Here is a 55,873-nt window from a genome sequence, read left to right on the forward strand (position 1 = left end):
GCCGGGGGCCCCACGCCCGCCCTCCCGCCGCCCCGGACCCCGGCGCCCGCGCCCGGCCCCGCCCCGGTGAGCCCGCCGGCCTGGATCCACGAGCACGCCTCCGCCCCGGACGACGTCCCGCCGCAGACGGCCCATCCGCCCACCCTCGCCGCCGGCCGGACACCTCCCCCCGGCATGCCCGCCGCCCCTCCCGCCCACCCGGCCCCGAGCCCGTACGGCCACCCGCAGCAGCACCCCCAGCAGCACCCGCAGCCCCCCGGTCCGTACGGCTATCCCCAGCAGCCCTACCAGTCCTACGGCGGCGGCCTCGGCTCCACCCCGCCCTACGGGCCGCCCCCCGTCGGCACCTACCAGGAGCCGGAGCGCAAGAACGGCCGCTCCACCGCGCTGCTCGTCGTGATCGCGCTGGTCGTGGCGCTGGGCGCGGGCGGCTCGGTGTTCGCGCTGATGCAGCACGGCGGCGACGACACGGCCGGCGGCACGGTCGGCGCCGCCCCGACCGGCACCCCGAGCGCACCGGACGAGACGTCCCCGACGCCCACGCCGACGACCTCGGCACCGTCCTCCTCCGCGCCCGCCGACGGGGCCGTCCCTGACGCCTTCCTCGGCACGTGGGAGACCACGATCGACAACGCCAACGGCTCCAACAGCCGGCGGCTCACCATCGCGCAGGGCAAGGTCGGCGACACCGTCCTCACCCTGGTCGCCGACGGCCCCACCGACGGCGGCGGCAGTTACCACTGCGTCTTCGAGGCCGAACTGGCCGAACAGCCGGGGGCCAACGGCCCGCTGGAGATCGGCCCGTCCACCGTGACCTCGGGCGAGCCGCGCTCGTCCTGCTCCCCGGGCGAGGCCACCGAGGTCACCCTCCAGTCCGACGGCCGCCTGAAGCGGGTGAAGAAGGGCGGCGGGGACAGCCTGACGTACACCAAGCAGTGACCCGGGCCCCGGCGGACGCGCGCGGCTAGCGGGGCTCCGGCGGGCGCTGGCGGGGCATGTTCGGGCGGGTGCCGTTCGCGGGCGGCAGCGGGAACCGGCCCGCCGGCGCACCGGTCTCCGCCCGCGCCCCGGCGGCCACCGCCGCCTGGATGCCGAGCGGCGCCGGGCCCGTGCGGAACTCCACCATCCAGTCGGCCGTCTCCGTGCGCACCAGCTCCGTCACGTCCTCCGAGAACCGGCGCAGCACCGCGAGACACCGCTCGGCCGCCTCGCCGGCCGTGCCCTCCGCCGGGCCCAGCACCTCCCGCACGCTCTCCGAGGCCCAGTCGAACTGGAGCGCCTGGAGCCGCCGCTGCACGGCCTGCGCGGTGGCCACGTCCCTCATCCACCCTGAGGTGACCCCGAAGAACCGGTCGACGCCGACGCAGGCCACCGCCAGCATCAGCGCCAGGTACCCCCAGGGCGCCACCCCGCCGACCACTCCGGTCAGGTCCAGCAGCGGCAGCGCCGTCCCGCAGACCGCACCCGCGGCCGCGCCGGCGCGCAGCGCCCGCGCCCCGCGCCGCTTCCACACCCGGTCCGCGAGGTACCAGGCCGCCGTCCGCAGTGCCCCGCGCTCCACCCACCGGTACAGCTCGTCGAGCCGCTCGGCGGGCTCCCCCCAGTCCCCGAGCGGGAACTCCCGCCCGGTCAGGTCGCCCGGCCGCAGACCGGCCGCGCCCCCGCCCCACCCGTCCTGTGGCGGACCCTCGGGCTGCATCTCCGGCTGACCCACCCGGCTCTCCCTACTGAACACGAAACCGAACACGGCACCGAACACGACACTGACCACGGCACTGAAGACGACCGGTCACATTGCGTGACATTGCATGCCGACGCGGGGCACCTTTCCTACCGCCCAATGGGTGGCCCGGACGTGGCTTTCCCGACTATTCCGCCCGTAAGAGCGCCTTGATCAGGTATAGGGCCACGTTCTTTCTCACTCGAAAGAGTGGCGGGGCGATGGCGGCGGGGAGCACGTAGGCTCGTGCACAGCGGTGAAACAACGGAGCAGTCGAGGAACCAGGAGCTGATCGTGATCCCCGGTGGTGGCCAGCCCAACATGCAGCAGTTGCTCCAGCAGGCCCAGAAGATGCAGCAGGACCTGCAGCGGGCGCAGGAGGAACTGGCGAACACGGAGGTCGACGGCCAGGCGGGCGGCGGCCTGGTCCGGGCCACCGTGACCGGCTCCGGCGAGCTGCGCGGCCTGAAGATCGACCCGAAGGCGGTGGACCCGGAGGACACCGAGACCCTCGCCGACCTGATCGTGGCGGCCGTGCAGGCGGCCAACGAGAACGCGCAGACCCTCCAGCAGGAGAAGCTGGGCCCGCTGGCCCAGGGCCTGGGCGGCGGCAGCGGCATCCCCGGCCTGCCGTTCTGACGTTCGTCGGCTCCGTGACAGCCGCACCGCCTTCCGAGGACGGGCGGGAGCCGACTACCGTACGTACCGCAATGTCTCCAGGAAAGGCAGTCCGTTGTACGAAGGCGTGGTCCAGGACCTCATCGACGAGCTGGGGCGGCTGCCCGGCGTCGGTCCCAAGAGCGCGCAGCGGATCGCCTTCCACATCCTGCAGGCGGAGCCGACCGACGTGAAGCGGCTCGCCCAGGCGCTCCTGGAGGTCAAGGCGAAGGTCCGCTTCTGCGCGACCTGCGGCAACGTGGCACAGGAAGAGCTGTGCAACATCTGCCGCGACAGCCGTCGCGACCCCTCGGTGATCTGCGTGGTCGAGGAGCCGAAGGACGTCGTCGCGATCGAGCGGACCCGGGAGTTCCGGGGCCGCTACCACGTCCTGGGCGGCGCGATCAGCCCGATCGAGGGCGTGGGCCCGGACGACCTGCGCATCAGGGAGCTCCTGGCCCGGCTGGCGGACGGCACGGTCACCGAGCTGATCCTCGCCACCGACCCCAATCTCGAAGGCGAGGCGACGGCCACGTACCTCGCCCGCATGATCAAACCCATGGGCCTGAAGGTCACCCGCCTGGCCAGCGGCCTCCCGGTGGGTGGCGACCTGGAATACGCGGACGAGGTGACCCTCGGCCGCGCCTTCGAGGGGAGACGACTGCTAGATGTCTGACGCCACGCTGCACGCCACTGCGCAGAACCCGGACGACTTCTCGGTCCAGATCGCGGACCAGGTCGAGAGCTTCCTGGTGGCCGTCACCGAGGTGGCCAAGGGCGACGAGCCCGGCTCGGCCGTCCCCTTCCTGCTCCTCGAGGTCTCCCAGCTGCTGCTGGCCGGCGGCCGGCTGGGCGCGCACGAGGACATGGTTCCCGACGAGCGCTACGAGCCCGATCTGGGCCCCGAGGCGGACGTCGACCAGCTGCGCGAGAACCTGGCCCGCCTGCTGGAGCCCGTCGACGTGTACTCCGAGGTCTTCGACCCGTACGCGCCGCGCACGGCCCCCGTCCCGGCCCGGATCTCCGACGACCTCGCCGACGTCATCACCGACCTGCGCCACGGCATGGCCCACTACCGCGCGGGCCGCACCTCGGAGGCCCTGTGGTGGTGGCAGTTCTCCTACTTCTCCAACTGGGGCCCCACCGCCTCCGCCGTCCTGCGCGCCCTCCAGTCGGTCCTCATCCACGTCCGCCTCAACCAGCCGCTGGAAGAGCTCGACGGCCTCGACACCGACCAGGCGATGGGCGACGAGACCCTGGAGTTCGAGGCGGGCCAGGTCATGGCGGAGGAGATCGGCGGCCCGCTCGGCATGCGGCAGGGGAACTAGCGTCCCTCGTTTGTGACCCGGGGCACTTTCTGCGTGGTGGGCGGAGTGCTGGGCAGGTTCCGGTTCGAGCGTCCGGCGTCTCACCATGCGGGAGCAGGACGGTGGATTTCGGACGCTCGGTAAACTGAGCCGACATAAACGAACCGAGCGAGGAGCGCACGTGGGCCTTGTCGTGCAGAAGTACGGAGGCTCCTCCGTAGCCGATGCCGAGGGCATCAAGCGCGTCGCCAAGCGGATCGTGGAAGCCAAGAAGAACGGCAACCAGGTGGTTGTCGTGGTCTCCGCGATGGGCGACACGACGGACGAGCTGATCGATCTCGCCGAGCAGGTGTCTCCGATGCCTGCGGGCCGGGAGTTCGACATGCTGCTGACCGCCGGAGAGCGCATCTCCATGGCGCTGCTGGCCATGGCGATCAAAAACCTGGGCCACGAGGCCCAGTCGTTCACCGGCAGCCAGGCAGGCGTCATCACCGACTCGGTCCACAACAAAGCCCGGATCATCGACGTCACGCCGGGCCGGATCCGGGAGTCGCTCGACAAGGGCAACATCGCCATCGTCGCCGGCTTCCAGGGCGTCAGCCAGGACAAGAAGGACATCACCACGCTGGGGCGCGGCGGGTCCGACACCACGGCCGTGGCGCTCGCCGCCGCGCTCGACGCCGAGGTCTGCGAGATCTACACCGACGTCGACGGCGTGTTCACCGCCGACCCGCGGGTGGTGAAGAAGGCGAAGAAGATCGACTGGATCTCCTTCGAGGACATGCTGGAGCTCGCGGCCTCCGGCTCCAAGGTGCTGCTCCACCGCTGTGTGGAGTACGCCCGCCGCTACAACATCCCGATCCACGTCCGGTCCAGCTTCAGCGGACTTCAGGGCACGTGGGTCAGCAGTGAGCCGATTGGGGACCAGAAGGTGGAGCAGGCCATCATCTCCGGTGTCGCGCACGACACCTCCGAGGCCAAGATCACGGTCGTCGGCGTGCCGGACAAGCCGGGTGAGGCCGCCGCGATCTTCCGCGCCATCGCCGACGCCGAGATCAACATCGACATGGTCGTGCAGAACGTGTCCGCCGCCTCCACGGGGCTGACGGACATCTCCTTCACGCTGCCCAAGACCGAGGGCCGCAAGGCGATCGACGCGCTGGAGAAGAGCCGCTCCGGCATCGGCTTCGACTCGCTGCGCTACGACGACCAGATCGGCAAGATCTCGCTGGTCGGCGCCGGCATGAAGACCAACCCGGGCGTCACCGCGTCCTTCTTCGAGGCGCTGAGCGACGCCAGCGTGAACATCGAGCTGATCTCCACCTCCGAGATCCGCATCTCCGTCGTCACCCGCGCCGACGACGTGCCGGGGGCCGTGCGCGCCGTGCACACCGCCTTCGGACTCGACTCCGACTCCGACGAGGCCGTCGTCTACGGAGGCACGGGCCGGTAATGGCGCCGACCGGGAAGCCGACGCTCGCGGTCGTGGGTGCGACCGGTGCCGTCGGCGCGGTCATGCTCCAGATCCTGTCCCAGCGCGCGGACGTCTGGGGTGAGATCCGGTTGATCGCCTCCCCGCGCTCGGCCGGCCGCAAGCTGGCCGTGCGCGGGCAGGAGGTCGAGGTCGTGGCCCTGACGGAGGACGCCTTCGCCGGGGTCGACGTCGCCATGTTCGACGTGCCCGACGAGGTCGCCGCCGCATGGGCGCCGGTCGCCGCCGCCCGCGGAGCGGTCGTGGTCGACAACTCGGGCGCCTTCCGGATGGACCCGGAGGTGCCGCTGGTCGTCCCCGAGGTCAATCCGCACGCGCTGCGGAACCGGCCGCGCGGCATCGTCGCCAACCCCAACTGCACCACCCTGTCGATGATCGTCGCCCTGGGCGCGCTCAACGCCGAGTTCGGGCTGCGCGAGCTGGTGGTGTCGTCGTACCAGGCGGTGAGCGGCGCGGGCCGGGCCGGCGTGGAGACGCTGCGGGCCCAGCTCTCCCTGGTCGCCGGGACCGAACTGGGCACCAAGCCCGGTGACGTGCGGCGGGCCGTCGGGGAGGACACCGGGCCGTTCCCGGAGCCGGTGGCGCTGAACGTCGTGCCGTGGGCCGGGTCGCTCCGGGAGGACGGCTGGTCGTCGGAGGAGATGAAGGTGCGGGACGAGTCCCGCAAGATCCTCGGCCTGCCCGCCCTGCCGGTCGCCGTGACCTGTGTCCGGGTGCCGGTGGTCACCACGCACTCCCTCACCGTCCATGCCCGCTTCCAGGGCGAGGTCACCGTCGACGGTGCCCGCGAGATCCTCGCCACCGCCCCCGGCGTGGTCCTCTACGACGATCCGGGCGCGGGTGAGTTCCCCACCCCGGCGGACGTCGTGGGCACCGATCCGACCTGGGTCGGCCGGGTGCGGCGGGCGCTGGACGACCCGACCGCGCTGGAACTCTTCGTGTGCGGCGACAACCTCCGCAAGGGCGCGGCGCTCAACACCGCGCAGATCGCCGAACTGGTGGCGGCGGAGATCACTGGCCACGGGGGTCCCGTCCGCCACTGAATATTTGTAGGATTCAAGTAAGAGTGCGACCGGGGACCGTGGTCCAAACCACTTGTCCCCGGACCGCTCGGCGACAGAGGATTTCCTCCCCGTCCCCCGCAACCACGCGGGGGGCGGGGAGCGTCTTTGCGGTCACCCCTGCGGTGCCGTGGGGCGTGGCATGCGGGGCGTGCGGGTCGTGGCGGGGGGACGCCGTGACCGGGCGTGGGGACGCCTGTTCAACGGGACAAGGGAAGAGCGGGGCGCATGACGGCACTTGAGGCACCGTCGGTTGTCGCACATGTGACGTCCGGCACGTACAACCCTGACGGGGGTAGGCGTGTCCAACAGACGTGGCAGAGGTACTCGAACTCACTGCGGCCCGCGGCACGGCACTGCGGCCCCCTCGCGCGGCGCTCCGGCCGCGTGTCCCCGGCGGCATGCCGGTGATCGCGCCCATGCCCGCAGCGCGGCCCACCCGCATACCCAGTCAGCGTGACGGCTCCGACGACGCCGTGGCGACCACGGACGGCGCGATCGCCGGCACGACCGTCGACCACCTCACGGAGACCTACCGGGCGCACTACCGTTCGCTGCTCGGCCTCGCCGCGCTCCTCCTCGACGACACCGCGTCCTGCGAGGACGTCGTCCAGGAGGCGTTCATCCGCGTCCACTCGGCCCGCAAGCGCGTCCGCGACCCCGAGAAGACGCTCGCCTACCTCCGGCAGACGGTCGTCAACCTCTCCCGCTCCGCCCTGCGCCGCCGCATCCTCGGCCTCAAGCTCCTGTCCAAGCCCATGCCCGACATGGCGAGCGCGGAAGAGGGAGCCTACGACCAGCTGGAGCGCCGGGACCTCATCAAGGCGATGAAGAACCTCCAGCGCCGCCAGCGCGAGGTCCTCGTCCTGCGCTACTTCGCCGACATGACCGAGGCCCAGGTCGCCGAGACGCTCGGCATCTCGCTGGGCTCGGTCAAGGCGTACGGCTCCCGCGGCATCGCCGCGCTGCGGGTCGCCATGGAGAAGACGGCATGAGCAAGCGGACCGACGGGGGCGAGCCCGACGAGCGCCGTCCCCACGAGCGCCACGAGCCGGACCTCGGCCACGAACCGACGCACGAGCAAGAGCACACGCAATCGCACGCTGGGAACGGAACTGTGAACCACGGCCCCGACGAAAAGGGCCCCGAGGGGCTCGGCCCGGGCCTCGACGGACTCGCCTCGGACGAGCTGGACCTGCGCCGGATGCTCCAGTCCGCGGTCGACGACATCGAACCGCGCACCGGCACCCTCGACCACCTGCGCCGCGCCGTGCCCGCACGGCGGGCCCGCAAGCGCCAGGCCGCGGTCGGCATGGCGGCCGCCGCGCTCTTCATCGGTACCGCGATCCCCGCCCTGATCCACGTCTCCAACTCGGGCGGCACCGACCCCAACACCGCCATGGCCGGGCAGAGCTCCGAGGCCCAGGGCGGCGCCACCCAGGGCAAGGACCCGGACGGCGGTGCCGGCAGCGCCGCCGGCACGCCCGGGAAGACCACCGGTCCGGGCCGGAGCAGCGGCAAGCCCGGCAAGCAGGGTGGCACCGGCGACAACGGCACCGGCTCCGCCAGCGGCGTCAACCCGTCCGCCAGCGCGGCCGCGGACGCCCCGCCGTGCACGGCGGCCCAGCTCGGCTCGGCCACCCAGAGCGTCGGCGCCCCGGACTCCACCGGCGTCGTCTACGGCACCTTCCACCTCACCAACACCTCCGCCACCGCCTGCACCGTCGGCGGCCCGGGCACGGTCGGCGTCACCGCACAGGGCGCCGCCGACTCGGCCAAGCTCGGCAGCGCCCGGCACGTGTCCGGGGACCCGGCGGCCGGTCTGCCCGACCCGTCGGTCGAGGTGGCCACGCTGGTGCTGCAGCCGGGCACGGCCTACGAGGAGAAGTTCGCCTTCGTGCCCTCCGAGACCTGTCCCACCACCGGTGGCACCCCCGGCGGCGGCTCGGACACCGGCGGCCCCTCGCCCGACCCCAGCCCCACCCCGGACGCCGGTGCGGCCGGCTCCGGCGGGGGCACCGACACCACCGGCACGACCGGTGTCACCACCCAGCTCGGCACCGAGGACGGCGGCCCGGCCGACGGCAGCGTCCTCGTCACCCACACCGCCCAGGCGGGCACCACGGTGTCCGCGACGGTCGGCAACGCGTGCGCCGGGACGGTCTACTACACCGGGGTGCTCGCCGGGGCCTAGGCCCGGACGGGCGGCCGCGCGGCGGTCGGCTGCGACGGGAGCGGCGCCCGCCTCAGACCGTGGTCGGGGCGGAGGCGTCGTCCTGCTCGGGGTCCTGGTGCCGCTCCGGCACCAGGCCGAGCGCCGCGTCCCGCTGGAACTCCACCTCGCGGCGCAACAGCCGGAACCACATGAACACCACGAAGCCCGCGAAGACGAACCACTCACCGGTGTAGCCGAGGTTCTGGAACGCCTTCAGGTCCAGGCCGGTGCCGTCCGGCGCGGTCGCGGGCACGGCCTTCATCCCGGCGTCGGCCCGGTCGAGGGTGACCCAGGCGTCGTACAGGCGGTACGGCACCAGGTTCACCAGCGAGGCCGAGCTGATCGCCCCGGTCTGCCCGGCGGGCAGACCGCCCTGGGCGGCGACCCCGTTGTCCCCCGGCGTCTCGGAGGCCTGGAGCGCGCCGGTGACCGTGACCTCGCCGGCCGGCGGCGCGGGTGCCTTCGCCGGGTCCGCCTTACCGGGCAGCCAGCCCCGCACCACGGGCAGCGCACGGCCCGAGTCGGTGCGCAGCAGCGTCAGCACGTAGAAGCCGGACCTGCCGTCCAGCTCCCGGCCCGGCACGAGGAGTTGCTCGCCGTACCGGCCGCTCGCCGTGACCCGCCGCCCGGAGGTGTTCTTGTCCACGGGCAGCATCCGGGCCAGCGGCCGGGCCCGCTCCCGCCCGTCGGAGGCGGCCTGCGCGGTCGAGTCGCGGTGTTCCTGCACCCGCCCCTCGAACCGGCTCAGCTGCCAGGACCCCATGAAGACGCAGAACGGGATGGCGAGCAGCACGAAGACGTTGATGCCCCACCAGCGGGGTGTCAGCAGAAACCGGTACACGCCCTCAACGGTACGGCGCCCCCGGCGGTGGTCCGGCCCGGGGTCGGTCCTCGGCGGGGCGGGTTCCCGGCGGCCCCGCGGGCCCCGGACGGGAAGTTATCCACAGGCTGGGTACAGGTGGCAGCGGATTGTCGGCGGGGCCAGGCAGTATGGGCGCATGACTGGGGCCAAGAGTGAGAGCAGGACGCCGGACACACCGGACATGCCGGACTGGGAGAAGCGCTTCCGGGCGCCGCGGGTCTCGCTGCCCGACTGGGCGGAGGACGCGCCGGACCGCTCCCTGTTCGTGTCGAACGCGACGGGCACGTACGAGCTGTACGCCTGGGACCGGACGACGGGCGAGCAGCGTCGCGCGACCGACCGGCCGAACGGCACGACGGACGGCGTGCTGTCCCCGGACGGCGAGTGGATCTGGTGGTTCGACGACAAGGACGGCGACGAGTTCGGCGTCTGGCGCCGGCAGCCCTTCGGCGGCGGCCCGGACGAGACGGCCGTGCCCGGCCTCGAAGCCTCCTACCCGGCGGGCCTGGCCCTCGCCCGTGACGGCCGGACCGCGGTCGTCGGCCGCTCCACCGACGACGAGGGCACCACGATCCACCTGGCCCGCGAAGGCGCCGACCCGGTCGTGATCTACCGGCACCGCGAGTCGGCGGGCGTCGGCGACCTCTCGCACGACGGCTCCCTGATCGCCGTCGAGCACACCGAGCACGGCGACGCCATGCACGCGGCCCTGCGCGTGCTGCGCCCGGACGGCACGACGGTCGCCGAGCTGGACGACACCAAGGACGGCACCGAGGAGCTGGGCCTGGAAGTCCTGGGCTTCGCCCCGGTCGACGGCGACACCCGGCTGCTCATCGGCCACCAGCGCCGGGGCCGCTGGGAGCCGCTGGTGTGGGACGTGGCGAGCGGCGAGGAGACCGACCTCGTCCTCGACCTGCCCGGCGACGTCAGCGCCGAGTGGTACCCGGACGGCAGCGGCCTGCTCGTCGCCCACAGCCACGAGGCCCGCAGCGAGCTGTTCCGGTACGACCTGGCCGGGCGTGTCCTGACCCGCGTCCCCACCCCGACCGGCACGGTCTCCGGGGCCACCGCCCGCCCCGACGGCAGCGTCGAGTACCTGTGGTCGTCGGCCGCCGAGCCGCCCGTGGTCCGCTCCACCGCAGGTGGGGTCGTGCTGGACCCGCCCGGCCTGAAGTGCCCGCCCTCGGTGGCGGTCGAGGACGCCTGGGTCGAGGGCCCCGGCGGCCGCATCCACGCCCTCGTCCAGAGGCCCGCCGGTGCCACCGGCCCCCTGCCCACCGTCTTCGACCTGCACGGCGGCCCCACCTGGCACGACAGCGACTCCTTCGCCGCGGGACCGGCCGCCTGGGTCGACCAGGGGTACGCCGTGGTCCGGATCAACTACCGCGGCTCCACCGGGTACGGCCGCGCCTGGACCGACGCCCTCAAGCACCGGGTGGGCCTGATCGAGCTGGAGGACGTGGCCGCGGTCCGCGACTGGGCCGTCTCCTCCGGTCTCGCCGACCCCACCCGGCTGGTCCTGACCGGCGGCTCCTGGGGCGGCTACCTCACCCTCCTCGGCGTGGGCACCCAGCCGGAGGCGTGGGCGGTGGGCATCGCGGTCGTGCCGGTCGCGGACTACGTCACCGCGTACCACGACGAGATGGAAGCCCTGAAGGCCATGGACCGCACCCTGCTGGGCGGCACCCCGGAGGAGGTCCCCGAGCGCTTCGAGGCGTCCTCCCCGCTCACCTACGTCGACCAGGTGAAGGCCCCGGTGTACATCTCGGCGGGCGTCAACGACCCCCGCTGCCCGATCCGCCAGATCGACAACTACGTCAAGCGCCTGGAGGCCCGCGGCGCGACCCACGAGGTCTACCGCTACGACGCGGGCCACGGCTCCCTGGTGGTCGACGAACGCATCAAGCAGGTCCGGCTGGAGATGGAGTTCGCACACCGGCATCTGGCGGGCCTGGAGGAGTAGGGCGGGGCCCTCCGGGCGAGCGGTCCGGAAACCGCGGTCGGCGGACGGGCGGTCCGGGGCGGCGACCTCCGGTCTGGGCCCCGAGTTGTGGCCCGGGGGCCCGCCGGGCCGGGACTGTCCGGGAGGCGCGGCCTCCAGGCGGGCCGTGCGGGGCGATGGCCTCCGGTCTGGGCCCCGAGTTGTGGCCCGGGGGCCCGCCGGGCCGGGACTGTCCGGGAGACGCGGCCTCCAGGCGGGCCGTGCGGGGCGATGGCTCCCGGTCTGGGCCCCGAGTTGTGGCCCGGGGGCCCGCCGGGCCGGGACTGTCCGGGAGGCGCGGCCTCCAGGCGGGCCGTGCGGGGCGATGGCCTCCGGTCTGGGCCCCGAGTTGTGGCCCGGGGGCCCGGCGGGCCGGGGTGACCCGGGAGGCGCAGTCGCCGGGCGGCCGGTCCGGGGCCGGTGACCCCGGCGGGCCGGGGCCCGGTCGGAGGCCGCCGCCCCGCCCGGAGGGCACCGGCTCCCGGGGTCAGCCCAGTTCGGCCAGACCTCTGCGGGTCGCTGCGACCACCACGCGCTCGCCGGCGGCCAGGACGTGGTCCGCGCCCGCCTCGGCGCGGCCCTCCAGCGCCAGCACCCGCCAGGCCCCGGCCCGGAACGCCTGGGCCACGGTCCGCCCCTCCAGCTCCGGATGCCCGGCCACGTCGACGGAGGCGAACAGCAGCACCCGCCGCTCCACGGGGATCGCCCCCAGCACCCGCCGCCCCAGCATCGCCCCCGCGAAGGCAGGCGCGGCCAGGTGCGACACACTCCGGCTCCGCGTCGACGCCCGCGGATGAGCCGCCCGCAGCGTCCGGTACACCGCCGTGGCGAAGTCGTCGTCGTACAGGCGCAGCACCACCCGCAGATCCGGCCGCACCGACCGCGCGTACAGCACGGCCTCCAGGTTCGTCGTGTCCGCGCTGGTCACCGCGAGCAGCGCGGACGCCCGGTGGATCTTCGCGGCCTCCAGCACGCCCTCCTGGGTCACGTCCCCGAGCACCACCGGAACCCGCAGCCGCCGCGCGGCCGCCAGCCCCCGCGCCTCCGGGTCGGACTCCACGCACACCACGGCCACGCCCAGCTCCCGCAGCCGGGTGAGCACCCGCGTGCCGATCTTCCCGAGCCCGAGCAGCACGACGTGCCCGCCCAGCCCGCGGGGCGGCTTGCGCAGTGCCGAGGCGGTGCGGAAGGTGCCGAGCGCCTCCAGCACCGCGGCCAGCAGCACCGGCAGCAGCAACAACCCGACCAGCCCGGAGAGCAGTTGCAGGATCTGCCGCCCGAGGGGCGCGCCGATCGCCGGATCGTCGATTGCGAACAGATCCAGCAACGTCAGATAGAAGGCGCTCAGCACCGGGATCCTGGTGACCACGCACAGCGCCACGGCGAGCCCCACCACACACGCCACCAGCCCGGCCAGCGACCAGCGCAGCCGCCGCGAGAAGAGGGAGGCGAGCGGCGGCACCCCGCCCACTCCGCGCCCCGCCGTGGCCGACGCGGCACCGCCGGACGCGGCCGACACCTGCTCCAGCACCACGGCGGCACGCCCCGCCGCCCGCCGCACCTCCTCGTCGTCCGGCAGCAGCCGCGGCTCCTGCTCCGCACCGCTCCCGGACCCGTCCGCCCCGGCGGTCCCCGGCCCGGTGGGCGAGAGCAGGGCGAGGGTGCACAGCCCCCCGGGAGCCTGCCCGCTCGCGGACGGCGGCCGCTCCACGGCCCGCAGCAGCAGACTGTCGGTCTGGACGACCTTGGTGGTGCCCGCGACGGCGGCGGCCGCCAGCGCGGGCGCGGCGGTGTGGGCGTCGGACAGCACGGTCGTGGACGCCTCCGCGTCGGCCGACGAGCCCTCGCCGAGCGCCAACGCGGCCGCCTGATCGAGTAGTTCCTCGATGTGCTGGCCCAACCGGCGGTTGTAGAGCCGCAGGACGAGCCGCAGCCGCGGGTTGAGCCGCCGGGCGGTCAGCGCGGCCCGGATGTTGGTCTCGTCGTCGTCATGGACGAGCGCCAGCGCGGCGGCCCGCTCCACCCCGGCCTCGGCGAGCACGGCCTCCGTCAGCTCGGCCGCCTCCAGCACCCGCTCGCCGTCGCCCCGGTTGCCGTTGCCCCCGTTGCCGCCGGTCCCCGCCGTGCCGTTGCCGCCGTTGGATCCGTTGCCCCCATTGCCCCCGCCGCGGCCGACCGCGGCGCTGACCACGCGGTCGAGCAGCGCGGCGGAGGCGGCACGGGCCCGCCCCACCACCGGGGGCCGCGCCGTACGCCCGTCGGGGGGCACCACGAGGGTGACCCGCTCCCCGTGCACACCCCGCAACTCGGCGGCCAGCCGGTACGCGAGGCCGTCGTCGCCGCACACCACCATCTGCGCCGGCGCGTCACCGGACCCGCCCTGATACGGAACGCTCGCCACGAGGGGAAAGACTGCCCCAAGAAGACCGTTGGTTCCAGCAACGAGGTGAACACCCCCGCCCCCGGCCGCGTACCCAGGACGGGAGACGGAGCAAGCGGGAGCACACAGCCGGAGGTACCCATCCGTGGCCATCACCGAGGACGCCCCGCCCGCCGCGCCGGCGCACAGCCCGGCGCACCCGCCGGACGGCGGCCGCGAAGGGCGGCACCTCAGTTCACCGCTGGTCCTGACCATGACGCTGCTGCTGGCGGTGCTCGCCCAGTCCCCGATCCGCGGGCTGCTCGGCACCCCCCTGATGCAGAGCTGGATGACGGTCTTCGTGGCCGTGACCGTGCAGGCGCTGCCCTTCCTCGTCCTCGGCGTCCTGCTCTCGGCGGCGATCGCGGTCTTCGTGCCCCCGTCCTTCTTCGCCCGCGCCCTGCCGAGCCGCCCCGCCCTGGCGGTGCCGGTGGCCGGGATCGCGGGCGCGGTGCTGCCGGGCTGCGAGTGCGCATCCGTCCCGGTGGCCGGGGCATTGGTGCGCCGGGGGGTGACCCCGGCGGCGGCCATCGCCTTCCTGCTCTCCGCCCCCGCGATCAACCCGATCGTCCTGACCGCCACGGCCGTCGCCTTCCCCCGCGACCCGGAGATGGTGGTGGGCCGGCTCCTCGGCGGCCTCCTCGTCGCCTGCGCGATGGGCTGGCTGTGGCAGCGCCTGGGCCGCACGGACTGGCTGCGGCCGCCGGCCCACGGCGCGCACGAGGGCGCCACCAAGGGCGAGGCGTTCTGGAACTCGGTCCGCCACGACGCCGTGCACGCGGGTGGCTTCCTGGTCCTCGGCGCGATGGCCGCGGCCACGCTGAAGGCGGTCGTCCCGGCGACCTGGCTGCGCACGGCGGCCGACAACCCCCTCGTCTCCGTGCTCGCCCTCGCCGCGCTCGCCGTGCTCCTGTCCATCTGCTCGGAGGCGGACGCGTTCGTCGCCGCCTCCCTCACCCAGTTCTCCCTGACGGCCAAGCTGGTGTTCCTGGTGGTGGGCCCCATGATCGACCTCAAGCTCTTCGCGATGCAGGCGGGCACCTTCGGCCGTTCCTTCGCGCTCCGCTTCGCGCCCGCCACCTTCGTGGTGGCCGTCGCGGGCGCGGTCCTGACCGGGGCGGTGCTCCTGTGAACCGCCAGGCCCAGGCGGCGGTGATGTTCCTGCTCGGCGCCGCCCTGCTGCACGCGGGCGCCACCGACCTGTACCTGCGCTACGTCAAGGCGGGCCTGCGACCGCTGCTGCTCGCCTCGGGCGCGGTGCTGATCGCGGCGGCCGTGGCGACGGTCTGGTACGAGCGCAAGCGCGCCCGCGCGGCCCACGGCACCGAACACGCGGCCCACGGCACCGAGGAGGGGACCGAAGAGGCCCACGCCCACGCCCACCCCGAGCCCCGCATCTCGTGGCTGCTCGTGCTGCCGCTGCTCTCCCTCATCCTCGTCGCCCCGCCCGCCCTGGGTTCCTACAGCGCGCTGCGCAGCGGAACGGCCCTGAAACAGCCGTACGGCTACGGGAAGTTGTCGACGTCCGACCCCGTCCCGCTCAGCGTGGTCGACTACGCGTCACGCGCGGCCTACGGCCACGGAAACTCCCTGCACGGCCGCCCCGTCCGGGTCACCGGCTTCCTCGCCCTGGACCGCGGCGGAGCGCCCTTCCTGGTCCGCATGGCCCTCAACTGCTGTGCGGCGGACGCCCAGCCGGTGAAGATCGCGCTGACCGGCAAGCTGCCGCCGGTCCTGCGGCCGGACGCCTGGCTGGAGGTCACCGGCACCTACCGCCCCGGTCTGATGCACGACCCGGTCAACAACGGCCCGATCCCGTACCTGGAAGTCGTCTCCGCCCGCCCCGTGCCGACCCCGCACGACCCGTACGACGAGACCTGGAACAACTGAGCGGGAGCGGGCGGAGGTCGGCGTGAGCCGGTGCGAGCGGGCGGGAGCCCGGGGCCGGGGACGCCGTCAGCCCAGGCACACCACGAGCAGGCAGAGCTGGGACGGCGAGGTCGCCGCGGGGGAGGGGCTGGTCCGGGGCGCCGACGAGTCCGTCGTGCCGCCACTGGAGGGCGTGGCGGCGGGGGCCGGCTGCTGCTGGGCCGTGCTGCCGGTGCCGGTGCCGGCACCGCTGGTGGTGGCGGTGCCCGTGGTCGTGCCGGTCGTGGTGTCGTGGCCGGACGTGCCGCCGGAGACGGGGGCGACGGCGTGCTGCCGTGCGGCCGGGGCCTGTGCGGGCAGCGGTGTGGCGGCGGCGTCCGGGTGGGTGTCCGACGGAGCCGTCCGGGGTGCGGCGAGGCTTCCGTGGTGCCGGGCGGCCTCGGCCGCCTTGGCGTGCGCGGGGTGCGCGGTGCCCGGCGACGCGTGTGTGCCCGGCGGCGCCGGCTCCGGCTCGGCGTCGGCGGTGGCCTGCCCGCCGACGGAGCCCATGCCGCGCTCGTCCGGCGCCGAGGCCGCCTGGGCCCGGGCGGGGGACTGCCGGTCGAGCGAGGCCAGGGTCAGCCCGCCGCCGACGAGCGCGATGGTGGTCGCGACCGCGGCCCGCCGCTTGTTCTTCTTCCACCGGGCCAGTTGACGGCGCCGGGCCGCCCGCCCCCGCGACGCGGGCGGCGGCCCGGCCACGTCGGCGTCCGGCAGCGGGTGCGCGGGCTCCTCCGGCCCGGCCGGCACCGGCTCCTCGGGCAGACCGCCGCCGCCGGGGAGACCGCCGTCGAACCACGAGCCGCCAAAGGCGTCCGCCCGGCCGGCCGTTCCGCCAGGCGCCGCGCTCGGCCTCCCGGCCCCCGACGCCGGCCGGGACGCGGGCATGGAGACGGTCGCGGGGGGAGCGATGTCCGGGGCGTAGGCGCCGCACCCGGGGCACACCAGGGCGCCGTTCAGATGCCGACGGCACGAGGAGCAGTAGTCCATTTGCGGTCTTCCTGAGTCGACTGCGCCTGCGGCCTCGGCCGGGGCCTGGCCACGTTCGCACGTGGGATCGAGCGGCCAGTCACGCTAACGATGCTTGCTGAAGACCGTGTGCTCCCCGTGTGGCACTCCTGCGCACATTCTCCGAGGATTCCTGCGCACCCGGGCGGACGTGACGCGGGTCACCTTCACGGCTGTCACATCACGCCGATCGGTTCCGTCGTTCAGGTGTAGCCCCCACACACGGCATAGGAGAGCACGATGGACGCTCGTTTGAACCTCTTCGCCAACCCGGTCGCCGGCAAGTTCCTGCGGTACATCAACTCGGCCGGCAAGGCGGTCGTGGACTCGGCGCTGCCGGCCGCGACGCAGGAACTGGTGAAGATCCGCGCCAGCCAGATCAACGGCTGCGGCTTCTGCACCGACATGCACACCAAGGACGCCACCCACGCCGGGGAGACCTCGGTCCGCCTGAACCTGGTCGCCGCCTGGCGCGAGGCCACGGTCTTCACCGACGCCGAGCGCGCCGCCCTCGAACTGACCGAGCAGGGCACCCGCATCGCCGACGCGGCCGGTGGCGTGACGGACGAGGCGTGGGCGAACGCCGCCAAGCACTACGACGAGGACCAGCTCGCCGCCCTGGTCTCGCTCATCGCCCTGATCAACGCCTACAACCGGCTGAACGTCATCGTCCAGCAGCCGGCCGGCGACTACCAGCCCGGCCAGTTCGGCTGACCGCGGCGGCCGGCCGGGCCCACCGCGGTGGGCCCCGGGCCGGCCGGGCGGAGCGGCCGGAGATCCGTCAGGAATCGAGAAGCGCCGGCCCTGGGCGAGGGCTAGCGTGAACCGGGCGAGCCGACGGAGAAGATGGGGACAGGATGAGCATGGCCACGAGCACGGACCCGCGGACGGCCGAGCAGCACGCCGCCGACAGCCACGATCTGATCCGGGTGCACGGCGCGCGCGAGAACAACCTCAAGGACGTCAGCGTCGCCCTCCCCAAACGCCGGCTGACGGTGTTCACCGGCGTCTCCGGGTCGGGCAAGAGCTCCCTGGTCTTCGACACCGTCGCCGCGGAGTCGCAGCGGCTGATCAACGAGACGTACAGCGCCTTCGTCCAGGGCTTCATGCCCACGCTGGCCCGGCCCGAGGTCGACGTGCTCGACGGGCTGACCACCGTGATCACCGTCGACCAGCAGCGGATGGGCGCCGACCCCCGCTCCACGGTCGGCACCGCCACCGACGCCAACGCGATGCTGCGGATCCTGTTCAGCCGGCTCGGCACCCCGCACATCGGCTCGCCCAAGGCGTTCTCCTTCAACGTCGCCTCCATCAGCGGGGCGGGCGCGGTCACCGTGCAGCGCGCCGGGCAGACCGTCAAGGAGCGGCGCAGCTTCAGCATCACCGGCGGCATGTGCCCACGCTGCGAGGGCCGGGGCACGGTCACCGACCTCGACCTCACCCAGCTCTACGATGCCTCCAAGTCCCTTACCGAGGGCGCCATCACGGTTCCCGGCTACAAGGGAGGCGGCTGGAACTCGCGGCTCTACGCCGAGTCGGGCTTCTTCGACCCGGACAAGCCGATCAGCACCTTCAGCGAGCAGGAGCTGCACGACTTCCTCCGCCGCGAGCCGACCAGGATGAAGATCGCCGGCATCAACATGACCTACGAGGGTCTGATCCCGCGGATCCAGAAGTCGATGCTCGCCAAGGACCGCGAGGGCATGCAGCCGCACATCCGCGAGTTCGTGGACCGCGCGGTCACCTTCACCGCCTGCCCCGACTGCGACGGCACCCGGCTCAACGAGGGCGCCCGGTCCTCGAAGATCAGGGGCATCAGCATCGCCGACGCCTGCGCGATGCAGATCAGCGACCTGGCCGCCTGGGTGCGGGACCTCGACGAGCCCTCGGTGGCGCCGCTGCTGGAGGCGCTGGGGGACACCCTCGACTCGTTCGTGGAGATCGGCCTCGGCTACCTCTCCCTCGACCGGCCGGCGGGCACCCTGTCGGGCGGCGAGGCGCAGCGCACCAAGATGATCCGCCACCTCGGCTCCTCGCTCACCGACGTCACCTACGTCTTCGACGAGCCCACCACGGGCCTGCACCCGCACGACATCCAGCGGATGAACGACCTGCTGCTGCGGCTGCGGGACAAGGGGAACACGGTGCTCGTCGTGGAGCACAAGCCGGAGGTCATCGCGATCGCCGACCACGTCGTGGACCTCGGCCCCGGTGCCGGCTCGGCGGGCGGCACGGTCTGCTTCGAGGGCACCGTCGACGGGCTGCGGACCAGCGGCACCATCACCGGGCGCCACTTCGACGACCGCGCGGCCCTCAAGGAGACGGTGCGCGAGCCCACCGGCGCGTTGGAGATCCGCGGCGCCTCCACGCACAACCTGCGCGACGTCGACGTCGACGTCCCGCTCGGCGTGCTCACCGTCGTCACCGGTGTCGCCGGCTCCGGCAAGAGCTCGCTCGTGCACGGGTCGATCCCGGCCGGCGCGGGCGTGGTGTCGATCGACCAGAGCCCGATCCGCGGCTCGCGCCGCAGCAACCCGGCGACGTACACCGGACTGCTCGAACCGATCCGCAAGGCGTTCGCCAAGGCCAACGGCGTGAAGCCGGCGCTGTTCAGCGCCAACTCCGAGGGCGCCTGCCCCACCTGCAACGGTGCCGGCGTCGTCTACACCGACCTGGCGATGATGGCCGGCGTCGCCACCACCTGCGAGGAGTGCGACGGGAAGCGGTTCGAGGCGTCGGTCCTCGACTACCACCTCGGCGGCCGCGACATCAGCGAGGTGCTGGCGATGTCGGTGACCGAGGCCGAGGAGTTCTTCGGCGCGGGCGACGCCCACATCCCGGCCGCCCACCGCATCCTGCGGCGACTGGCCGACGTGGGCCTCGGCTACCTCACCATCGGGCAGCCGCTCACCACGCTGTCCGGCGGCGAGCGGCAGCGGCTCAAGCTGGCCACGCACATGGCGGACAAGGGCGGCGTCTACGTCCTGGACGAGCCCACCGCCGGCCTCCACCTCGCCGACGTCGAGCAACTGCTCGGCCTGCTGGACCGCCTGGTCGACTCCGGCAAGTCGGTCATCGTCGTCGAGCACCACCAGGCGGTCATGGCCCACGCGGACTGGATCATCGACCTGGGCCCCGGCGCCGGCCACGACGGCGGCCGGGTCGTCTTCGAGGGCACTCCCGCCGACCTGGTGCGGGCCCGCACGACCGTCACGGCCGAGCATCTGGCGGCTTACGTGGGGGCGTGAGGGGAAGCGGGCTGTCCGGCGGACGTCAACGGCTGTCGTCGCCGTTGCCGTCGCCCTTGTTCCAGCGGCCACTCGGTCGAGAGGGACTCCAGTGCCTGGTCACAGGTGCTGCGCGGGCCGGGCAGCTCCAGCAGGTCCTGCTCGATCGCCGCGGACCGGGGCCGTACCCGCCGGCGGCGCAGGTGGTCAAGGGCCCGGTGCCGTGCGAGGCGGCCGTCCAGCCTCGGAAACCGGCGCCGTCCCCCCGGAACCGCCCCAGGTCGCGGGCTGTCTCCAGCCAGGCGTCGGGGGCCACGTCCCACAGCGGTCCGTCGCCGTCGGCGCGTCCGGGTCACGCCGACGGCCCTCACGTCTCCCAGCGCGCGCCCTCACAGAGGCGTCACGGACACCAGGGCTCCCACGGCGCAGGTGAGCCCGGCGGTGTGATGCTTCGCCGCCCCCGTGCGCTCCTTCTGTGATGAGCACGTACCTGCACCTGAGAGCGGTGCCGCCGCCGGCACTGCGCAACAGCGTCACCTGGTTGGAACGGCTGTTCCATGACGACCTGCGGACGGTCTGCCGGCGCACCGGCCGGCACCGCGCCGAGGTACACGACCGATGCCGCCCGGACCAGGAGGTCCTGTACTCCGGCGGCACCCCGCACCCCACCCCGGCCGGGCCGGGGTCCCAGGTCGTGCTCGGCGGCCGGCCGGTCCTCCACCCCGACCCGCACCGGCAGCCGTTCCTGGTCCTGACGGCGGCCCAGGTGCACCAGGTGTCGGACTTCCTGGCGACGGCCGACTTCGCGGCGCTGTGGGGGAGCGCCCGGGACGAACTGCTGCCCCGCTACGGCGGCGCGGACGCGGAGCCCGAGGCCCGCGGGGCGTTCGCGGCGGCGCACCGGGAGCTGACGGCGTTCTACGCGCGGACGGCCGGGCACGGTGAAGCGGTCGTGAAGTGGCTGGCCGAGCAGGACTGACCGCGGATCCGGCAAATCCCGCGCCCCTCGCCAGGAGGCTCGCCGTGCGGCGAGCGACCATGGAAGGGAGAACCCGACCGACTCGCAGGAGAGGAGGAGACGGGATGGTTACGGCAGCTCAGACCGTGCTCGAGCCCGCCGAGCGGGAACGGGCCCGCAGGAGGTACTCCGACGCCGCCCTGACCACGATGGAGCCCGCGGAGCGCGTGCGGGCGGAGAAGGCGCGGCACGGGACCCGGAGCGGGCGGACACCGACCGGACCCGCGCGGGCCCAGCGGGCACGCCCCGGACAGGGCCACCCCGACGGCACGGGCCTGCACCTGCACACTCGCACGTTCCACCCCGCGGTCCCGGTCCCGTACCCGAGCGTGGAGAACCTGCCCGCGAGCCTGCAGAAGGTGCCGGCCCGCGACATGCTCTTCTACGGCGGCCTCGGAGCCCTGACCGTGGCGGGAGCCCTGGAGTGGCCGATAGCCCTGGCCATCGGCGGAGCGACCTGGGTCGTCCGCAGCAGACGAAAGGAACCCCACTGAAGCGCTGACCAGGGGCCCGACCCCACCCGGCCTGGCCCCTGAACGCCGCGCCCTACCGGTAGAGCCGTACGCCGCCGTTCGAGCCGAGGGCGTTGAGTTCGAGCACGCCGCCGTCCGGGGTGACGTACACCGTGCCGGCGCCGAAGTTCCACTTGCCCGTTCCCACCGGCAGTCCCGCGACCGGGGTGGTGCGACCGGTGCGCGGGTCGATGGTGACGAACTGCGGGGTGCCGGACGCGGCGACCGCGTACACCTTGCCGTCCGCGCCGGACGCGGGGACGGCGAGTGCCGCGGAGCGCAGGGTCCAGAGCTTGCGGCCGGTCCTGGTGTCGAAGCCGTCGAGCACCGCCTTGCCGGCGGACGACGCCGGGGTGACCAGGACGTCGCCGTAGAGCCGGGCGGAGTGGTCGGCGCCGGAGTCGTTGCCGGGCGTGAGTTCGTCGTCGCCCACGGCCAGTTTGCGGCCGGTCCCGGTGGTGCCGAGGACCCGCACGGCGTCCTGGCGTGCCGTGTGGACGGCGGCGACCAGCGGCGAGCCGGACAGGATGTGCGTCACGTCCGAGTGGGCCTTCTCGGACTTCCGCCAGATCACCTTCCCGGTCTTCCCGTCGTACGAGGTCAGGGTGAACCTGGTCTTCTGGTCGAGGCAGTAGTCGTCCACCAGCACGACGCCGTTCGCGCCCCAGTCGTAGGCGTTGCAGTAGTGACCGCGGGCCTTGTAACCCCACACGCGGCTGCCGGTGCGGACGTCCACACCGCCGAGGAAGTTCTCGCTGACGACGGTGGCGACACTGCCCTGCACATAGGTCGTGGCGGTCGCCGCCGCCGGATGCCTCTTGCTGGTCAGCGGCATGGACCAGAGGATCTTGCCGGTGGACGCCCGGACGCCGGCCAGCCAGGTGCAGGTACTGCCGTCCTTGCCGAAGGCGACCGTGCCGATGCCCTGGGCGCTGAGCGTCGGGGACATCCCGCAGGGGACGGCACCGCGCTGGGCGGCGGTGGCGGAGGACGCGGAGCGCCACACCTCCTTGCCGTCGGTGAGGCCGTAGGCCCGCAGGCCGCCCCGGGTGCTCGCCCGGACGAGCAGCTTGTCGGTGAGCCAGCTGCCGACCAGCGCGTCGTCGGCGGCCGGCGCCGGTATCTGCCACGCCTGCGTCAGGTTCTTCGAGGCGACGGCGAGGGCCTCCTCCTGCCTGAACATGACGGCCGCGGCCCCGCCGGCGGCGACGAGGACGGCGAGGACGAGCGCGATCCTGCCGCCCCGCTTGGTCTTCCCGGCCTTCCCGGCCTTTCTGCCGTTCGCGTCGGCAAGTGGCTGCGGCTGCGGCTCCGGTCGCGCGGCGGCCGGCTCGGGGCGGCGCAGGGGTGTCCGGCGCTCCGGCTCGGGCAGGTCCTCGTGGGCACCGGTGCGGGGCTCGGGGAACCGCAGCGGCATGGTGGAGTCCCACCGCGTGCCGGCGGACCTGCCGGACGGCTCGCCCGGCGACCTGCCGTCCCCCGGTCCGTCCGAAGCCCGGCTGTCCCACGACGCGGCCGACGGCGTGCCGTACCGCTCGGCCACCGGCCGGCCGTCCCAGGGTCCGGCCGCCGCACCGCCGTAGGGCTCGCCCGACGCTCCGCCGTGCCGCCCGGCCCCCGCCCGGCCGTCCCACGGCGCGGCCGACGAGGTGTCGTACCGCTGGTCCGACGAGGCGCCGTACCGCTCGCCCGTCGACGCGCCGTACCGCTCGCCCGGCGCCCCGCCGTCCCACGCCACGTCCGACGACCGGTCGTCCCACGTCGCGTCCGACGACTGTTCGTCCCACGGCGCGGCCGGCTCCGGCTGCCGCCGTCCCCCGTAGGGCTGCGGGCCCGCCGCCGACCTGCGGGGCCGGAAGGCCCAGCCGTCCTCCTGCGGAGCCCCCTGGCCCGGCGACGATTCCGTCGTCATCTCCGTGATCTCCCCTGGTCGGGCATCCGCATGCGTCAGCCGCAGTGATGCGCCACGATAAATGTCGTTCCGTGCGGCCCTGCGCCCGGACTTCCCCGTCTGCCCCTGGATCAGCCGGTCTTGAACGAGTGACCGAAGCCGTAGCGGCCCGACTCCACCTTGAACGCGGCGAGCGCCCCCATCGAGGTGCTGATCCGCCAGTCCATCAACTGCTTGCCGCCCGGCCAGTCCTTGCGCTGGTCGTACCAGACGAGCCCGATGACACCGGCTTTCGCGGCACCCCGGAACAGGTCGCGGATGCGCGCCTGCTTCTGGCCGCTCTCCGCCACGCCGGTCTCCGCGATCAGCACCGGCTTGTGGGAGAAGGCGGCGATCTGGTGCAGGGAGGGGGTGAACAGGCTGGAGAAGGCGACGCCGTCGATCGGTCCGTAGTAGCCGATGAGGCCGACCCAGTCGACGTAGGCGTCGCCCGGGTAGTAGGGGCGCAACTCGGCCGGGGTGCCCGAGTCGACCACGTGCGGGGTCCACACCCAGAGCACGTTGGTGACGTGCTGTGCGGCGAAGACCTCGTGCACGTGCTTCCACGCCGCGACGAAGTCGGCGGCCTTGGTGTGCTTGGGGCCCCAGGAGTTCCACGGACCGTTCATCTCGCCGGCGAAGGAGAGGGCCAGCGGGCCGTCGTAGGCAGCGATCTGTCCCGCCAGCCGGCGGATGTACGCGTCCTCCTTGCCCTGGGCGATGTCGGCGAGCGCGACGTCGGAGGGCACCAGCGCCATCATGGGCAACTGGCCGTGCTGCCACAGGAAGGCGTTGCCCTCCGTGTCGAAGTCGTCGCTCCAGGAGCTGTAGTACTCGCGGATGTCGGGGGCCCGCCCGGCCTCCTTGGTGAAGGAGTCGACGATGCCGTACTGCCAGGGCGTCTTGTCGTCGACGACGCCCAGCGCGCGGCCGGACGGCTCGCGCAGGGACGAGACCTCGAAGTGCGTGGCCGCGGTGGTGGCCTTGCCCGGCCCGGCGCCGCTTTCCCCGCTGCCGCAGGCGTCCACCAGGAGTGTCACGGCGGCCATGAGGAGCGCGGCGACCGTGAGGCGGTTGCGGCGGCGGGATATGGCCATACGTGCGGGTCCCATCGAACAGGAGGTAAAAGGAGGGTGCGGCGTCATGCAACTCTACGAGACCCGCGTGACATTCACTGAATCTTCATATTAATCTAGTTAGATGATTCCGGACAGCTTGGCTGGTGTCCATTTACTCCCCAATTCATAAGTATTCTCAGCATTTCCGCACCTCACTGCTTTCGGCGGCGCCGAGCCTGCAGTCGTAACACCCTGAAAGAAGGCTCGAGCTGCCGATGACCAGTACCTCCACGGAGGTCGAGCCGGCACCCGTCTTTGTGGACCAGACCGGTCTGCGCGGACGCCGACTGCGCGGGCTCGGCTGGCTGCTGGGCATCGTCTGCACCGGATTCGTGGTGGCGATGATCTTCGGCCTGGTCGGCACCCAGTCGCAGGCACCCGGGCTCACCGTCCCCCGCACCGCGGACACCACGCCGCCCAGCCAGTACCTGAACGCGCCGCTGCCCGCGGCCCCCGGCGCCGCCGGGGCCGGCCAGGGCACCACCACCGCTACAGCGGCCCTCCCCGACGCCACCGCGTCAGTCCCCGTCGGCGCGGCGGGAGTTACGGCGGTGCCCGGCACCGCGACCGCCACCGCACCGGCGCTCACCCCCGACGCCACCGCGTCGCTCCCCGCCACGACGGCGGCCGGCACGGGAGCGTCGAGCTCCGTGACCGCCCCCGCGCAGTAGTTCAGACGCGACCGACCAGGAAGTCCATGTCCCGCTCCCGCCGTCAACGCTCCCGGCAGTCCATCGCCCGGCCGCGCCGACTCGCCGCACCACCCCTGCGTTTCTTCCTGCCGGTGACCGTACTGGCGACCCTGCTGGCGCTGATGGTGCTCCGGGGCATGGCGAACAACGAGGTTTTCCACGACGAGCGCATCGCCGTCTCCGTGGACAAGAAGACCGTCCCGACCAGCGTGCTGGAGGGCGGCCCGGTCGTCGACGCGCGCGGCGACAAGAACGACGAACCGGTCAACTACACGATCCCGGACAAGACCGTCGTCCTGTCCTTCGACGACGGCCCGTCCGCCCGGTGGACGCCGAAGATCCTCAAGGTGCTCCAGGACGAGGACATCCGCGCCGACTTCTTCGTCACCGGCTCGATGGTCACCCGCAACCCGGCGCTGATCCGCCAGATCGTGGCCGGCGGCCACGAGATCGGTCTGCACACCTTCACCCACCCCGACCTCGCGCTGCACTCCGGCAGCCGGCTCACCTGGGAACTGGGCGAGACCCAGCTCGCCCTGGCCGGCGTCGCCGGCATCCACTCCAGCCTGTTCCGCCCGCCCTACTCCTCCACCGTGGACGCGCTGGACGACTGGTCGTGGCCGGTGACCAAGCAGGCCGGCTCCGAGGGGTACCTGACCGCCTTCATCGACAAGGACACCGACGACTGGAAGCGCCCCGGCGTCGACTCCATCGTCAAGGCCGCCATGCCCGACCTCCCCGGCCAGGGCCAGATGATCCTGCTGCACGACGCGGGCGGCGACCGGGCCGAGACGCTGGCCGCGCTGCCGGTCATCATCGACAAGCTCAAGGCCCAGGGCTACACCTTCAAGACCATCGGCGAGGCGCTGGGCACCGGCTCCGCCAACACCGAGGTCAGCAGCTTCAGCCTGTGGGTCGGCAAGGCGTTCCTGTGGTGCACCACCGCCTCGGTGTGGCTGATGCCGTGGCTGGTCGGTCTGCTCGCCGTCATCGGTGTACTCGTCATGGCGCGGTTCGCGCTGATGCTGGTGCTCTCCGCCGTCCATGTGCGGCGCACCCGCAAGAAGGGCTTCTCCTGGGGCGACCCGGTCACCGAACCGGTCACCGTGGTCGTGCCCGCGTACAACGAGCAGGAGTGCATCACCAACACCCTGCTCTCCCTGGCCAGAAGCGACCACCCCATCGAGGTCATCGTGGTCGACGACGGTTCGACCGACGACACCTCCGCCATCGTGGAGGAGCTGGACCTGCCCATGGTCCGGCTGATCCGGCAGCCCAACAGCGGCAAGCCGGCCGCCCTCAACACCGGTGTGGCCGCCGCCTCGTACGACCTGATCGTCATGATGGACGGCGACACCGTCTTCGAACCGTCCACCGTCCGGGAACTGGTGCAGCCCTTCGGCGACCCGCGCGTCGGCGCGGTGGCCGGCAACGCCAAGGTCGGCAACCGCGACACGCTGATCGGCGCCTGGCAGCACATCGAGTACGTGATGGGCTTCAACCTCGACCGCCGCATGTACGACGTGCTCAACTGCATGCCGACGATCCCCGGCGCCGTGGGCGGCTTCCGCCGTACGGCACTGGAGCAGGCGGGCGGCATGAGCGACGACACGCTCGCCGAGGACACCGACGTGACCATGGCCCTGCACCGGGCCGGCTGGAAGGTCGTCTACGCCGAGGACGCCCGCGCCTGGACCGAGGCGCCCGTCAGCATGAAGCAGCTGTGGTCGCAGCGCTACCGCTGGAGCTACGGCACCATGCAGGCGATGTGGAAGCACCGGCACTCGCTGCTGGAGCGCGGTCCGGCCGGCCACTTCGGCCGGGTGGGACTGCCCTTCGTGGCCCTGTTCATGGTGATCACCCCGCTGCTCGCGCCCGCCATCGACATCGGCATGGTCTACGGCGTGGTCTTCGTCGACGCCTACAAGACCCTGGCCGCGTGGTTCGCCGTGATGGCGCTGCAGGCCGTCTGCGCCTGGTGGTCCTTCCACCTGGACAAGGAGAAGGCGTGGCACCTGATCACGCTGCCCGCCCAACAGGTGGTCTACCGGGTGCTCATGTACATGGTGCTGCTGCAGTCCGCCATCACCGCTCTGACCGGAGGCCGGTTGCGCTGGCAGAAGCTGCGCCGCACCGGTGAGGTCGGGCTCGACGTCACGACGGGGGCGATGTCTTCGTGAGTACCGTGGAACCAGGTGCCTACGGCATCCAGGACTCCTCCGAGACCATGGCCCTGCGGGTGATGGACCCGGCCGTGTTCCCCACGCAGCGCACCGCGGAACCCCAGGCGCCCGAGGCACCTGAGGAGGCCGCCCCGGCGGCCGCGCGCAAGCCCGGCCGCGACCGCTACCTCGACCTGCTGCGGGCGCTCGCCCTGGTCCGCGTGGTCGTCTACCACAACTTCAGCTGGACCTGGCTGCCGATCGTCTTCCCCTCCATGGGCGTCATGTTCGCGCTGGCCGGGTCGCTGATGGTGCGGTCCCTCAAGCGGCCGGCGCTGAGCGTGATCCGCGGCCGACTGCGCCGGCTGCTGCCGCCGATGTGGCTGTTCGGCGCGGTCGTGGTGCCGCTGATGTTCCTGGAGGGCTGGCGGCCCGACCCGCACCACCCCAACTGGTGGTACGGCGACCTGCTCTACTGGATCCTGCCGTTCAGCGAGCCGCCGTTCGGGGCCACGCTGCACACCTTCGGCGGGCACCTGCCGAGCTCCTGGGCCGAACAGATCTGCGTCCCGCTCTGGTACCTGCGCGCCTACCTCTGGTACGTCCTGCTGTCGCCGCTCATGCTCAAGGCGATGCGCAAGCTGCCCTGGGTCACCCTGCTGGTGCCGCTGGCGCTCGCCGTCTTCATCAACTCCGGCCTGGTCGACCAGTCCGGCCGGCTGATGGAGGCCGCCACCGACTTCACCACCTTCGGCGCCTGCTGGCTGCTCGGCATGGCCCACGCGGAGGGCCTGCTCCGCAAGATCCCCCAGTACGTCGTCCCGTCCATCGCCCCGCTGGTGCTCATGTTCGGCTTCTGGTGGCTGATGCAGTCACCGGTGGACGACCCCCGGACCGGGCACGACCTGGAGGCGGTCCCGGTCGCCCAGGCGATCTGGTCGTTCGGCGCGGTGCTGCTGCTGCTCCACCTGAGCCCCTCCTGGGAACGGTGGCCCAAGCCGCTGGAGCGGTTCAACGGCGTGATCAGCCTGCTCAACTCGCGCGCGGTCTCGGTGTACCTGTGGCACTCGTTCGCCCTGGTCCTCACCGAGCCCCTGATCGACCCGCTGTGGAGCAACGACTTCTTCTACCACCACGCCCAGTGGCTGCTCATGAGCCAGTGGACGCCCCTGGCGATAGCCGTCCCCCTGATCTGCCTGGCGATCCTCCTCTTCGGCTGGATGGAAGACGTGGCCGCCAAACGCAGCCCCCGCCTCTTCCCGTACCCCCGCCGGGCGAAGGGCCGACGGAGGGGCCGCTGAGCGGGCACATGAGGCGTCTCTCCGCCGAGCGCACGGGATCCCGGGTCCGGGAGGCCGGACTCCCGACTGCCAGCGTCCGCCACCATGTGGGCTGAAGAGATCGTGGCCGGCCGACCGGCTGGGCGGCACACCCCTTCCGGAGCGGTCTTCCGGGCGGTGCCCGGGGGACGTTCCGGGTCGAGCCGTTCCTGATGGCCCGGCACCCGCTCACGGTGGCGCAGGTACGGCACTGGCTCCCCAAGTACGAGGACAGCTTCACCGAGTCGCTGACGACCGCGGCCAGGTTGGAGGACGACCTGGACGACCTGCTGAGGACATGGCCGTTCCGGCTGCCGAGCGAGGCGCAGTGGGAGTACGCGGCGCGGGCGGGCACGACCACGCTGACCTTCCTCGGGAACGCCAGGCCGGACGAGGACCAGTTCTTCGACGACTTCGCCGACGAGGAGCGCACGGCCGCGGCCGAGAACGCGTTCGGCCTGGCGGCGATGGTGCTCCTCGCCGCCCTCCGTGACGAGCAACACGACTTCACCACGCTCCGGCCGGGACGTCGAGCACCGAGACACACGTAGACGAGCCGCGCAGCACCGGACTCCCGCCCGCTCGGTCAGCGTCCGGTCGATGCTCGCGCAGTTGCTCGCGCTCGCCGGTGTCGTATCCCGGCGCCGTGCCTGAGCCGGTCACAACAGCCCCGAAAAAATTACCGAACTCATGTACAACCTTTACGCCCCGGCCCAGGTCTCCTGATCGCCGCTCTCCTGTGAACCGCGGGCAACTCAGGTCGAACACGGGGGAGCCGCAGCCCGTCGACTGCGGATGCCCGCCAGGCATCCCCTGCATGCCGCAGGAGAAACAGCATGCACAAGCACCGCCGACTCGCTCTCGCGACGGCCACCACTGCCGCGCTGACGGGTGGTGGTCCGCTCACCTTCGCCGCCTCCCCCGCGACCGCGGTGGACTCCGCCAAGGTCGCGAAGGCTGACTTCAACGGCGACGTCGCCACCTCGGCACCCGGTGCCCACGTCAGCGGCCAGAAGGACGCCGGCCGGATCGTCGTGCCGTACCGCACGGCCACCGCCGGCGTCTCCGCCTCGGGTGCCCCGCGGTCCGGCGCCGTCTTCGCCGACTGACCACCCCTCGTCCCGCTCATCCCGGTCGGGCCCATCACCTCGCGGGCCCGGCCTCTTCCCACCCGGAGTCCTGTCTTGCGTAAGCGCGTCCCGCTGCTGGCTGCCATCCTGACCACCGGCCTGCTCACCGCCCTGCCCCTCACCCCCGCCGCCGCCGCGCCCTCCCGTCTGGCCGGCGACTTCAACGGCGACGGCTACCTGGACATCGCCCTGAGCGCCGCCGGCCACCAGGTCGGCACGGCACAGCAGGCCGGTGCGGTCGTCGTGCTCTACGGATCGTCCTCGGGCGTCTCGGCCGCCAGGCGCGCCGTCATCACGCAGAACTCCGCCGGTGTGCCGGGCACCGCCGAAGCGGGGGACCTCTTCGGCGAGAGCCTGGCCGCCGGCGACCTCGACGGCGACGGCTACTCCGACCTCGTCGTGGGCGCCCCGAACGAGTCCATCGGCGACCGGGACGGCGTGGGCAGCGCCACCATCCTGTGGGGCGGCAAGTCCGGCCTGTCCGGCGGCGCCGTGGTGCCCCAGCCGTCCACTCTCGACGAGTGGAACAACTTCGCGGCCGGCATCGCGGTCGCCGACTTCGACGGGGACGGGAAGAACGACGTCACCCTGACCGGGCGGACCCAGACCCGCGTCTACAAGGGCCCCTTCACGCGCACGGGCACCCCGGTGAACAACCTCCGTGTCGGCGAACTGGGCACCACCACCAACGTGTTCGCGGGCGACCTGAACGGCGATCGCGCCGCCGAGCGCATCTACCCCTTCCTCGTCGACGGCGACGAGGGCGGCGACATCAGGTACTTCACCTGGAACGGCTACAAGCAGGTCATGAAGGACCTGCCGAACGCCGACGGTCTGCCCGGCTCGATCGGTGACATCAACGGCGACGGCTACGGCGACGTGGTCCTCGGCGACCCCACGGACCCCAGCACGCTCAAGAAGACCGGCCACAAGGGCGGCCAGATCTCCGTCTGGTACGGCGGCCCGAACGGTCCCGACCCCGCCCAGACGCCGACCGTGATCCACCAGGACACCGCGGGGGTGCCCGGGGCCGGCGAGGCCGATGACCTGTTCGGCTCGTCGATCAGCACCGGTGACATCAACGGTGACGGCTACGGCGACGTCGCGGTCGGCGCACCCGGCGAGGACGTGGGCACGGTCGGTGAGGCCGGCGCGGTGACCGTCCTGTTCGGCTCCGCCTCGGGCCTGACCACCAAGGGCGTCAAGACCTGGACGCAGGACACGGCGGGCGTTCCCGGCAGCTCCGAGGCCTGGGACCAGTTCGGCCAGTCGGTGCGGCTGGTCGACATCAACAAGAACGGCAAGGCCGACCTGGTCACCGGCGCCGGCGGCGAGAACGGCTACGGCGCCGTCACGATCCTGCGCGGCACCGCCTCCGGCCTGACCACCGACTCCGCCAAGTTCATCGGCGCCCGCGACGTCTCCGTGCAGGGCATCGGTGAGTTCGCCTGGGCCATCGCCCAGTGACACACCCCCGCCCCGAGCCTCCCCGAGGTAACTCCATGCGTACACGCGTTCTCGCCGTCGCCGTCGCCGGCATGCTGGCCCCGCTCACCCTGACCGTCCCCACCGCCCACGCGACCGCGGCCGCCGCCCCGTACGACTTCAACGGCGACGGCCGCGCCGACCTCGCGATCGGCGCCCCCGGCGCGACGGTCGGCGGCCGGTCCAAGGCGGGTGCCGTCTCGGTCGTCTACGGCAGCTCCACCGGGCTGAAGACGGCCACCCGCACCCTGATCACCCAGAACACGGCCGGCGTGCCCGGCACCGCCGAGGCGGACGACGCGTTCGGCAGCGCCGTGGCCTCCGCCGACCTGAACAAGGACGGCTACGCCGACCTCCTGATCGGCGCGCCCGGCGAGGACGTCGACGGCGACACCAACGGCGGCGCGGTGGTCGCCGTCTGGGGCTCCCCGTCCGGGCTCTCCGGGGCTCGCACGGTCGTCAACTACGGGAAGTCGGAAACGGACCGCTACGGGCAGGCCCTGGCCGTGGGCGACCTCGACGGTGACGGCGACCTCGACGTCGTGATCGGTTCCACCGGTTCCTGCGCCCTGAGCTTCGTCAACGGCCCCGTCACCCGGTCCGGCTCGTTCCAGGGCGGCTCGGGCGCGGGCTTCCCCGCCCCCTACTCCCCGTCGTACGGCGTCACCTCCGTGTCCGCCGGGCGGATCTCCCCCGCCTGGTCCGCCAGCCTGGTGGTGCACGGCCGACAGCCCCGCACCGGTGCCGCCGTCACCCACCTGGTCACCGACCCGTCCATCGGCAACTACACCGACTGGTGGCAGGAACTGCCCGCCGGTACGGTCTCGGCGGTCGGTGACATCGACAAGGACGGGTACGCCGACATCGCCATCGGCAATCCGGCCGAGACCTCCGCCGACCCGGCGGGGGCCAAGGGCGGCAAGGTCACCGTGGTCTACGGCGGACCGGGCGGCGAGGACACCTCCCGCGCCCCGCTGGTCCTCGACCAGGACACGCCGGGCGTGCCGGGCGCGGCCGAGGCGGGCGACGCCTTCGGCAGCAGCGTCTTCCTGGGCGACGTGGACGGGGACGGGTTCAAGGACCTGGCGATCGGTGCGTCCGGCGAGGACTCCGGCACCGGATCGGTCACCGTTCTGCGGGGCAGCGCCTCCGGACTGACGACCAAGAGCGCGGCGTCGTACACCCAGAACACCGCGGGCGTCCCCGGCACGGCCGAGAAGGGCGACAGCTTCGGCGCACGGGTCCTGCTCGCCGACCACTCCGGTGACCACCGCGCCGAGCTGACCGTGGGAGGCCCGGGCGAGAACGCGGGCGACGGCGCGGTCTGGTCGCTGCGCGGCGCCTCCGCCGGACCGACAACGGCCGGGGCGCTCTCCTTCGGCCCGTCGGCCATCGGGGTTTCCACGGCGGGCACCCCGCGGTACGGCTCGGTCCTCAACAACTGACGCCGCCTTGGCTCCGGCGTCCTGAGCCCTCAGCTTGGAAAGCTGAGGTGATCTGAGGCGTACCTGCTGCTGAGCGGTTTTGGTGCGAGGCCATGTGATGTGCCGGTGTTCCCCGGGGTTCCCCGCAGAGTCCGGCACGGACCTGGCACGACCTCTTCGCTCGCAGTCGGCCGGCGCAAGACGTCGGGTCCGCTGCGATCGCGGCGGACCCTACGCCTTTACCGTCGCAGCCGTTACTGCTGGCTCGGCCCTCACCAGCCCGCCGGCCCCGCGGACATCACTTCACCACGACGTTGTCCCCGGACGACGCCGACGGCCCGGTGGTGGTGTTGCCGTAGTACACCCAGCGCCACGTACCCGTCTTGGAGGCCTTCACGGTGGTCCTGAGATCACCAGAGCCGTTCGCGTACACCTTCTTCACCGTGGTGTAGGCGGCGGTGCCGGCAGGCTTGAACTGCAGACTCACCAGGCGGCCTCCGTAGGAGGCGTACTTCCTGGTCTCCCAGTTGGCCCGCGTGACCTTTCCGGTCACGGTGATGGTTTTGTCCTTGGCCACCGGCTCGGGCGAGGCGTTGACGGTCAGACGGGAGTTGCGCTTGACGAGGACCGTCAGACCCTTGTCGTCGGTGTCACCACCGCCGCCCTCGAAGGACACCTCGGCTCCGACCTTCCAGGCCCCGGCCTCGCTGTTACGCATGTCCCACACGCTCGGGTCGAAGTACATCGTCTCGTTGAAGTCGCAGACGCCCGAGCTCACGTTGATGCAGTCGCTCGTCTCGATGGCGTGCCACAGCCGATCACCTGAACCACCGCGGTACAGGAACACCGCCGGCCACTTCCACTTGTGAGTGGTCGCCATCCGGAAGGAGGCGGGCACCGCAACCTCCGTCGACACCCCGATCACAATCGGCTTGCCGCCGTTCACCTGGACACGGGTGAACGAGACCCCACCCTCGGCCGCCCCGGCAGGCGCCGCGGCCACGGCCGTGAACAGCGCCGCCGCACCACCGGCTACGACGACTCTCCAGACCCGCTTCCCCACCTGATCCCCAATCTCCTTACGGAAAGGCACCGAAGGCACATCCCCCCGGCGCCTTACAGACAGCCGGCATCCGCACGGGGTTGTACACCCGCGAATCACAATGGGGCGTCAGACGATCCCCGCCGAATACACGCACGTCCCCTCGGCGGACACCCGGCGGGCCCTCCGGAAGCTCGGGAAGGCTCTCGGCGGCAATGATCACGAAAGTCCCCCCAGGACGTGCCGGACACAGGATCTGCATCGCGATCCGAGGGTGGGCGTCGAGGGCGGCGGGGAGCGAGGCGCACGTGTGGCGGGTGTCGTGCACGCGAATCCGGCGGACGCCGGCGCGCTCGCAGCGGCGGTCCAACTCGCGGGTGAAGTTCCGCGGCTCCACCGGGGTGCCGTTGCGCTGCTGTCCGGCGGAAAGAAGCGCCCCGTTCCGGCGATCCCGGTCCCCACGGGCAGAGCACGAACCGTTCACGGCTGGGAGAGCCCTTGTCGAGCCGCGGATTACGGGGCAAGGCGTTGGCGGGTCACAGGGCTTGTCGCTCCCGACCGTTGGGGGCGATAGGCCCTGCCGCGCCGCTGGCTAACCCATGGTCTTGGCGCCGTCCAGGGACTCGCGGATGATGTCGGCGTGGCCGGCGTGCTGGGCGGTCTCGGCGATGATGTGCATCAGCACCCGGCGGGCCGTCCATCGCGCGCCCGACTCGGACCACGGGGCATTCGGTAGTGGCTGTGTGGCGTCCAGGTCGGGCAGGGTGACGACCAGTTCGTCGGTCCGACGGGCTACCTCGGCGTAGTCGGCGAGCACACCGGTCAGTGTCTCGCCGGGCAGCATCCGGAACTCGTCGGCCCGCCGGGCCCAGTCGGCCTCGGTCATGGTGGTGAAGTCGGGCATCGCCGATGGGCCGTCCAAGATGAACTGCACCCAGGTTCGCTCGACCGCGGCGACATGTTTGATCAGGCCGCCCAGGCACAGCTGGCTGGCGGTGGTCCGGAGCCCGGCCTGCTCGTCGGTGAGGTCGCGGGTGGTGAATCGCAGGAAGTGCCGATGCTTGGCCAGCGCCTCCAGCACGTCGGCGCGCTCGCCGGTGGCCGGGTCGTGGGCCGGGTCGTGGGCCGGGTCGTGGGTGGCCAGTTCGTTGACAGTCACGGTCTCGCTCATGGTCGCTGCCTTCCATGGTCCTTGTTCCGCCGGCAAGGAGGACGCTAGAGGCAGTAGAGGTCAGATTCTGACCTAAACGACGGGCGAGGATCGACGGCAGTGAGCCTCCCCGGTACTCCAAGGAGCTGGAGCGAACCGGGCGCATCGGCCAGCGCGACGCCGTGGTGACGGGTGAATGGCGTCTTCGATGGACGCAAAAATCGAACACATGCTTGAATTTGGTCATGCGATCGTTCCCCGCCGATCTCGCCCAGGCACAGCAGGAGTGGAGTGCCACCTACCAGCAGCTCGCCGACCAGCCCGGCCGCACCAAGCTGCGCCGACGCCTGTATCGGCTGTCGGTTCAGGTGTTCTTCCACCCCTACTGGCAGCAGCAGCGGCCGAGTCCTGTGGCGTGGCAGGAGCTGCGCATCCTGGGACTTTCGGACCGGGACTCGACGTGATCGGCCCGCTCGACCTCCGTGGGGCTTCCCCGCGACCCCTGCCACCGACCAGAGACTGGGAGTCCCCGAATGACGCGCTCGCATGCGGGGCCGTGCGCCGGGGATGATCCTGAAGGCATGGCCGGCCCCATTCGCGTGATCGTCCACCCGCCGTCGCCCACGGGTGGACGTCGCGTGCGCGTGGACGGCGAAATCCTCGGCCTGGCCCACAACATCGGCGACCTGGTCGAGTTCCTCCGCCGGGCCGGTCTGGAGCTCGACGCTGCCGAGGTCGCGGCGGCGCCGTGGATCGACTGGCGCGGAGTGGGACCGGATCGCTGGGGCCCAGAGACAAGCAGCTGACGCCCGCTCCCCAGCAACAGCACCTCGGACAACACGCTTTCCAAGTCTGTTGGCGGTTGACAGGGCCGTGTGCTGGAGCGTTCACCTGCGTTCATGCTTGTCCGGATCTCCAATCCGGCAGGTCACTCGGTCCCGGCCGAACGCCGATGACCGCCGATGAATGAGACGGAAACCGGGCCGGACAGGCTCCGTCCCTCCAAGCGGTTGGCTGGTGGCCGCGCGATACCGGTGCGACCGTAGCCGCATGGGCTTGTGGATGTCGTGGACGCTGGAGGGCGTGGGAAGTGCTGGCCAGATGGTGGCTGACATCGCGGCGGCTGTCAGGACCCTGGATGGCTCCGTGGAACGATCACGGCGGGCTTTCGGCTCCGACGAGCAGGGGTGGCAAAAGCTAAGAGACGCCGCAGGTCTGGTGGGCGCGCGAGCCCTTGATGAGGGCCTCGCGGCCTTCAAGCGAGGTCAGCCATGGTCGCTGGATGTTGGTGGCGTGTCTGTTCTGCTCATCCCGAGAGACGATCGAACTTGAAAGCCGTCGTGGCGCAAGCCACTGTGAGTTCAACTCCCCTACGCACCGCAAGTCGTGGCCCCGGACATCAGCAGTGACAGAGCAGGTCGACGACGACGGCTCCGGCATGGAGGCCGTCGAGATAATTGTTGGCCTGTTCCCAGTAGCCGTCGCGGTCCGCATCCATCCACACACCGTCGAGGGTGACCAGGGCAGAGCCGGGCACAGCGCACTGGACCGACGACTGCCGGGCTTCCTCGTGCTCCTGCGCGAAGTACGCGACCGGGTCATTGAATAGGAACGATGTGTCGAAGTGCGGGTCGCCCGAGACGGCCCGCTGCGCCACGTCCTGCACCAGCGGCTGGGCCAGGTGCTCTCTCTTGGCGTCCGCCAAGGAGTAGCCACCGGGATCGGACTCGTGGCGGGCGACGAAGTCGGACAACGGGCGGGCCGGCGGGTGCAGCGCGGCTAGTTCCTCCCAGGCGGCGAGCCTGGCATCATGCCTTTTCGCCGCTCGCCGCCGCATAGCGCCGAAATCGAGCAGGTCCCGAGGTCCGCCGTAGCACTCCAGCGGCCCGAGGGCATCGAGCTTGGCCTTTCTGCGGGGGACGGTGGAGGTCGTGACGAGCCTGCGGTCGCCGTCATGCTCGGGCCGGGTGAGGTAGGGGCTCTCCGCATCGGAGTAGATGACCCACCAGTCCCACTGGCCGACCGGGTTCCAGTCGTCGGTGAGGTTGGCGTCATACGGCGCCATGACGGCCGCTATCGCTTCCGGAAGCTTCCGTGGCTTGGTTGGCGGCAGGCACACCGTGACGAAGAACTTGCTCATACGCTGGATCGTAGAACCGAGGTGCTGTTCGAGGCATAACGTCCTCCACCCGCTGGACGCCCCTTCGACCAACAAGCCACAAGATCGGTACGACAACAGCTACTTAGACGGCGGGCAGGACGGCGAGCACCAGAGCCGCCATCGCAGAGAAGACCGCCACCAAGGCCCAGCGCGCTCCGCAGCAGGAAAACGGTGGTGTGCACAGAGAGCCTCATGGATGGCGGCTGCCCTGGCAGGTCTCTGACCTGGGCCAGAGCCCGATCGGGGCTGCTGTTCCCCGTGGATCCCCGCTGCGTCCCGCCGGACCGGGCACGCAACGGGCACGGACTGGGCATGGAGCGATGCCGTTCCTTTCAGGGCCTCAGGCCCGACCATCACCCCGGACCGTGCTGATCAGAACCTCCGCCGCCCCGGGATCGCCGGCGAGCCGCCCGGCCTCGCGCACCTGCTCCTCGTCCAGGGCCCCGGCCTTCGCCAGCTGGATCGCCTCGTGGATGCCGTCTCCGTCGCCGTGCGCGAGCATGACGAAGAACCAGCGCACCGCCTGAACCGGGTCCGGCGCGGTGCCGAAGCCGTCGCGGTACCAGCAGGCGGCGGCATTCATCGCCCCTTTGTGCCCGCGCTCGGCCGCCCAGACGTACCAACCCAGTGCCTCCTCGTCCCGGTCCAGCGCTGACAGCCGGTCGGCGAGCACGGCACCGGCGACGACGATCCCCTCCCGCGCGGCAGCCTCGAACAGCCGTAGGGACTCGTCGGGATCGTCGATCAGTTGGGCGAGGTTGAACCTGCCGTAGGCGTCCCCGCCCTCGGCAGCCGCCCGGAACAGCTCGGCGGCACGCTCGCGGTCCTCTTCGACGCCGAGACCCATCATCAGCGTGTACCCGTAGGTGCGCTGTCCGGCCGGGTGCCCGGCCTCGGCCGCCGCGCGCGCATAAAGCACGGCCATGGGCAGGGCCGACTCGTGGAAATACTCCAGATAGATCCCGGCGAGCAGCGCGGCGGCCTCCACCGACCCGCTGTCCGCCAGCGGTACGAGTTCGACGGTTACCCGAGTCGCCAGCTCGGCGCCCTGCGCACTGCCCTCCATGGCGGCCCGGACGAAGGCGTGCCCCGCGGCTACCCAGTCCCCGGCCTCGGCGGCCCTTCGCCCCTCGTCCAGATGCATGCCCAGACTTTAGGGCCGTTGTCCGGCGGGCTACAGGCGGGGCCGACGGCCCCAGCCACGACGTGTTCTGACCTCATGCACTGTGCTCCCGCCCTGAGGAGCGAAGCGACGACGGGTGTGAACGACGGGAGCGGATGAAGGCGCTTGGGATGCGTCTTCGGGGGCTGCGTGCTGAAGCTGGCCTGACCGGTGCCGTGTTGGCGCAACGGGCCGGCGTAGGACAGCCAACCGTGTCCAAGGTGGAGAACGGGCGGATGGTCCCGAGCCTCGATCGAGGATCAGGGGTGGGACCGGCTCGCCGCTGACGAGGAGTGGGAGGAACACGGCCTGGTCTTCTCGCCGGCCGTCGGCAAGCCGCTGGATGCCGCCGACGTCCGCAGTGCCTTCCGTCAGGCGCTCAAGGGTGTCGATGGGATCAACGCCGACGAGTGGCCCGTGATCCAGACCGGCGCCGTGGTCATGGACGGCATCTTCGGCACGCAGGAACGGCGTCCGTAGGCACGCGAGAGGCGGTAGTCACTCAGATAGACACGCAGACAGAAACAGATCAGGCCGGTACTGAATTCAGTACCGGCCTGATCTGCTGTTTCGGCTGTCGGGGTGGCGGGATTTGAACCCACGACCTCTTCGTCCCGAACTCTCGGCGGGTGGATCATCAGGGGCCAGCAGGCTGGTCGGTCGGCCGCTGACGGCCCATGCCGGTCGTCTGCGGTCACGGTGGTTGCTGTACTCCGCTGCTGTACAGCAGTCGCGTTGATCACCGCTTTAGGAGTTCGATCAACCGTGGGCTGCTGCGTGCTGGGGCGATGGGTGTAGTGCCGTAGCGGACCGCTGGGGCTGTGGGCGTACGCCGTCGTTGATGTCAGCTGTGGATGTCGGGCAGGCCCAGGCACCATGCTCACCGTGCGGTAGTCGTACCCGCCCTGCCCTCAGGTCTGTTGGTGCTTCAGCGACCCTGATGCCCTGCTCCGATATGGGACGCTGCGGGTCGGTCTGCGCGGGGCGCCCCTTTTCTCGTCGGCAGGGAGAGCGCGGTCACCACAACAGGAAAGCAGTGAGCGGCCATCCTGGTAGCACGAGGAGGAATCCGATGATGGCCAGGCCCATGCCGCGCTGGCCCCCTCGGGCCACCTGGATGATGGCGACGATGCTGAAGGCGAGTGCCAGCGGTGTGAAGAGCAACGACACAAGCAGCCCTAGGATGCCGAGACCGATAAGCAACAGCAACGACAGCAGTGAGAGGACCAGTGCGGCGATGGCTGGAACATTCCACTCTCTCGGAGAGTGCACTGGTTCGCTGGGCCAGAGGTAAGGGCCGGACGCAACATGCCATTCTGAGCCCCTGTATGGGCCGGGTGACCCGCCCGGGGTCGGATCTGAATCTGCCATCGGGTGGCGCCCTCCCGGCTCCGCATCTGAGGTCGAGCGGTGCACCGACCCGCCCGAAGATTCGCATAAATGTGCGGTGTGGGCTACCTCGGGTTCCGGACGTCCGTCCGGGTACACCCGGCTCTTCGGGCGCTGCGCAGATGCGGGCATGACGAAGCCCCGAACCGCCGGCGAAACAGCTGGTGGGGGCTTCTTCGGGCGGGCTTACTTCTTCTTGCCCTGGGTCTTGTCGTGGATCACGGCGACCAGCGTCTTCGCAGGCCCAAGTGGTACTCACGTACGGCCAGGTGGTCATCATTGGTCGTCGTTGGTCCCTGTCGAGCGGCCCCGGACGGCCCAGGGAGGCCCCCGGCGGTCGGTCATGTAGAACTGCGCCATGGACAGGTCTGCCTTTGTCTGGGACGAGTACTTCTGGCGAACGACGGTCCGCCTGCCCGCTGGGGGGTGGACATCGGCCGACGCACGTACCGATAGATCACCCGTGCCTGAGCCTGTCTCCCTTTACTACGCTCCGGAGGGCAGAGATGACCACCCGCTGAATGAGTCAGAGATCGCCTCAGTGGCATGGACGGTGGCCAACCTCCCACGCCTGATGGACTCCCTCTTGCCCGGACTGTTTGCCTACTACCAGGCGATCTGTGCCGATCCCGACGGACTGGATCCGGACTACCTGCCCGCTCTTGATCAGGCTGAAGAGCTGAAGTCGTTGATCGGTATCGAGTCAATCTACGTCCACCAGATCTCTAAGGACGGCAAGCCGTACGTCGGCTTCGAGGCCACCTGCCTGTGGGATGAAGAGCACGGTCTGGGCGCCCTCATGCACGACACACGCATCGTCAAGGTCGGAGGCGGCGATACGGCCGTCCTCCTCTGGATAGCCGAGGAAGACAGCGAAGGGACCGATGAGGTCGACGCCGCGACTCGTCTATGACAAGTGAGGCGCCTACTGAATCCAGTAGGCGCCTCACCTGGTGTTTCGGCTGTCGCGGTGGCGGGATTTGAACCCACGACCTCTTCGTCCCGAAGCAACTTGAGTGAGTGTTCGGTATTGGGTTGGTGTGCCACCTACCTGCGCTGACGGTCCACTGGCGCTCGCGTCCGTCCGTCGTTGTCTGCTGGCGTTGTCACGCAGTTAGACACTCACCCGAGCTGGCGCCCGCTCTGGCAGGGCCCCTGCCCTCGGGGGCCGAGCGCACCCAGCGCGCCGAGTACGAGGCACGCGGTACCGAAGAGGAAGACGACTCGTCCGAGAGCGCAAGCCGCGACGTCGACTCGTTTCACCTTCATCAAGTCGAGCCATGCCAAGCTCACGTCTTGCTCAGAAGATCCACGGAAGCTAGCAGTCCGCCTCTTCGCGCTGACATGATCCCGTCAGTGCCGGTGAGCGATCGAACACGGCGCGTCAACTCCCCTGACCAAGGAGAAAATGTCATGCGCACACCCACGGCGGCCCTGCTCGTGCCTGCCATCGCTATTACCCTCCTCGCCGGTGGGGGTCCGGCGTTCGCGGACGACTCGGTACCCGCCGCGAATGACAGCACCATCGCTACGGCCCCGCCAGACCAGCCGGAGGAGGCGGATCTCGTTGAGGGCGCCCCCGACACGCCTGCGGCTGCACCCTCCGATACCGAAGACGAGGGGGCCAACGTCCCGTCCGGCCGCGTATGCGAAGCGGGTTGGTACTACTACCCCACCAGCAAGAAGAAGGACTACCACAAGGGCGTGGGGGCGGAGCAGTCCAACTACAACGGAACCCCCCACATGGCTAAGTCCACGTTCGTTTCCGAAACGTCAGGCACCGTCGGCGTTGCCTTCAGCGGGGAACTCAAAGTGACTGCGAAGTCGTTGGTCACGGAGGTCGAGGCCAAGTGGGGCGTAAACGTCTCCGTGTCCCTCACCGCCAAGATCGGCAACACCGTCAGTGCGGACACCCCGTCACACAAGACCACCTTCGGCCGGTACGGGGTCTACCGGCTGAAGAGCTACGGGTACAACCAGTACACGCACGCCAACTGCGTCAAGGGCACCAAGAAGAACGCGACCGTCTACACGCCGCACCGTGTCGGCTGGGCCATCTGGGAGAGCTGACATGTCCCTCCGAACCCTCGCAGGACTGAGCCTCGCGTGTGCTGCGCTGCTCGCCCCGCTCACAGGCTGCACCTCGGATCACACCGAGGCCAAGGAACCTTCGCATCCCACAAGTTCGTCCGAGTCCGGTACGCCGACAGCGACGGCCTCTCCGGACCACAGTGCACAGCCATCCGTCCAGAAGCCCCCCGAGCTGGACGCCGACGAAACACTCGCCGGCCGGCGGAAGGTGACCACCGGCAGCGCGAGCTTCACCTACAGCAAGGGCAAGAAGGGGGACGCGCTGATCGTCGCGGTTCGCTGCCAGGGCGCAGGGAAGATCAAGGTCGCAGTGCGGTCTGTGCACGTCACCTTCCCGCTGGAGTGTGTCGCCGACCAGGTCAGCACCACCTACAACCAGGTGGGCGTCGGCGGAGTGGACCGCAGCGGCGTCGTCTCCGTTGAGGCCCCCTCGTCCGTGCGCTGGTCGATGACCATCGGCCGGGGTGAGCCCGCGCAGGAGGAGACGCCTACGGCGAAGTCTGAATCGCTCTGATTCACCAGCAACCGACCGAGCCGGGCCCGGCTTCCACCTGGAAGCCGGGCCCGCGGTGTGTGCTCACTCTGGTGGTGCATCCAGTAAATCGTTCAATTCACGGCTGCACTGAGCTGCCCTGTGCATCTCGAGGCAGCTCCGGGACGTCAGGCAGCATCCATGGCTCGCGGTTATCACCCCGCCCTGCCTGAACGGCCTAATGATGCAAAGACAACTTCTCCGTGCAGGTTGCTCTGGGGCGCACGCTTTCCAAGTCTGTTGGCGGTCCACTAGGGGCCGTGCCGGGGCGTTCACCTGCGTTCATGCCCGTCCGGGCGCTCATTACGAGTCGAGTGCCGGACCCGCCTGAATGGTGGTGTCCGTCGCTGAATGAGACGGAAACTGAGACGGACGAGCGCGAGCTGACCAGGTTCTTCGGATCAGCCGCAGGCGCATCCGGCCGCGGTCGGGGGCTCGTCGGCGGCCTGGCCGGTGCAGCCGGCCTGTGCGCTGCACTACCTCGGCTTCGGGCGCCATCGGCGTGCTGCGCCGAAGGGGCTCGCATACCTTCACGTCATGAACTTCAACATCACCGCGGGGGAGGAAGCCGTCGTGTTCCACGTAGCGAGCCGTGCACAGGACGGCTTCTCCCTCACGGATGACGACTTGGCGGAGGAACTGGGCGAAGAGGTCCGCCCACTGCTGCGATCGCTCCTGGACAAGGGTTGGCTTGTCGTTGACGAGGATCGTGAGCTGGCCTTGTCCACGATCGCGAGGCACGTCGTGTCCAGCCGGAGGGATGCCGAGGGGCCGCAGGCATAGCAAGACCGACCAGGGACGGAGCCGTCGACGTTTGTCAGCATCGGTCGTCGTTGAGCGCCCTCCGACGGCCCGTCACGGCCCGAGGTCACAGAGGTTATGGGGAGTTGGCTGCCCCTTCGCCGGGCTGAGGTGGGGTCTCAGCCGGCACGTTTAACTGGGATTTGTCGAGGAGCCTTATGTACAGCTCGATGCGATCTTGACCATCCGGGAGCTGTCCTATCTCCTCCGCTATGCGGATATGCAGCGCCTGGCGCTCGATCTCTGTCCGCCGGATGCGATCTTCTGCCCAGCGGCCCATAGCTCTGTCGTGGTGATCGACCCGCCACGTTCGACACTCCCTGAGCAGCACGGGCAGCAGTCCCACTATCGAGAGCACGACGATGACCCACCAGGGAGCCCCGCTCGCTGCTGCGCCGACTGAGCTGGTCGCGCCAATCAGCGACGACGTGAGGGACGAACTCATGATCGCTTCCTTTCGTGCCTCGCACAGCGGGCATGGCGATGGCGGATGGGAATTCCGCATATAGGGATGAATCGCAGGGTTCCGGGCATGAAAAAGGCCCGAGCGAGTCGCTCGGGCCTTAAGGGGCTGGCCCCCGATGCCGTGTCGTTAGACCTGCTTGGGCAGCAAAAAGGCCGTCCCAGCACTCTGGAACGACCTAGAGAGATGCACCGCGTACAACGCGGCTAGCGTAGCGGACCATCTCCGCACGCCGCGGGTCATTCTCAAGGGATGGGTTGGCGTCCCCGTGGGATTTCGGGCATCGGAGGTGTCTCGCCGGGGCTGACTAACTCCCGAGTCCATTCGTCGCGGTGCGCCTTTGGGAGTTCGGTCAGGTCGTACCGGATCTGCCCTCGCCCAGATCCGTAGGTAGTGATGCGACCCTCATGGGCCCAGCGCCTGAGTGTGCTTGTGGGCCGGCCAGTCCAGTACGCGGCAGCCTCTGGGTCAATAAGAACCATGCAGCCGCCCCCAGTTGCGTCTGATACAGGCATGCAGGTAACACGAGGATGACAGACATTACGCTCGCCCAGCTCAGAGGCACAAGGGGGTACGACTGATCGTTGCCGTAGGACGATCCGATCGCCAGCGCGCAGTCTGGCCAGAGGCTGCTTGGACGACAAGGCTGCCGCTGGCCACCGCTTTAGGAGTGAGGTTGGGCAGGTGCTCGGGTGACCAGCGGCTTTGCCGTCTCGGGCGCGTCTGGCGCTGAGCGCCGTGCCGTACCGCGGTTCCCCGTGAGACCCCGTCCGTTCTGGCACGAGAGTGGCACGGCCCTCGGACCGTGCCAAAGCCCCTCGATGCGAACTACGGGCGGGGCGGTCGTCGAGGTCTGGTGGGCTGGTCAGCCGGACTGTGAGAGGCATGGGGGGTCAGCGCCGGTCGGTGGGGTTGCTGTACTTCGCTGCTGTACGGGAGCCGGTTCTGCTCTACGGCGTCCGGCCTCCGCTCTCCCTAGACGGTGAGCAGAGCAGCAAGAAGCAGAGCCGCCATCGCAGAGAAGACCCGAGGTTTCCTCCAACCGGGCCCTGAAGCCTGGCGGTTGAGTTCCCAGGCCCACACGAGACCGCCACCTAGGCCAAGCGCGCTTCTCAGCAGGAAGACGGCAGTCTGCATTGTGAGCCTCCAGGAGCGTTCCAAACGGACGGGCAGGCTATCCATGGCGACGGTTCCGCGAGTGTCCGGCCCCAGTTTGGAAGATCGCGTATGCGGATCCCGCCTGAGCTGGCAAAACGCTGACCTGCACGTTTCTGGGCTGCGCGCCGTGGTTCCCCGCTGTTCCCCGACGGTTGCCGCCCCATCGGGCACGCATGGGGCACGGTGGCTGGCTGCGTGCGGCTACGGCGACGGACTCGGCTTCCTGCGCCGAACGAATCGACGGCAGGCTACCCAGAAGTTGATCAAGAGCAGCATTGATCCGGCGATGGGCCAGCCCACGGACTCACCATCCCGGTAGGTCTCGATACCGAGCGCCAGCACCAGTGAACCGACCGCCACGCCCATCAGGTCGAGGAAGACGTCTGCCGACCGCGCGATCTTCGAGAGGTTGACCACGGCTTGATCGTGACAGGTGAACGTGGTCGCCGCCAAGGGCGAGTTCTCTGCCGCGACCTGCACCCAGCCACGCCGTCGGCGGATGCGGCTGTGCCGTCAACGGTTGTCAGCGTTGGTCGCCCTTGTGCGCCCTCGCACGGCCCGGAGACGGCCCGAGACTCCCGCAGGGGGAAGATCTCCCTGGAGGGGTGTTAGTGGACATGCTTGAGCTGATGGAGTGGCTGGCCGAGCGGGGAGTCACGACCGTGTTCAAGGTCGACGGTGACCGCATGACCGAGCACAGGAAGGCATGGATGGTCATCGTCAGTGGTGGGGCACTTGGTGATGACTCGTTCTTCCGTGCGGACCAGGGCACGGCCGACGCGTGCCTTGACTCGTTGCTCGCTCACCTAGAGAGCAAGGGCTTGTCGCCGTTCGCATGACCGCGTCGCCCAGGTGGTCGACGCAGCCACTCGATGCGAACTACGGGCGGAGAGGTCGCTGAGGCCTCGCGCCCTGATCACGAGGGTGGCAACGGCTCGTGCCGGTTGCCTGCGGTCGCCACGGTTGCTGTACTTCCCTGCTGTACCGCAGATCAGCCGGCGATGATCCGCACAATCGGCTCCTGAGACACGACCTCGATCGCTCCCCAGTCGCCTTCGAGTTGGTAGACGGCCCCGACCTTTCGCAGTGCATCGATCCCGCCCCAGTCCTGCTCGCCGCTGGCATCCACTGCCGGCCTGATGCTGCTCTGGCGGGCCCAGGTGAGTTCCTGAACCGCGGGAAACTCGATCACTGCCTTTCGGAAGCAGGCCACCTCACCTTCGAGTGGGTCTCGGTAGGACGGGTGGGCCCACCCGATCATGAGGTCCAGCGTGATGTTCAGTCGGCCTGGTGTTGCCTGGATCTCCAAGACGAAGCTGTCTTCCAGACTGGTGCCCTCGAAGCCGGGAAAGCTCGTATTGAATCGGTTCTGCCATGAGTTCCTCGCGGACAGGGGCCCATCGGGACGCCGTCCATAGGCCGAGGACGGCGCCCCCACTTGGGCACAGGATTTGAACCTGGGGCCTCATCCCTATCAGGTCGATTACACGGCCCTGTCGACAGCGACCAACCCGTCCTGGACTTTGACTAGCAGTCCACTGGCGTTCGGCATTGACCGGCGCCGTTCGCCTCTGTTGGTGTCAGGTGGTGATGTCAGGATTCAGTCTCTCTTTGACAGGCTCCTCACGTGGGGGCACGCGTCGCACGCCCGCGCGATAGCCCACCACCCCACCGGCGATGAATGAACAGCCCACCAGGAGTATGACGGCCTCTACCTGCGCATTCCGGTTTCCCTCGATCACGCCCCTGATGACTTCAGCGACCAGCAGCACAAACGCACCCAGCCCAACCCAGCCCCTCCAGGACCGAGATGCGCGCCTACGAATTGGGCCCTCCGGCATGCTGCTCCTCTCCTGCGCTGACCACCGCGATCATCGACGCTTCATGGCCGGAGATCGTATATGTGCAGGTGGAGACGCTGATCGCTGCTAGGGGAGCTCGTAGTCAGTCGATGCGGTGACGTGACCGTGCCGTGTTCTGGCGAGGTGTCAGTATTTCCGCTCCAGCGTGCTGCCTGAGGGGAGCAAGCGCGGTCGGTGGAACGGCTTTGGGCGGGAGCTGCCATGGGGCGAGTGATCATGGCCCCTTAAGCTTCCGGCGAGTCGGGCAGTCTGTGGACCTGCCCGTTAAAGCACGACGTTGGGGCCATGATCTTAGAGGCTCGCCCCATGGTGGCTGCCTAAAGCCGTGGAGCCGACCGCCCCAGCCACAGCAGGTTTCTCCCCTCGCATAGCCGCGCCCGCCGTCCGACCGGTGGCCTGGTGCGGGATCAGCGGGCCGTACGAGCGCCGGCGTATCTGGCAGCGTCGGCCCGCATGTCGCCGCCACCACGATCCGGCCTCTTTCGGTGACACAACATGTCTTTGACCTGCCCCGTTGGGGATCACCGTTGGTCCCCGTGCCCGTGTTGGAATGTGGCCGCTGCGGGCGGCGACGGCGGGCGGCGCCGTGCGGCCGGTGGCGAAGACAGGTGAGGCGGCGCGGCGGCGACCGTCGGCGCCGCCGCGCTTGGCGCGGCCCTCGGGTCCTTGATCCGATCTACCGGAAGTAGGCAGCCGGGTGGAAAGGGGTAGGCGGTGGCCCCGGTAGCGGGGCGTTGGGATCTGGCTGCTGGTGTGTCTTCCTCTTCCTGAGGCCGGATCGTGGTGGCGGCGGCATGGGGGCCGGGAGTGGCCGTTGATGCGTTTGGGTGGAGTGTGCGGCGGCCGGGTTGGCGATGATCGACGAGGGCCGTTGGCCGCCGGACGAGCGAGCGCAGCGAGCCTTGAACCAGTAGAGAAAGTTGTAACTCACCCTGCTGGATGGGGCTTGAAGGTCTCGGCGCAGGCCGAGAGTTCGGCGCCTTGTCGGTGCATGAGCGGCAGGAAGAGCACCGGACGGATCGTCCACGTGATCCGCGTGTTGGCGTGGGTCACTGACACCGTGCACGGCTCGGATCGCAGCAGAGCTCGGCGGGTCTCGATGCGGCCCTCGTACAGCCACTCCCAAGCCTCGTCAGATGCGTCCGCGTCCAGGGCCGGTGAGATCGTCCGCAGCGTGACCGCTACCCAACGGTCAGCCTGAGGGGCTGAGTAGGCGTCGAACGCTGCTAGCAGTGCCGGCTGCCATCCTTCGGCCAGGTCCTTGGTCCAGCACTCGCACCAGTAACCCCACTGCGGTGGCTTCATCAGCACAGGTGGCCTCCCCGCCGTACGTCCGCGTACAGCTCCGCGGTGACCGTGTGCCCCTGGTCGCTTTCGTGGACGACGACTCGATGAGCGATCGCGCTGACCATGCCGAGTCCCCGGCCGTGCTCGGCGTCCTGGTTACGGTGCTCGACCTTGGGTGCTGTGCCGGCGCCTCCGTCGTCCGTGACCGACAGTGCGACCACCTGCGCCGAGACCGCAACGGCCAGGTGGAAGCTGCCGTATGCCTGGCCGCTGGCCGTGTGGAGGATCGCGTTCGCGCTCAGCTCGCTCACGATCAGCTCGGCGTCCTCGGCTAAGGGCGAGCCTCGCAGGATGTCGCGGGTCCATCGGCGGGCCCGGCTCACCTCTTCCGGGAATCCTGGGCAACTGAGCCCCCAGACCCGGGCCCTACTCGTATACTCGTGCATACAAGTTCCTTCGTGCTGGTAGGCCGCCATGTGTAGCGGGTACGGGCTAGACGAGTTTCACGCCGTCGTGGGCGCGGACGGCCGGCGGGGTCATCGCGTCGAGTGCGTCCAGGACGCGGATCGCGTATGCCTCGTCGGCAAGCTCGGTGACCTCTTCGCGGGTGGCCCAGCGCAGGGCGCGGGTCTCGTTACCGGTGGTGGGCGTACCGTCGACGGCTTCGCAGCGGAAGACCAGCGAGACGATCAAGCCCGTCATGTTCTTGTAGACGCCGGTGAGGGTCGCGGGAAGAGCGATCTTGATGCCGGTCTCTTCGAGGACTTCACGCTGAAGGGCCTCGGGGATGGTCTCCTCGCGTTCGAGGACGCCGCCCGGGGGCTCCCACTTGCCGTTGTCTCGGCGCTTGATCAAGAGGGCACGGCCGTTGTCGTCAACGATGACCCCGGCGACGCTCACGGAGTGCGGGCGTTCTGTGCTCACGTTCTTCGGCCCTCTCGGCTGGCTAGGCTCTCCACCGTAGCAACAACACTCGCCCACTCGTCTAGATACCTAAAGGAGTCTCTGTGACCTCTCTATCGAGCGTTCTCGGCGCCCTGGACCCCACGAGTGATCGTGCGGTCTTCCGGCAGATTGCCGACCAACTGCGCGAGGCCATCGACCGTGGGCGCTTCAAGGAGGGCGAGAAGCTGCCTTCAGAGGCCGAGCTGGTCGAGCACTACGGAGTCTCCCGGATGACGGTCCGGAACTCCTTCTCGATCCTCACGGGAGAGGGCCTGGTGCACGCCGAGCACGGCAAGGGTGTCTTCGTCAGGCCCCGTCCACCTGTGCGCCGGCTCGCCTCCGACCGCTTCGCCCGCCGCCACCGCGAGCAGGGCAAGTCCGCGTTCATCGTGGAGGCCGACGCCGCCGGCAGCCATCCGCAGGTCGACAGCCTGGAGGTCAAGGAGGAGAAGGCGAGCCAGGACATCTCCACGCGGCTCGGCTCGGTACGGCGAGTGCTCGCCCGGCGTCGCCGGTACCTGCTCGACGGACGCCCGGTGGAGTTCGCCACGTCCTACCTGCCGCTCGACATCGCCCGCGGCACCCAGATCGCCGAGCCCAACCCCGGCCCCGGCGGCATCTACGCCCGTCTCGAAGAGCTGGGCCACCACCTCGACCACTTCGAGGAGGAGATCCGCGCCCGCATGCCTTCGCCGGCCGAGGTCAAGACGCTGCGCCTGGCCGCGGGCGTGCCGGTCATTCACCTCGTGCGCACCGCCTTCGACACCGAGGGGCGGGCCGTGGAGGTCTGCGACACGGTGATGGCGGCCGACGCGTACGTCCTCTCCTACCAGCTCCCGGCGACCTGATCGGCGGTGCGCGAGGCCACTTCTTCGGACTCGTACACGCCGACAGGCATACTCGTATAGATGAGTGGGCAAGTTGTGTGGCATGGTGATCTCGTTCCCGGCGATGACGGGTTCTCAGATCGCATCTTGTATAGACGAGTAGATGGGAAGAAGCCTTGCGCACCATCCGTGTGGAGACCTCGGCCGCGACGATCCTGCTGACCGAGGCGCCCGAGCCCAAGGTCCGTGACCGGCAGACGGGCGAGATCGCGAAGGACGCCGTCAGCGGTGAGTCGCTGATGACGATCGGCGTCGTGTACATCGAGGAGGGGGAGTCGTCCCTGATCAAGGTGACCGTTCCGGAGAGCGGAGTCTCGGAGGGCCTCGCCCTCGGCTCGCCGGTCTCGCTGCCCCGTCTGGCTGCTCGGCCGTGGGAGAGCGTGTTCAACGGACAGCAGCGGCACGGCATCGCCTACCGGGCCGCCGCCGTCACCCCGGCCGCCTTCCCCGCCGTCGTGGGGGCCTCCGCCTGATGTCCGACCTGACAACGCTCCTGGAGGTGGGTGGTCCCGTCGCCGCACTCGGTGGTGGGGCTGCCTACACCCGGGCGCGACACCCCGGCCTCTACTGGTCCACGGTCGGCTTACCGCTCTCCACGGCCCGGCTGCTCAGCTCGTACGGGTCTGTCATGGAAGCCTGCGGCCTCACCGTGGCCCCGTCCCGGCTGCGCGTCCTGGCGGTCAAGGCCACCAGCCGCCGCGAGGTCCGACCCGTACCGCCGCGACGCGGAATCATCCGGCCGACCACGACCGGGCTTCGTCTCCGTCTGAGGCTCGCCCCCGGGCAGGAACCCGCTGACCTGGCCGCTTCCGCCGAACGGCTGCGGCACGCTTGGGGCGTCCACGCCGTCTACGTGACCACGGTCAAACCCGGTGTGGTGGACCTGCGGCTCGTCGGCTTCGACGTGCTGAAGCGGGTCCGCATGCCGCGCAAGGTCCCCGCAGGTCTTCTCCAAGTGCCGGTCGCGCTGCGGGAGGACGCCACGCCGTTCGTACGCGACTACCGCACCGTGCCGCATCAACTCACGCTCGGCGCTACCCTGTCCGGGAAGTCCATGTACCTGCGCCACCTGGTGACCGGCCTCGCTCATCAGCCCGTCGCCCTGGTCGGTATCGACTGTAAGCGCGGCGTGGAGTTGGCGCCCTTCGCTCCGCGGCTCTCGGCGCTGGCCACCGACCCGGACCAGGCAGCCGAGCTGCTGCCCGCGCTCATCAGGGAAATGGACGACCGGTACGACCTGATCAAGGCCCGGCAGGGCATCGCACCCGGCACACCGGACGAGGAGATCACCTCCGACATCTGGGGACTGCCCGAGCGCGAACGCCCCGTACCCGTCGTGCTGTTCGTCGACGAGGTCGCAGAACTTCCTTGTCGCGACGAAGAAGGAAGAGGCCGCCCTCGATGTCCACCCTCGGATCGCGATGCAGATCCTGCGCCACTCCGAGATCGCGGTGACCATGGAGGTCTACACGCACGTTCCCTCGGCGGACACCAGGCGGGCCCTCCGGAAGCTCGGGAGGGCTCTGGGCGGCAGCAAGCAGAAGGACGGCAAGAAGAAGGGCAAACGCAAGCAGGAGGAGCGGCCGGACGGGGACGATCGTCAAGAGCCATAGCGGTTGCTGTACTCCGCTGCTGTACAAACGCTCAGAGGCCCATCCGCGATCACGCGAATGGGCCTCTGACCTGTGTCGGGGTGGCGGGATTTGAACCCACGACCTCTTCGTCCCGAACGAAGCGCGCTGCCAAGCTGCGCTACACCCCGATCGTCGCCGCTTGTCGCGGCGACGACGTTTACTTTAGCCCACTGGTGGCCCCAGGCGAAATCCGGTTTAGACGCGGCGGCGGGTCGGGGTCGGGCGGGTGTGGTCGACGGCGATCAGGAGGACCGCCAGGGCGTAGATCGCGAGGCCCGTGAGGAGGGCGTTCGCCAGGGTGCTGCGGTAGCCGTCGGCGTCGGCGTCGAGGAACGGGTACAGGTAGTGCGCCGGGGTCGAGGGGGCCAGGAGTACGGCTCGGGTCAGGTAGAAGGCCAGGTAGGCCAGGGGGTAGAGGAGCCAGGCCGCCGCCTGGCGCAGGTGCAGGCGGGCCGCCGGGGTGAGGAGCAGCCAGTCCAGGACTACCGCCGCCGGGACCACCAGGTGGAGGACCTGGAGGGTCGCCCACTGGGCGTGCCAGCGGGCCGGGAGCGCGGTCGCGTCCGTCATGGCGAACGGGGGCACCGCGTGGTCCAGGAGCAGGTGGTACACCAGCGCGGTGATCACGGCGTACAGGAGAGTCGCGCCGGCCACGGACGACGGCAGTGGGCGCCGGGCGCGCCAGGCCCTCGACGCCGACATCAGCATGACGACCGCCACCAGGATGTTCGTCTGGACGCTGAAGTAACTCAGGGTCCGGGCGGGGGTGCCCAGGAGGAGTTCCAGGGCCACGCCGGCCGCCGCCGCCAGCGCGGTCAGGAAGCGGAACACCGCCACCGGCGGGCGGCGGATCGGGGCGACCACCGCCGCGGCCGGGACCGGGGCGGGCAGCAGGAGGGGTGGGGCCGGGACCGCGGGCAGGTCCGGCATGTCCCTCGGTATCGGAGCGGTCATGCCCCTCACGCTAGGCAGAGAGGGGCAATGCGGCCATTTCGGGCACTCCGGATGGGTTGCATCCCCCACACATCCCCCCACGGCGCTGCCACCCCCTACGGCACCACCGCCCCCTACGGGACTACCACCCTCGGCAACACCGCCCCCGCCCCACCAGCGGCAGCGCCTACCCCTCTCGCCCCACCAGCGTCAGCAGCGTCGCCTCCGGCGGGCAGGCGAACCGTACCGGCGTGTAGCGGTTCGTGCCGCAGCCCGCCGAGACGTGGAGGTAGGAGGTGTGGCCCTCGGCCGTGTGCCGGGACAGGCCCTTCACCCGGTCCGTGTCCAGGTCGCAGTTGGTGACCAGGGCGCCGTAGAAGGGGATGCACAGCTGGCCGCCGTGCGTGTGGCCGGCCAGCACCAGCGGGTAGTCGTCCGCGGTGAAGGCGTCCAGGACGCGCAGGTACGGCGCGTGTACGACACCCATCGAGAAGTCGTACGTGCCCGACGGGCCGCCGGCGACCCGCGCGTAGCGGTCGCGCTTGATGTGCGGGTCGTCCAGGCCGGTCAGTTCGACCGACACGCCCTCGACCTTCAGCACGCCCCGCGTGTTCGTCAGGTTCAGCCAGCCCGCCGCGTCGAAGCCGTCCCTGAGGTCCTCCCAGGGGTTGTGGATCACGCCCACCGCCGGCGTGTTGCCGTTCAGGCCGTGCTTGCCGCTGGCCTTCTCCAGCAGGTAGCGGGCGGGGTTGCGCAGGCGAGGGCCGTAGTAGTCGTTGGAGCCGAAGACGTACGCGCCCGGGAACTCCATCAGCGGGCCCAGCGCGTCGAGGACCTCGGGGACGCCCTCGGGGTCCGAGAGGTTGTCGCCCGTGTTGATCACGAAGTCCGGGCGCAGGCCGGCCAGCGACTGCAGCCAGCGCTGCTTCTTGCGCTGCCCGCCGACCATGTGGATGTCGGAGACCTGGAGCACGCGCAGCGGGCGCATGCCCGGCGGGAGGACGGGGACCGTCACCCGTCGGAGGCGGAAGGAGCGGGCCTCGAAGCCCGCCGCGTACGCCACTCCGGCGGCTCCCGCCGCCATGATTCCCAGGGGTACTCCGTATCGCGCGCGCATACCTCCATCGTGTCAGACCTCACCAGGGCCCCGGGACCGGCCGCCCTTAAATGCGCGGGCGCCCGCACCGTCGTAGCTGCGACAATCGACGGCATGACCACCACGCTCAAGTCGAAGCTGCAGGACGACCTCAACGCCGCGATCAAGGAGCGCGACGAGCTCCGCTCCTCGACGCTCCGGCTGACGCTCGCCGCGATCACCAAGGAGGAGGTCGCGGGCAAGGAGAAGCGCGAGCTCTCCGACGACGAGGTCCTCAAGGTGATCACCAAGGAGGCCAAGAAGCGCCGCGAGGCGGCCGACGCCTTCGCGCAGGGTGGTCGTGCGGAGTCGGCCGAGCGGGAGAAGGCGGAGGGTGAGCTGCTCGCCACCTACCTGCCGAAGCAGCTGTCCGACGACGAGCTGAACGTCATCGTCGCCCAGGCCGTCGAGGAGGCGAAGGCGGGCGGCGCCGAGGGGCCGCGTGCCATGGGCGCCGTGATGAAGATCGTGAACCCGAAGGTGGCCGGCCTGGCCGAGGGCGGCCGCGTCGCCGCCGTGGTGAAGAAGCTGCTCCAGGGCTGAGCCCGGAGGCCCGGAGGAAGGCGTTACGACGGCGGGGCCGCAACCCCTGTCTAGAGGTGCGGCCCCGCCGTCGTACGTCAGGAGCGGAAACGCTCGCTACCCGGTGCCGGGCTAGCCCCGTCGTCCCCCGGTGCCGTTGTGCCCGCCGTTGGTCTGGCCCTGGATGAAGTTGCCGGGGAGGGAGAAGGTCGGCGTCGGGATGGTGCCGCCGGTGGCGTCACCCGTGGTGCCCCCGGTTGCTCCCGTTGTTCCCCCGTCCGTCTGTCCGCCGATCAGTCCCCCGATCAGTCCCCCGTTGTTGTTGTCCCCGTTCCTGCCCCCGTTGTCCCCCCCGCGTCCTTTTCCCTGGCCGTCCCCGGGGTTGTCGTCGTCGGGGATGTCGACCAGGTTGAAGTCGGGTGCGTCCTTGCCCTCCAGGGCGCCCGCCATGGCGTCGCGCCAGATCGGGCCGGGGACCTGACCGCCGTAGACGAGGTCGCGGTAGACCCCGCCGATGGTGATGTGGGTCATCTCCACGTTCTGCTTGGCGCTGCCGACCCAGACCGCGCCGGCCATGTTCGGCGTGTAGCCGACGAACCAGGCGTTCTTGCGGGAGTCGGTCGTACCCGTCTTGCCCGCGCTCTCCCGGTCGCTCAGTCCGGCCTCCTGGCCGGTGCCGGAGTCGACCACACCGCGCAGCAGGGTGTTGACGGTGTCGGCGGTCTGCTCGCTCATCGCCCGCGAGCAGGTCGACTTGGGCACCGGGAGCGACTTGCGCTCGTTGCCCACCTTCTGGGTGATGGACTCGATGGCGACCGGGGTGCAGTACATGCCCCGGGAGGCGAAGGTGGCGTACGCGCTCGCCATGGTCAGCGGGGAGAGGCCGATCGAACCGAGCGCGATGGACGGGGTCTGGGGGAGCTTCGAGCCGTCACCCTGCACGACGTGCAGCGCGTCGGTCATCTTCACCACCGGGCACAGGCCGATGTCGGAGATGAGCTGCACGAAGTAGGTGTTGATGGACTTCGCCATCGCCTCCTTCATGCGGTACGGGCCTTTCTCCGACTCGTTCTCGTTCTCGACCGTCTCGTTCCTGGTGTTGACGTACGGACTGCTGCTGCACCGCTGGACGGGGCTCGGGTAGTTCATCTTGTACGGCGCCGAGTACTCCTGCGTCGCCGGCTTGCCGCCCTCGATCGCGGCCGCCGCCACGAACGGCTTGAACGTCGAACCGGTCGGGAAGCCGTAGTTGGAGCCGCCCATGGCCCGGTTGACCGAGAAATTGTACTCGGTCTCGTTGTTGCCGTAGCCGAAGGGCTTGGACTGGCCCATCGCCAGGACCTTGCCGGTGCCGGGTTCGACCAGGGTGGCGGCCGCCGCGACCTTGTCCGACTTGTAGACGTGGTCCTTGAGGGACGCCTGCACGGACGCCTGCGCCTGCGGGTCCAGGGTCGTACGGATGGTGAGTCCGCCCTGGTTCCAGAGCTTGGCGCGCTCCTCGCGGGTCCTGCCGAAGGTCGGGTCGGTCAGGAAGACGTTCTCGACGTACTTGCAGAAGAACGCGGAGCTCTTGGTGGCCGTGATGCAGCCGTTCTTCGGCTGGCTGACGTGCAGCCCGAGCGGCTTCTCCTTGGCCTGGTCGGCCTCCGCCTGGGAGATGTCGCCCAGCTCGGCCATGCGCTGCAGAACGGTGTTGCGCCGCTTGGTGGCCTCGGCCTCGTCGTTCACCGGGTCGTAGCGGCTCGGGGACTGGACGATGCCCGCGAGCAGCGCGGACTGCTGCAGGCTGAGGTCCTTGGCGTGCTTGGAGAAGTAGCGCTGGGCGGCCGCCTCGACGCCGTAGGCCTGCTCGCCGAAGAAGGTGATGTTCAGGTAGTTCTCGAGGATCCGCTTCTTGCCGAGCTTCTCCTCGATCTGGATCGCGTACTTCAGCTCGCGGACCTTGCGGCCGAGGGTCTGCTGGGTGGCCTCGGCGACCTTCGTCGGGTCGTCGCCGGCCTCCTCGATGAAGTAGTTCTTCACGAGCTGCTGGGTGAGCGTGGAGGCGCCCTGGGCGACCCCGCCCGACTGCG

54 protein-coding genes, 1 tRNA gene and 4 pseudogenes (1 of these 59 cut by a window edge) are annotated in these 55,873 nt (G+C 70.6%); 36 read left to right on the forward strand and 23 right to left on the reverse strand.

Features of this window, described 5'->3' with window-relative positions; genetic code table 11:
- Window positions 1–939 (forward strand): annotated as a pseudogene (locus PV343_RS13310) (serine/threonine protein kinase); the annotation flags it as partial.
- A 25-nt stretch (window positions 940–964) separates the two neighbouring features.
- On the opposite strand, the gene PV343_RS13315 reads toward PV343_RS13310, so the two are convergent.
- A complete protein-coding gene (locus tag PV343_RS13315; protein WP_319147093.1) occupies window positions 965–1,714 on the reverse strand; it encodes an SLATT domain-containing protein in 750 nt (249 codons plus the stop codon).
- A 300-nt stretch (window positions 1,715–2,014) separates the two neighbouring features.
- On the opposite strand from PV343_RS13315, the gene PV343_RS13320 reads away from it, so the two are divergent.
- The 7 genes from PV343_RS13320 (at window position 2,015) to PV343_RS13350 (ending at window position 8,431) form a co-directional block, all read left to right on the forward strand.
- A complete protein-coding gene (locus PV343_RS13320) occupies window positions 2,015–2,359 on the forward strand; it encodes a YbaB/EbfC family nucleoid-associated protein (protein ID WP_319147246.1) in 345 nt (114 codons plus the stop codon).
- Window positions 2,360–2,453: 94 nt separating this feature from the next.
- Entirely contained in the window at window positions 2,454–3,053 is a 600-nt protein-coding gene (recR, locus tag PV343_RS13325) for a recombination mediator RecR (RefSeq protein ID WP_190017059.1), read from the forward strand.
- Window positions 3,046–3,705, forward strand: a complete 660-nt coding sequence (locus PV343_RS13330) for a DUF5063 domain-containing protein (protein ID WP_319147094.1) — start codon at window positions 3,046–3,048, stop codon at window positions 3,703–3,705. Before recR ends, PV343_RS13330 begins: the two co-directional genes overlap by 8 nt.
- A gap of 160 nt (window positions 3,706–3,865) precedes the next feature.
- Entirely contained in the window at window positions 3,866–5,137 is a 1,272-nt protein-coding gene (locus PV343_RS13335; protein ID WP_319147095.1) for an aspartate kinase, read from the forward strand.
- Window positions 5,137–6,219 carry an aspartate-semialdehyde dehydrogenase gene (locus tag PV343_RS13340; protein ID WP_319147096.1) on the forward strand — a complete coding sequence of 361 codons (1,083 nt, stop codon included), beginning with the start codon at window positions 5,137–5,139 and terminating at the stop codon, window positions 6,217–6,219. The genes PV343_RS13335 and PV343_RS13340 overlap by 1 nt, the downstream gene beginning before the upstream one ends.
- A 332-nt stretch (window positions 6,220–6,551) precedes the next feature.
- Window positions 6,552–7,232, forward strand: coding sequence for a SigE family RNA polymerase sigma factor (locus PV343_RS13345; protein ID WP_319147097.1), 681 nt, complete (start codon window positions 6,552–6,554; stop codon window positions 7,230–7,232).
- Window positions 7,229–8,431: a hypothetical protein gene (locus tag PV343_RS13350; RefSeq protein ID WP_319147098.1), complete on the forward strand. Its 1,203-nt coding sequence runs from the start codon at window positions 7,229–7,231 to the stop codon at window positions 8,429–8,431. The genes PV343_RS13345 and PV343_RS13350 overlap by 4 nt, the downstream gene beginning before the upstream one ends.
- A gap of 52 nt (window positions 8,432–8,483) precedes the next feature.
- On the opposite strand, the gene PV343_RS13355 is transcribed toward PV343_RS13350, so the two are convergent.
- On the reverse strand, window positions 8,484–9,293 hold the full coding sequence (locus PV343_RS13355; RefSeq protein WP_319147099.1) for an SURF1 family protein: 810 nt from the start codon (window positions 9,291–9,293) through the stop codon (window positions 8,484–8,486).
- Window positions 9,294–9,450: 157 nt separating this feature from the next.
- On the opposite strand from PV343_RS13355, the gene PV343_RS13360 reads away from it, so the two are divergent.
- Window positions 9,451–11,277 carry a prolyl oligopeptidase family serine peptidase gene (locus PV343_RS13360; RefSeq protein WP_319147100.1) on the forward strand — a complete coding sequence of 609 codons (1,827 nt, stop codon included), beginning with the start codon at window positions 9,451–9,453 and terminating at the stop codon, window positions 11,275–11,277.
- Between the two features lie 505 nt (window positions 11,278–11,782).
- On the opposite strand, the gene PV343_RS13365 is transcribed toward PV343_RS13360, so the two are convergent.
- Complete coding sequence (locus PV343_RS13365) at window positions 11,783–13,648, reverse strand: potassium channel family protein (RefSeq protein WP_319147247.1); 1,866 nt, start codon at window positions 13,646–13,648, stop codon at window positions 11,783–11,785.
- A gap of 172 nt (window positions 13,649–13,820) precedes the next feature.
- Between PV343_RS13365 and PV343_RS13370 the strand changes: the two genes are divergently transcribed.
- Both PV343_RS13370 and PV343_RS13375 read left to right on the forward strand, forming a co-directional pair.
- Entirely contained in the window at window positions 13,821–14,846 is a 1,026-nt protein-coding gene (locus PV343_RS13370; protein ID WP_319147101.1) for a permease, read from the forward strand.
- Window positions 14,843–15,604: a TIGR03943 family putative permease subunit gene (locus PV343_RS13375; RefSeq protein ID WP_319147102.1), complete on the forward strand. Its 762-nt coding sequence runs from the start codon at window positions 14,843–14,845 to the stop codon at window positions 15,602–15,604. Before PV343_RS13370 ends, PV343_RS13375 begins: the two co-directional genes overlap by 4 nt.
- 66 nt (window positions 15,605–15,670) lie before the next feature.
- Here PV343_RS13375 and PV343_RS13380 read toward each other — a convergent pair whose 3' ends face one another.
- Window positions 15,671–16,612 (reverse strand): hypothetical protein, encoded by a 942-nt coding sequence (locus PV343_RS13380; RefSeq protein ID WP_319147103.1) that lies wholly within the window; start codon window positions 16,610–16,612, stop codon window positions 15,671–15,673.
- A gap of 258 nt (window positions 16,613–16,870) precedes the next feature.
- Between PV343_RS13380 and PV343_RS13385 the strand changes: the two genes are divergently transcribed.
- Both PV343_RS13385 and PV343_RS13390 read left to right on the forward strand, forming a co-directional pair.
- Window positions 16,871–17,344 (forward strand): carboxymuconolactone decarboxylase family protein, encoded by a 474-nt coding sequence (locus PV343_RS13385; protein WP_319147104.1) that lies wholly within the window; start codon window positions 16,871–16,873, stop codon window positions 17,342–17,344.
- Window positions 17,345–17,487: 143 nt separating this feature from the next.
- Window positions 17,488–19,878, forward strand: coding sequence for an excinuclease ABC subunit UvrA (locus tag PV343_RS13390; RefSeq protein ID WP_319147105.1), 2,391 nt, complete (start codon window positions 17,488–17,490; stop codon window positions 19,876–19,878).
- 32 nt (window positions 19,879–19,910) lie between these two features.
- Here the strand turns inward: PV343_RS13390 and PV343_RS13395 are convergent.
- Window positions 19,911–20,176, reverse strand: a pseudogene (locus tag PV343_RS13395) (sigma factor); the annotation flags it as partial.
- A gap of 159 nt (window positions 20,177–20,335) precedes the next feature.
- Here PV343_RS13395 and PV343_RS13400 point away from each other — a divergent pair.
- Entirely contained in the window at window positions 20,336–20,836 is a 501-nt protein-coding gene (locus PV343_RS13400; protein WP_319147106.1) for a DUF1877 family protein, read from the forward strand.
- 104 nt (window positions 20,837–20,940) lie between these two features.
- Window positions 20,941–21,369 carry a hypothetical protein gene (locus PV343_RS13405; protein WP_319147107.1) on the forward strand — a complete coding sequence of 143 codons (429 nt, stop codon included), beginning with the start codon at window positions 20,941–20,943 and terminating at the stop codon, window positions 21,367–21,369.
- Window positions 21,370–21,421: 52 nt separating this feature from the next.
- Here PV343_RS13405 and PV343_RS13410 read toward each other — a convergent pair whose 3' ends face one another.
- Both PV343_RS13410 and PV343_RS13415 read right to left on the reverse strand, forming a co-directional pair.
- Window positions 21,422–23,299, reverse strand: coding sequence for a PQQ-binding-like beta-propeller repeat protein (locus tag PV343_RS13410; RefSeq protein ID WP_319147108.1), 1,878 nt, complete (start codon window positions 23,297–23,299; stop codon window positions 21,422–21,424).
- 110 nt (window positions 23,300–23,409) lie between these two features.
- Window positions 23,410–24,429, reverse strand: a complete 1,020-nt coding sequence (locus tag PV343_RS13415) for a glycoside hydrolase family 26 protein (RefSeq protein ID WP_319147109.1) — start codon at window positions 24,427–24,429, stop codon at window positions 23,410–23,412.
- A gap of 221 nt (window positions 24,430–24,650) precedes the next feature.
- Between PV343_RS13415 and PV343_RS13420 the strand changes: the two genes are divergently transcribed.
- The 7 genes from PV343_RS13420 (at window position 24,651) to PV343_RS13450 (ending at window position 32,668) form a co-directional block, all read left to right on the forward strand.
- Complete coding sequence (locus PV343_RS13420; protein ID WP_319147110.1) at window positions 24,651–25,106, forward strand: hypothetical protein; 456 nt, start codon at window positions 24,651–24,653, stop codon at window positions 25,104–25,106.
- A gap of 26 nt (window positions 25,107–25,132) precedes the next feature.
- Window positions 25,133–27,307: a bifunctional polysaccharide deacetylase/glycosyltransferase family 2 protein gene (locus tag PV343_RS13425; protein ID WP_319147111.1), complete on the forward strand. Its 2,175-nt coding sequence runs from the start codon at window positions 25,133–25,135 to the stop codon at window positions 27,305–27,307.
- A 47-nt stretch (window positions 27,308–27,354) separates the two neighbouring features.
- Window positions 27,355–28,590: an acyltransferase family protein gene (locus PV343_RS13430; RefSeq protein ID WP_387953495.1), complete on the forward strand. Its 1,236-nt coding sequence runs from the start codon at window positions 27,355–27,357 to the stop codon at window positions 28,588–28,590.
- A gap of 191 nt (window positions 28,591–28,781) precedes the next feature.
- Window positions 28,782–29,159, forward strand: a complete 378-nt coding sequence (locus PV343_RS13435) for an SUMF1/EgtB/PvdO family nonheme iron enzyme (protein WP_319147113.1) — start codon at window positions 28,782–28,784, stop codon at window positions 29,157–29,159.
- Between the two features lie 285 nt (window positions 29,160–29,444).
- Complete coding sequence (locus tag PV343_RS13440) at window positions 29,445–29,717, forward strand: hypothetical protein (protein ID WP_387953440.1); 273 nt, start codon at window positions 29,445–29,447, stop codon at window positions 29,715–29,717.
- A gap of 75 nt (window positions 29,718–29,792) precedes the next feature.
- Window positions 29,793–31,205: an FG-GAP-like repeat-containing protein gene (locus PV343_RS13445; RefSeq protein ID WP_319147114.1), complete on the forward strand. Its 1,413-nt coding sequence runs from the start codon at window positions 29,793–29,795 to the stop codon at window positions 31,203–31,205.
- A 35-nt stretch (window positions 31,206–31,240) separates the two neighbouring features.
- Window positions 31,241–32,668 carry an FG-GAP-like repeat-containing protein gene (locus PV343_RS13450; RefSeq protein ID WP_319147115.1) on the forward strand — a complete coding sequence of 476 codons (1,428 nt, stop codon included), beginning with the start codon at window positions 31,241–31,243 and terminating at the stop codon, window positions 32,666–32,668.
- Between the two features lie 277 nt (window positions 32,669–32,945).
- Here PV343_RS13450 and PV343_RS13455 read toward each other — a convergent pair whose 3' ends face one another.
- Both PV343_RS13455 and PV343_RS13460 read right to left on the reverse strand, forming a co-directional pair.
- Entirely contained in the window at window positions 32,946–33,710 is a 765-nt protein-coding gene (locus PV343_RS13455; protein WP_319147116.1) for a hypothetical protein, read from the reverse strand.
- A gap of 571 nt (window positions 33,711–34,281) precedes the next feature.
- The gene (locus PV343_RS13460) at window positions 34,282–34,860 is read right to left on the reverse strand and encodes a DinB family protein (RefSeq protein ID WP_319147117.1); all 579 of its coding nucleotides are present in this window, start codon (window positions 34,858–34,860) and stop codon (window positions 34,282–34,284) included.
- A 224-nt stretch (window positions 34,861–35,084) separates the two neighbouring features.
- Here PV343_RS13460 and PV343_RS13465 point away from each other — a divergent pair, with 224 nt between their 5' ends.
- Window positions 35,085–35,303: a hypothetical protein gene (locus tag PV343_RS13465; RefSeq protein WP_319147118.1), complete on the forward strand. Its 219-nt coding sequence runs from the start codon at window positions 35,085–35,087 to the stop codon at window positions 35,301–35,303.
- Between the two features lie 117 nt (window positions 35,304–35,420).
- Entirely contained in the window at window positions 35,421–35,645 is a 225-nt protein-coding gene (locus PV343_RS13470) for a hypothetical protein (protein ID WP_319147119.1), read from the forward strand.
- Window positions 35,646–36,238: 593 nt separating this feature from the next.
- On the opposite strand, the gene PV343_RS13475 is transcribed toward PV343_RS13470, so the two are convergent.
- A complete protein-coding gene (locus PV343_RS13475; protein ID WP_319147120.1) occupies window positions 36,239–36,979 on the reverse strand; it encodes a hypothetical protein in 741 nt (246 codons plus the stop codon).
- A gap of 361 nt (window positions 36,980–37,340) precedes the next feature.
- Entirely contained in the window at window positions 37,341–38,144 is an 804-nt protein-coding gene (locus PV343_RS13480; protein WP_319147121.1) for a tetratricopeptide repeat protein, read from the reverse strand.
- 149 nt (window positions 38,145–38,293) lie between these two features.
- On the opposite strand from PV343_RS13480, the gene PV343_RS13485 reads away from it, so the two are divergent.
- Both PV343_RS13485 and PV343_RS13490 read left to right on the forward strand, forming a co-directional pair.
- Complete coding sequence (locus tag PV343_RS13485) at window positions 38,294–38,449, forward strand: helix-turn-helix transcriptional regulator (RefSeq protein ID WP_319147248.1); 156 nt, start codon at window positions 38,294–38,296, stop codon at window positions 38,447–38,449.
- Window positions 38,418–38,642, forward strand: a pseudogene (locus PV343_RS13490) (site-specific integrase); the annotation flags it as partial. The gene PV343_RS13485 and the pseudogene PV343_RS13490, both read left to right, overlap by 32 nt.
- A 537-nt stretch (window positions 38,643–39,179) precedes the next feature.
- Here PV343_RS13490 and PV343_RS13495 read toward each other — a convergent pair.
- Window positions 39,180–39,371, reverse strand: a complete 192-nt coding sequence (locus tag PV343_RS13495; protein ID WP_319147122.1) for a hypothetical protein — start codon at window positions 39,369–39,371, stop codon at window positions 39,180–39,182.
- Window positions 39,372–39,909: 538 nt separating this feature from the next.
- On the opposite strand from PV343_RS13495, the gene PV343_RS13500 reads away from it, so the two are divergent.
- The 4 genes from PV343_RS13500 to PV343_RS13515 all read left to right on the forward strand — a co-directional run bounded on the left by PV343_RS13500 (window position 39,910) and on the right by PV343_RS13515 (window position 42,957).
- Complete coding sequence (locus tag PV343_RS13500) at window positions 39,910–40,464, forward strand: DUF6985 domain-containing protein (RefSeq protein ID WP_319147123.1); 555 nt, start codon at window positions 39,910–39,912, stop codon at window positions 40,462–40,464.
- A 500-nt stretch (window positions 40,465–40,964) separates the two neighbouring features.
- A complete protein-coding gene (locus tag PV343_RS13505; protein WP_319147124.1) occupies window positions 40,965–41,621 on the forward strand; it encodes a hypothetical protein in 657 nt (218 codons plus the stop codon).
- Between the two features lie 229 nt (window positions 41,622–41,850).
- On the forward strand, window positions 41,851–42,156 hold the full coding sequence (locus PV343_RS13510) for a hypothetical protein (protein WP_319147125.1): 306 nt from the start codon (window positions 41,851–41,853) through the stop codon (window positions 42,154–42,156).
- 555 nt (window positions 42,157–42,711) lie between these two features.
- Window positions 42,712–42,957, forward strand: coding sequence for a hypothetical protein (locus tag PV343_RS13515; RefSeq protein ID WP_319147126.1), 246 nt, complete (start codon window positions 42,712–42,714; stop codon window positions 42,955–42,957).
- A gap of 94 nt (window positions 42,958–43,051) precedes the next feature.
- Here PV343_RS13515 and PV343_RS13520 read toward each other — a convergent pair whose 3' ends face one another.
- Together PV343_RS13520 and PV343_RS13525 are read right to left on the reverse strand one after the other, a co-directional pair.
- Entirely contained in the window at window positions 43,052–43,420 is a 369-nt protein-coding gene (locus PV343_RS13520) for a hypothetical protein (protein WP_319147127.1), read from the reverse strand.
- 1,377 nt (window positions 43,421–44,797) lie between these two features.
- Entirely contained in the window at window positions 44,798–45,049 is a 252-nt protein-coding gene (locus PV343_RS13525) for a hypothetical protein (protein ID WP_319147128.1), read from the reverse strand.
- A gap of 164 nt (window positions 45,050–45,213) precedes the next feature.
- Between PV343_RS13525 and PV343_RS13530 the strand changes: the two genes are divergently transcribed.
- Window positions 45,214–45,435, forward strand: coding sequence for a hypothetical protein (locus PV343_RS13530; protein ID WP_319147129.1), 222 nt, complete (start codon window positions 45,214–45,216; stop codon window positions 45,433–45,435).
- Between the two features lie 152 nt (window positions 45,436–45,587).
- On the opposite strand, the gene PV343_RS13535 is transcribed toward PV343_RS13530, so the two are convergent.
- From PV343_RS13535 to PV343_RS13555, 5 genes are all read right to left on the reverse strand, one after another.
- The gene (locus tag PV343_RS13535) at window positions 45,588–45,905 is read right to left on the reverse strand and encodes a hypothetical protein (protein ID WP_319147130.1); all 318 of its coding nucleotides are present in this window, start codon (window positions 45,903–45,905) and stop codon (window positions 45,588–45,590) included.
- A gap of 271 nt (window positions 45,906–46,176) precedes the next feature.
- The gene (locus PV343_RS13540; RefSeq protein ID WP_319147131.1) at window positions 46,177–46,368 is read right to left on the reverse strand and encodes a hypothetical protein; all 192 of its coding nucleotides are present in this window, start codon (window positions 46,366–46,368) and stop codon (window positions 46,177–46,179) included.
- Window positions 46,369–47,385: 1,017 nt separating this feature from the next.
- Window positions 47,386–47,763: a hypothetical protein gene (locus tag PV343_RS13545; RefSeq protein WP_319147249.1), complete on the reverse strand. Its 378-nt coding sequence runs from the start codon at window positions 47,761–47,763 to the stop codon at window positions 47,386–47,388.
- On the reverse strand, window positions 47,763–48,191 hold the full coding sequence (locus PV343_RS13550) for an ATP-binding protein (RefSeq protein ID WP_319147250.1): 429 nt from the start codon (window positions 48,189–48,191) through the stop codon (window positions 47,763–47,765). Before PV343_RS13550 ends, PV343_RS13545 begins: the two co-directional genes overlap by 1 nt.
- Before the next feature lie 46 nt (window positions 48,192–48,237).
- Window positions 48,238–48,645: an NUDIX hydrolase gene (locus PV343_RS13555; RefSeq protein ID WP_319147251.1), complete on the reverse strand. Its 408-nt coding sequence runs from the start codon at window positions 48,643–48,645 to the stop codon at window positions 48,238–48,240.
- A 107-nt stretch (window positions 48,646–48,752) separates the two neighbouring features.
- On the opposite strand from PV343_RS13555, the gene PV343_RS13560 reads away from it, so the two are divergent.
- From PV343_RS13560 to PV343_RS13575, 4 genes and pseudogenes are all read left to right on the forward strand, one after another.
- Window positions 48,753–49,538 carry a GntR family transcriptional regulator gene (locus PV343_RS13560; protein WP_319147132.1) on the forward strand — a complete coding sequence of 262 codons (786 nt, stop codon included), beginning with the start codon at window positions 48,753–48,755 and terminating at the stop codon, window positions 49,536–49,538.
- A 155-nt stretch (window positions 49,539–49,693) separates the two neighbouring features.
- A complete protein-coding gene (locus PV343_RS13565; RefSeq protein ID WP_319147133.1) occupies window positions 49,694–50,050 on the forward strand; it encodes a hypothetical protein in 357 nt (118 codons plus the stop codon).
- Window positions 50,050–50,972 (forward strand): annotated as a pseudogene (locus PV343_RS13570) (FtsK/SpoIIIE domain-containing protein); the annotation flags it as partial. The gene PV343_RS13565 and the pseudogene PV343_RS13570, both read left to right, overlap by 1 nt.
- Before the next feature lie 26 nt (window positions 50,973–50,998).
- Window positions 50,999–51,190, forward strand: a complete 192-nt coding sequence (locus PV343_RS13575) for a hypothetical protein (RefSeq protein ID WP_319147259.1) — start codon at window positions 50,999–51,001, stop codon at window positions 51,188–51,190.
- 75 nt (window positions 51,191–51,265) lie between these two features.
- Here the strand turns inward: PV343_RS13575 and PV343_RS13580 are convergent.
- The 3 genes from PV343_RS13580 to PV343_RS13590 form a co-directional block, all read right to left on the reverse strand.
- A tRNA-Pro gene (locus PV343_RS13580) sits at window positions 51,266–51,339 on the reverse strand.
- A gap of 67 nt (window positions 51,340–51,406) precedes the next feature.
- Window positions 51,407–52,165, reverse strand: coding sequence for a Pr6Pr family membrane protein (locus tag PV343_RS13585; RefSeq protein WP_319147134.1), 759 nt, complete (start codon window positions 52,163–52,165; stop codon window positions 51,407–51,409).
- A 166-nt stretch (window positions 52,166–52,331) separates the two neighbouring features.
- Window positions 52,332–53,261, reverse strand: a complete 930-nt coding sequence (locus PV343_RS13590; protein ID WP_319147136.1) for a metallophosphoesterase — start codon at window positions 53,259–53,261, stop codon at window positions 52,332–52,334.
- A 93-nt stretch (window positions 53,262–53,354) separates the two neighbouring features.
- On the opposite strand from PV343_RS13590, the gene PV343_RS13595 reads away from it, so the two are divergent.
- Window positions 53,355–53,822, forward strand: a complete 468-nt coding sequence (locus PV343_RS13595) for a GatB/YqeY domain-containing protein (protein WP_133924477.1) — start codon at window positions 53,355–53,357, stop codon at window positions 53,820–53,822.
- Window positions 53,823–53,933: 111 nt separating this feature from the next.
- On the opposite strand, the gene PV343_RS13600 is transcribed toward PV343_RS13595, so the two are convergent.
- On the reverse strand, window positions 53,934–55,873 hold the 3' portion of the coding sequence (locus PV343_RS13600) for a transglycosylase domain-containing protein (protein ID WP_319147137.1). Its footprint extends 385 nt past the window's final position; 1,940 of the gene's 2,325 nt are visible here — the last part of the coding sequence; its start codon lies off the right edge, out of view; its stop codon occupies window positions 53,934–53,936.

Origin of the sequence: Streptomyces sp. WI03-4A (genome assembly GCF_033792105.1) — a bacterium.
GTDB lineage: Bacteria > Actinomycetota > Actinomycetes > Streptomycetales > Streptomycetaceae > Streptomyces > Streptomyces collinus_A.

Excerpts from the sequence above, each read along its gene's own strand:
- PV343_RS13350 (WP_319147098.1), top strand. The coding sequence starts at position 7,229 with ATGAGCAAGCGGACCGACGGGGGCGAGCCCGACGAGCGCCGTCCCCAC.
- PV343_RS13390 (WP_319147105.1), top strand. The coding sequence starts at position 17,488 with ATGAGCATGGCCACGAGCACGGACCCGCGGACGGCCGAGCAGCACGCC.
- PV343_RS13575 (WP_319147259.1), top strand. The coding sequence starts at position 50,999 with ATGCAGATCCTGCGCCACTCCGAGATCGCGGTGACCATGGAGGTCTAC.
- PV343_RS13410 (WP_319147108.1), bottom strand. The coding sequence starts at position 23,299 with ATGACGACGGAATCGTCGCCGGGCCAGGGGGCTCCGCAGGAGGACGGC.
- PV343_RS13420 (WP_319147110.1), top strand. The coding sequence starts at position 24,651 with ATGACCAGTACCTCCACGGAGGTCGAGCCGGCACCCGTCTTTGTGGAC.
- PV343_RS13465 (WP_319147118.1), top strand. The coding sequence starts at position 35,085 with ATGCGATCGTTCCCCGCCGATCTCGCCCAGGCACAGCAGGAGTGGAGT.
- PV343_RS13430 (WP_387953495.1), top strand. The coding sequence starts at position 27,355 with ATGGCCCTGCGGGTGATGGACCCGGCCGTGTTCCCCACGCAGCGCACC.
- PV343_RS13505 (WP_319147124.1), top strand. The coding sequence starts at position 40,965 with ATGCGCACACCCACGGCGGCCCTGCTCGTGCCTGCCATCGCTATTACC.
- PV343_RS13340 (WP_319147096.1), top strand. The coding sequence starts at position 5,137 with ATGGCGCCGACCGGGAAGCCGACGCTCGCGGTCGTGGGTGCGACCGGT.
- PV343_RS13590 (WP_319147136.1), bottom strand. The coding sequence starts at position 53,261 with ATGCGCGCGCGATACGGAGTACCCCTGGGAATCATGGCGGCGGGAGCC.
- PV343_RS13595 (WP_133924477.1), top strand. The coding sequence starts at position 53,355 with ATGACCACCACGCTCAAGTCGAAGCTGCAGGACGACCTCAACGCCGCG.
- PV343_RS13385 (WP_319147104.1), top strand. The coding sequence starts at position 16,871 with ATGGACGCTCGTTTGAACCTCTTCGCCAACCCGGTCGCCGGCAAGTTC.
- PV343_RS13400 (WP_319147106.1), top strand. The coding sequence starts at position 20,336 with ATGAGCACGTACCTGCACCTGAGAGCGGTGCCGCCGCCGGCACTGCGC.
- PV343_RS13405 (WP_319147107.1), top strand. The coding sequence starts at position 20,941 with ATGGTTACGGCAGCTCAGACCGTGCTCGAGCCCGCCGAGCGGGAACGG.
- PV343_RS13480 (WP_319147121.1), bottom strand. The coding sequence starts at position 38,144 with ATGCATCTGGACGAGGGGCGAAGGGCCGCCGAGGCCGGGGACTGGGTA.
- PV343_RS13520 (WP_319147127.1), bottom strand. The coding sequence starts at position 43,420 with ATGAGTTCGTCCCTCACGTCGTCGCTGATTGGCGCGACCAGCTCAGTC.
- PV343_RS13460 (WP_319147117.1), bottom strand. The coding sequence starts at position 34,860 with ATGAGCGAGACCGTGACTGTCAACGAACTGGCCACCCACGACCCGGCC.
- PV343_RS13470 (WP_319147119.1), top strand. The coding sequence starts at position 35,421 with ATGGCCGGCCCCATTCGCGTGATCGTCCACCCGCCGTCGCCCACGGGT.
- PV343_RS13485 (WP_319147248.1), top strand. The coding sequence starts at position 38,294 with ATGCGTCTTCGGGGGCTGCGTGCTGAAGCTGGCCTGACCGGTGCCGTG.
- PV343_RS13365 (WP_319147247.1), bottom strand. The coding sequence starts at position 13,648 with ATGGTGGTGTGCGGCGACGACGGCCTCGCGTACCGGCTGGCCGCCGAG.
- PV343_RS13425 (WP_319147111.1), top strand. The coding sequence starts at position 25,133 with ATGTCCCGCTCCCGCCGTCAACGCTCCCGGCAGTCCATCGCCCGGCCG.
- PV343_RS13435 (WP_319147113.1), top strand. The coding sequence starts at position 28,782 with ATGGCCCGGCACCCGCTCACGGTGGCGCAGGTACGGCACTGGCTCCCC.
- PV343_RS13530 (WP_319147129.1), top strand. The coding sequence starts at position 45,214 with ATGCTTGAGCTGATGGAGTGGCTGGCCGAGCGGGGAGTCACGACCGTG.
- PV343_RS13545 (WP_319147249.1), bottom strand. The coding sequence starts at position 47,763 with ATGAAGCCACCGCAGTGGGGTTACTGGTGCGAGTGCTGGACCAAGGAC.
- PV343_RS13585 (WP_319147134.1), bottom strand. The coding sequence starts at position 52,165 with ATGACCGCTCCGATACCGAGGGACATGCCGGACCTGCCCGCGGTCCCG.
- PV343_RS13330 (WP_319147094.1), top strand. The coding sequence starts at position 3,046 with ATGTCTGACGCCACGCTGCACGCCACTGCGCAGAACCCGGACGACTTC.
- PV343_RS13440 (WP_387953440.1), top strand. The coding sequence starts at position 29,445 with ATGCACAAGCACCGCCGACTCGCTCTCGCGACGGCCACCACTGCCGCG.
- PV343_RS13550 (WP_319147250.1), bottom strand. The coding sequence starts at position 48,191 with ATGCACGAGTATACGAGTAGGGCCCGGGTCTGGGGGCTCAGTTGCCCA.
- PV343_RS13415 (WP_319147109.1), bottom strand. The coding sequence starts at position 24,429 with ATGGGACCCGCACGTATGGCCATATCCCGCCGCCGCAACCGCCTCACG.
- PV343_RS13500 (WP_319147123.1), top strand. The coding sequence starts at position 39,910 with ATGGACAGGTCTGCCTTTGTCTGGGACGAGTACTTCTGGCGAACGACG.
- PV343_RS13360 (WP_319147100.1), top strand. The coding sequence starts at position 9,451 with ATGACTGGGGCCAAGAGTGAGAGCAGGACGCCGGACACACCGGACATG.
- PV343_RS13380 (WP_319147103.1), bottom strand. The coding sequence starts at position 16,612 with ATGGACTACTGCTCCTCGTGCCGTCGGCATCTGAACGGCGCCCTGGTG.
- PV343_RS13515 (WP_319147126.1), top strand. The coding sequence starts at position 42,712 with ATGAACTTCAACATCACCGCGGGGGAGGAAGCCGTCGTGTTCCACGTA.
- PV343_RS13450 (WP_319147115.1), top strand. The coding sequence starts at position 31,241 with ATGCGTACACGCGTTCTCGCCGTCGCCGTCGCCGGCATGCTGGCCCCG.
- PV343_RS13475 (WP_319147120.1), bottom strand. The coding sequence starts at position 36,979 with ATGAGCAAGTTCTTCGTCACGGTGTGCCTGCCGCCAACCAAGCCACGG.